Below are 51,063 nucleotides of genomic sequence, written 5' to 3'. Positions count from 1 at the left end.
GATAGTGCGGATCTCCCGTGTGAAAGTAGGTAATCGTCAGGCTCCTCATGCAGCAACAAAAACCCCACCCCCAAACAGGTGGGGTTTTTGCGTTTCTGCAGCATTGGGCGCGAGAAAACACGACGTCAACGCATCCATTAGCGTCAGGCACGTTATAAGCTTCGAAGGCTGTGATTCTGTCGGTAGAATGGCAACGCAAGGTTGTCCATGCCGAACGATTAGGCTGACCTCTGGAGCGCATATGAGAACGAGTCTGTTGATCGCCGCCGTGAGCGTCTCGCTGCTATTCGCAGCCTGCGGCAAGAAGAACGATGCGAGCGAGTCCAGTCTGGGCGACGCCATTTCCGCCGATATGAAAACAGATCGCGGGCTTCTGTGTCTGAATCGCAGTGGACGTGGCCCGTACACATTTCCATCGGCCTATACGAGTCGCGATCTCAACGAATATTCCGGCGCCGCGCTGCGTGAGCAACTCGCGGCGCTCGAAAAAAGCGGACTTATCGCGCGCTCCGCGGCGACGCCCGCCAATGCCAATGCCAAGCAAAATGGCATTGCATATAGCCTGACGGGCGAAGGGCAAAAGTACGCGGTTGAAACCACGCGTCCGGCTGGCGACCCGAACGCCACCAGCGATTCCCGTGTCTGGATGCTGTGCTACGCGCACGTCAAGCTCGACAAGGTCGTCAGTTGGACAGAGCCTGATCCCACCGCGCATCGTTCGGACGTCACCTACACCTATAAGCTCGATAATCCCGCGTCGTGGGTCGACGACCGCGACATCAAGCGCGCTTTCCCCGACCTGACCGCCGCCGATCGCGAAGCGGGCGAGACCAAGCTGCACGTCACGCTCGAACAGCGTACCGATGGCTGGGTGCGCGTGGATTGAGGAACTTCGCGCAAGCCAGGCCGAGCGACGACGCGCCCTCGGGTCCGCCACGCATGTCCGATGTAGCGGCGCTCGCGGGCGTCTCGAAAATGACGGTATCGCGCGTGCTCGCGGGACACAGCGTTGCCCTGGCGACTCGTGAGCGCGTGCAGAAAGCCATCGAAGAACTCGGCTATGTAGCGGATGCCGCCGCCGGTGCGCTTTCATCCGGGCGGTCGGAATTCGTTGCCGTGCTCGTGCCGTCGCTCGCAAGCTCCAACTTCTCCGATACGGTGCGCGGTCTGTCCGCGTCGCTCGAACCGCATGGCTTGCAACTGCTGATCGGCGATACCGACTACGACTTGCAGCGCGAAGAACGCATCGTGCGTTCGATGCTGCGTCATCAACCACGCGCCATCGCCCTAACCGGCTCGCGTCACACGGACGCTGCCCGCGTTTTGTTGCGCCGCTCAGGCGTGCCCGTCGTGGAAATGTGGGATGCGCCCGCCGAGCCAATTGATTCCGCCGTCGGTTTCTCCAACGTCAGCGCCGCGCGCGCGATGGTGCGCCATCTCGCGGAACGCGGCCATCAACGCATCGGATTTCTGGGTGGCGCGAGTGAGCTGGACAGGCGCGGCCTCGACCGGCTCAAGGGCTTTCGTTCGCAGATGAAGGCGTTCGGTCTCGACGATACCCGCGTCATCCGGCTAGGCGACTCGCCGATCACGATGAGCCACGGCGGCCCTGCAATGGCCGCGCTGCTCGAAGCATGGCCGGATACGCAAGCCGTGATGTGCGTGAGCGACATGTCCGCGTTCGGCGCGATAATGGAATGCCACAGGCGCGGGCTTCGCGTGCCGCAGCACATCGCCATTGCGGGCTTCGGCAACTTCGAAGTCGCCATGTGCTGCACGCCGTCGATCACAACCGTTTCCGTCGATGCTTACGGCATCGGTTCGCGCACGGGCGCGACGCTGCTCGAAGCGATCGAAGCGCGCGATCGCGGAGTGATGGAGGGCATGGGCAAGAAGGTACGCGTCGGTTATTCGGTATTGGCGCGCGAGAGTGCCTAGGCGCATTTCGAAGTAACTCGAACGCTGCGATAAACAACCCGCCCGTGTTACCGGTAACATAACGCAATCGAAAACCACGGAGACAACCCCATGCCCCAGCATCCAACTCGCCGTCTACGTAGCCAGGAATGGTTCGACGATCCCTCGCACGCCGACATGACCGCGCTCTATGTCGAGCGCTTCATGAACTACGGTCTTACGCGCGAGGAGCTGCAATCGGGCAGGCCGATCATCGGTATCGCTCAGACGGGTAGCGATCTTGCGCCATGCAATCGCCACCATATCGAGCTTGCCGAGCGCACGAAAGCCGGTATTCGCGATGCGGGCGGCATTCCCATGGAGTTCCCCGTGCATCCGCTCGCGGAGCAAAGCCGCCGTCCGACTGCCGCGCTCGATCGCAACCTGGCCTATCTCGGTCTCGTCGAAGTGTTGCACGGCTTCCCGCTCGATGGCGTCGTTCTCACGACCGGCTGTGACAAGACCACGCCCGCATGTCTGATGGCAGCGGCGACCGTCGATCTGCCGGCCATCGTGCTCTCAGGCGGGCCGATGCTCGACGGCTGGTACGAAGGCAAGCGCGTCGGCTCGGGCACGGTCATCTGGCATGCACGCAATCTGCTTGCGGCAGGCGAGATCGATTACGAAGGCTTCATGCAACTCACGACCGCATCGTCGCCGTCCATCGGCCATTGCAACACCATGGGCACCGCGCTCTCCATGAACAGCCTCGCCGAAGCGCTCGGCATGTCGCTGCCGACTTGCGCGAGCATTCCCGCCGCGTATCGCGAGCGCGGTCAGATGGCGTATGCGACGGGCAAGCGCATCGTCGACATGGTGCGCGAGGACTTGCGGCCATCGCAGATCATGACGCGTGAGGCTTTCGAGAACGCGATCGTCGTGGCGTCGGCGCTGGGTGCATCGACCAATTGCCCGCCGCATCTGATCGCGATTGCGCGTCATATCGGTATCGAATTGAGTCTGGAGGATTGGCAGCGTTATGGCGAAGACGTGCCGCTGATCGTGAACTGCATGCCTGCTGGAGAGTATCTCGGCGAGAGTTTTCATCGCTCGGGCGGGGTGCCGGCCGTGCTCAGGCAACTCGATGCGGCCGGTCTCATCGAGCGCGCGTGTCGGACTGTATCGGGCCGCAGCATCGGCGAAATCGCGGACGACGCGCCCGCCGCCGACCGCGAAGTCATCCGCACGGCCGACGATCCGCTCAAGCACGGCGCGGGCTTCATGGTGCTGTCGGGCAATTTCTTCGACAGCGCGATCATGAAGATGTCCGTGGTCGGCGAGGCCTTCACGAAGACCTATCTCAGCAAGCCGGGCGAAGAGAACGTGTTCGAAGCGCGCGCCATCGTTTTCGATGGACCGGAGGATTACCATCGGCGCATCAACGATCCCGCGTTGAACATCGACGAGCATTGCATTCTCGTGATTCGCGGCTGCGGCACGGTGGGTTATCCGGGCAGCGCGGAAGTGGTCAACATGGCGCCGCCTGCAGAAATGATCAAGCGCGGCGTCGATTCCCTGCCTTGTCTCGGCGACGGCAGGCAAAGCGGCACGTCGGCGAGTCCGTCCATTCTCAACATGTCGCCGGAAGCGGCCGTCGGCGGCGGTCTCGCGCTCTTGCGCACGGGCGACCGGATTCGCGTGGACCTGAATGCGCGTTCGGTGAACGTGCTGATCGAGGAAGGCGAACTCGAAAGCCGCCGCACGCATGCCGCGTTCGCCACGCCGCCCGCGCAAACGCCGTGGCAGGAGTTGTATCGGCAGACGGTGGGGCAGTTGTCGACGGGCGGGTGTCTCGAGCCCGCGACCTTGTATTTGAAGGTGATCGAGACGCGCGGCAATCCGCGTCATTCGCACTGAAGAGGAGACGCTCATGGCCTATGCAATCTATCCGAGCCTCGTAGACCGACATGTCGTCGTGACGGGCGGCGGCAGCGGAATTGGCGCATCCATCGTCGAGGCGTTCGCGAAGCAAGGGGCGCGCGTGTCGTTCATCGATGTCGCCGAAACCGACGCGCGCGAACTCGAACAGGCGCTCGCCAACGAGAAGCACGCGCCGAAGTTTTACCGTTGCGATCTGCGCGATACGGCCGCCATCGAAGCCATATTCGACGACATGATCGCGGCGGCGGGACCGCTCGATGCGCTCGTCAACAACGCCGCCAACGACGACCGCCATCGATGGGACGACGTGAGCGCCGCGTATTGGGACGAGCGCATGGCCGTGAATCTGCGGCATCAGTTCTTTTGCGCGCAGGCGGCGGCCAAGAGCATGCGCGCGAACCGGCGCGGCTCGATCATCAACATGGGTTCGATTTCGTGGCATCTCGCGCTGCCGGAACTCACGCTCTACATGACGGCGAAGGCGGCTATCGAAGGCCTCACGCGCGGATTGGCGCGCGATCTCGGCGCGCACGGCGTTCGCGTGAATACCGTGATTCCGGGCGCCGTGCGAACGCCGCGTCAGATGAAGCTGTGGCAGTCGCCCGACAGCGAGGCCGCGCTTCTTGCGCAGCAGTGTCTGCACGAGCGAATCGATCCGGAACACGTCGCGCGGATGGTGCTCTTTTTGGCATCCGACGATGCGGCGCGCTGCACGGGGCGCGATTATTTTGTCGATGCGGGATGGTTTGGAACCTGAGCGTTACGGCAAGGACGTTCCATGTGTCGTCTGCCCGTAACGTAACGTACACGGCACCTCACACCCGCGCGTCGCGCCCACGCATTGCACGCGGCGTCGCCTTCACCTTCGGCACGCTGCTGGTTTCGATGTAATGCTGCACGCGTTCGGCCGCGTCGTAGTAGCCGCGTTCATCGAGCCAATGCCAGACTGCCGCGAGGAAGAGCCCGAGGCCCGTATGGCCGCAATGGGCGATGAAATCCGCGACGCCTTCGGCCAGCGCGGCATCGCGCCCAGGCTCCTGCAGTGCGCTCGCCACGTGAGAGGCGCTGCGCGACACGAGCATGGCGTGCATCGAGAAAAGTTGCGGATTGAACGTGCGTGCAGCGTGACTGCGTTGTTTACTGCCCATCATCGGGCCCCCGGTTTCGAAAGTGCGGTGTACGGCGCGCTCGGTCCTGAACTGCTAGATGAGAAACGAGCGCGCGCCACCGATGGTCTATTTGGATTGTTCGTGACGCCTGTGCCGACGTTCGGAGCGGTTTATTGCAAGAAGCGGGCCTACTTTGTCGATTTCGTTGTCCCGCCTTGTGGGATAAGGCAGACGAATACATGCGGCTTCATCCAGACAGCACCTGCCGGAGCGAAAAGACAAATTTTTCTACATTCCGTAGAATCAATTGCCCGGCGTGCTTAATTCATAGCGAAGCCTAAGAAGCCGCCAACCGCGCATGGCCTGGCCTCAAGCCCGCTGCGCTCAACCGGTCAACTCATGCGCCGTATCCTTGCGAGTCTGTTCGATGCAGGACATCATGGCCCGCGCGCCGTCGTATGTGCCTTCGCCATGCTGGCCGGCTGCTCCGGCAACACGGTCGCGCAGAGCGAGGAGGCAGCGAGCGCGAGCACCGCGAAGACCGATGCGCAAACCCAGCCGCAGCCGTTGCATCACGCGAAGCACACCGCGTCCGGTTTCGAGAACGACTACGGCCAGTTGCCGCACGAGTCGCTTCTGAAGTGGCGCTGGGAGCGCTTGCGGCAGGGTCTGCCCAAGCCGCCCGCGAACGGCTATCGATTTCCGATGGCGCATCCCGACATCGCCTGGCTCAAGGCCAATCGCACGGAGAACACGCTCACGTGGATCGGCCACGCGAGCGCGCTGCTGCAAATCAACGGCGTGAACATCCTCGCCGATCCGGTGTTCTCCGAACGCGCGTCGCCGTTCTCGTTCGCGGGTCCGAAGCGCAAAACGCCGCCCGGTCTCACACTCGACGAGTTGCCGCACATCGATATCGTGCTGATTTCGCATAATCACTACGACCATCTGGATAAGGCGAGCGTCGAAGCGCTCAACCGGCAGGCGGGCGGCCCGCCGCGCTTTCTGGTGCCGCTCGGCGTGAAGAAGTGGATGAACGACGACGGCATCCAGAACGCGGAAGAACTCGACTGGAGCGACGAAACCCATGTTGCCGGCCTCGATATCTGGTTCGTGCCGAGCCAGCACTGGTCGGCGCGCACGCCCTTCGATCGCGCGGAAACGCTGTGGGGCGGCTGGGTGGTGAAAACGCCGGCGGGCGCGGCGCATCCGTTTTCGTTTTACTTCGCGGGCGACACGGGCTATTCGCCGGACTTTCGCGATATCGGCGCGCGCTTCGGCGGCTTCGACCTTGCGCTCATTCCCATCGGCGCGTACGACCCGCGCTGGTTCATGCACGGCCAGCACGTCGACCCCGAAGAAGCCGTGCGGATCTTCCAGGACGTGCAGGCGAAGAAGGCGATCGGCATCCACTGGGGCACGTTCGAACTCACCGACGAGCCGCTCGACGAGCCGCCGCGCCGGCTCGCCGATGCCGTGCGCCGCGCGGGCCTGCCCGCCGATTCCTTCACCGTGCTCAAACACGGCGAAATGATCCGTCTCGATTCCTCCCCCTCAAGCGCCGCCGCAATCAGCCGTTAACCCAGTCAACTGCACTGGCATATACCGTGCATGGTGCGTGGGACGCCGCGCGCAGTCAGAACGCGCGCGCCGCAAACGATTCAATGCTCGTGACGCCTTCCGACGCGGTTTCATACGGTCCGCGCCGATCGATTACACATGAGGGTTCATCGCGTGAAGCATCTGTCCATCCGGCATCGCATACTGGCGAGTTTCGGCGTCATTCTCTTCCTGATGCTGGTCATGGCCGCGCTGTCCTATACGCTGCTCGGCGGTATCGACCGCGAGGCGAAAAGCCTCGAAGAAGATTCGATGGTCGGTCTTTCGCTGTCCAACGATCTGCGCGCGGCCTGGCTCGAAAGCTACGCCGTGACGCAACGCCTGGTCTTCGCCGATAGCGACGAGGCACTCATTCGCCGCGATAGCGACCGTCTGACACAAACGCGCGCGACGCTCGACAAGCTCATCGAGGACTACGCGCCGACGGTCCACGAAGAAGACGAGCGCCGCATCTTCGACGAATTCAGGCATCAGCGCGCGCTCTACGCGCCACTGCAGGACGAAGCGCTGCGCGGTCTCATCGATTCGAAACAAGCCGGCGCCACGGTGTTCAACACGCGCCTGACGCCAGTCTGGGAAGCGGGGCAAAACGCGGCGCGCGCGCTCGTCGACTACAACGAGGCGAGCAACGCGAGTTCGGTCAAGAGCATCCGTCATTCGGTGGGCAAGTCGGAGACGACGCTCGTCGTCATCATGCTGGTGGCGTTGGCCACGGCCGCCGTGCTCGGCTTTCTGCTAATGCGCGCGCTGACCGTGCCGATGCTGCGTCTCGTCGATGTCGTCGACAAGATGCGTACGGGCGATTTCACGCAGCGGCTCGACCTCGCGCGCGCCGATGAGTTCGGCACGCTCGAAGCGGGTTTCAACCGCATGACCGACGAACTCACGGGGCTCGTCGGGCAGGCGCAGAAGTCTGCGCTGCAAGTGACGACATCGGTCTCCGAAATCGCCGCCACCGCACGCGAGCAGCAAGCGACCGCGAGCGAGACTGCCGCAACCACGACGGAAATCGGCGCGACGTCACGCGAGATCTTCGCGACGGCGCGCGATCTCGTACGCACGATGAATGAAGTGTCGGGCGTCGCGGAGCAGTCGGCGACGCTCGCGGGCACGGGTCACGCCGGACTCACGCGCATGGAGGAAACCATGCGGCACGTGATGGAAGCGGCCGGTTCGGTGAACGGCAAGCTCGCGATCCTCAACGAGAAGGCGGGCAACATCAATCAGGTCGTCGCGACCATCACGAAGGTGGCGGATCAGACGAACCTGCTTTCGCTGAACGCGGCCATAGAAGCGGAAAAAGCCGGCGAATACGGGCGCGGCTTCGCGGTGGTGGCCACCGAGATTCGGCGTCTTGCGGATCAAACCGCGGTCGCGACCTTCGATATCGAACAAATGGTCAAGGAGATTCAGTCTTCCGTCGCGGCGGGCGTGATGGGCATGGACAAGTTCTCGGAGGAAGTGCGGCGGGGCATGCTCGACGTGCAGCAAGTGGGCGGGCAACTGTCGCAGATCATCCATCAAGTGCAGACGCTTGCGCCGCGCGTGTCGATGGTCAACGAAGGCATGCAGACGCAGGCAGCCGGCGCGGACCAGATTTCTCAGGCGCTCTCGCAATTGTCGGAAGCCGCGCAGCAGACGGCGGAGTCGTTGCGTCAATCGACTCAGGCCATCGACGACCTGACGCATGTCGCCAACGGTCTGCGCACCGGCGTATCGCGCTTCAAGGTGGCCGCGTAAAGCGGCGCGCGCCATGCTCTTCGTCCAGTTCACGCTCGGCTCCGATCGCTATCTGCTCGACAGCGCGCAGATCGAGCGCATGTTGCCGCTCGCGCCGTTGAAGGCGCTGCCCGGCGCGCCGGAGTGGGTTGCGGGCCTGTTCGATTACGAAGACGCGCCCGTGCCCGTGATCGATGTCGCGGCGCTGGCGCTCGGGCGCGCGTCGCGCGAACGCTTGTCGACGCGGCTCGCGCTCGTCGCATACAAGCGCGACGGCGCGCACGATTCGACGACGCATCGACTGGGTCTCGTGCTCGAACAGGCAACCCGAACCGTCAAGCTCGATACCGCCGCGTTCGCCGATGCGGGCATCGACACGCCGCACGCACGCTATCTCGGTCCCGTCGCGCGCGATGAAGCAGGCCTGCTGCAATGGGTGCGCATGGAACATTTGTTGCCGCTCGACGTGCAGGCGTTGCTCTTTGCCGAGAGCACATCATGAACGAAGACAACACGCGCCGCTTTACCGAGCTGCTGCATCGGACGATCGGGCTCGACGCCGAGTCTATCGGCACGAACGCGGTAATGCGCGCGGTGCGCGAGCGCTTCGATGCATCGCGCGCGGTGACGCTCGACGACTACTACCACGCCGTATCGAACGATCCCGCGCTGATGCAGGAACTGATCGAAGCGGTCGTCGTGCCGGAAACGTGGTTCTTTCGCGATCCCGAGGTCTATACGGCGCTCGCGCGGCTTGCGCGCATTCGTTTGTCGGAGCGCCCTTCGAACAAAGTGCGCGTGCTGAGCCTGCCCTGCTCGATGGGCGAGGAAGCCTACTCGGTGGCGATGGCCTTGAGCGATGCAGGCATCGCGGCGGACCGCTTCGTCATCGAGGCTATCGACGTAAGCGAACGCGCGTTGTCGCATGCGCGCCGCGCGCACTATGGACGCAATGCGTTTCGTGGCCGCGCGCTGGGTTTTCGTGACCGGCATTTTCGCGCGACCGAAGACGGCTGGCAGCTCGACGAGCGCATGGCGCGCTGTGTGCGCTTCACGCAAGCCAATCTGTTTCAACTCGATGCGCGCATGTTCGAACGCTTCGACTTCATTCTGTGCCGCAACGTGCTGATCTACTTCGATCGCGAGACGCAGAGCGCCGCGTTGCGCGTGCTCGACAGCTTGCTGGCCGACGGCGGCATGCTCTTCATCGGACCTGCTGAAACGGGTCTCCTGATGCGCGAAGGCATGAGTCCCGCGAACATTCCGCTGGCTTTCGCGTTCAGAAGGCCCGAGCGCGAGATCGTGAATGCCGCTCCTCCGATAAAGCCCGCGGCATCCGGCGAATTCGTCATGCCTGCATGGGCGCGAGGCGCTACGCGTGTGGACTCGTCGAAGGTATCCGTGTCGAAGCCGATGGCGTTTGCAGCGCCTGCAATGGCGTTGCATCGAACCTCGACACCGGTGAGCGTCAATCCGGCGTTGGCGCCGGCCTCGACGCCAACGCCAACGTCAACGCCAACGCTCGCGCAAGCCCACGCTCTCGCCGATGCCGGTTCGCTGATCGAAGCCGAATCCATCGCGCGCGGGTGGTTGCACAAGCACCCGGCAAGCGCGGATGCGTACTATCTGCTCGGCGTGATCGCCGATGCCCGCAACGCGCACGACGAATCGCGCGCGCATTATCGCCGCGCGCTTTATCTCGATCCGACGCATCGCGAAGCGCTTACGCATCTTGCCGCGCTGCTTCAACTCGATGGCGACACGGACCGCGCGCGCATCATGCTGGCTCGCGCCGAACGCAGCGCCGAGAGCGCGCGATGAACGCCCGCACGCCGCTCATTCCCGATGTCATCGACGACTGCTGGAACCGCATCGGCGTGCGCGGCGACGGCTCGTGTCCGAAGCTCGAACGTTACGTGCATTGCCGCAATTGCCCGGTCCATGAGTCGGCGGCGGCGCGCGTGCTCGATCGTGTCGATGCGGTTTCGGTCGTCGAGCGCTTCAAGGGCGACGCAAAACGAACGCGCGACGCAGCCGATGCCGTTTCGTATCTCGTGTTTCGCATTGGCGGCGAATGGCTCGGCTTGCCGACCGCGTGTTGTGCGCAGGTCGCGCAACTTCGGCCGGTGCATACGTTGCCGCATCGGCGTAACCGCGCGGTGCTCGGCGTCGTGAACGTGCGTGGACGTTTGCTGGTATGCGTGTCGCTGGCGCGTCTCTTCGGCATCGAGGAAAGCGTGGCGAAAGCGGTTTCGAAATCGCAAGTTGTCGATGCACGCGAACTCGGCCGTCTGCTCGTCGTTCAGCGGCGTCGGGATGACGCGCACGCGGATGGCGAAGGGCCGCTCGCTTTTCCCGTCGATGCCGTCGATGGCGTGCATCGCTTTTCGGCCGCGCGTTTGCAGCCGGTGCCCGCGACGCTCGCGCAACGTCATGCGTCGCATACGCAGGCGCTTGCGCCGTTCAAGGATACGACCGTCGGCTTGCTCGATGCCGAACGTCTCATCGACAGTCTCGACGGGAGTCTCGGATGACGAGTGCCGATCCCGGACGCCGCTCGCTGCTCGACCTGTTTCAGGAGGAAGCGCGCGCGCAGGCGCAGATTCTTTCCGATGGCCTTATCGCGCTGGAACGCGCGCCGAACGATCCGGTCACGCTCGAAGCGTGCATGCGCGCGGCGCATTCGCTTAAGGGCGCGGCGCGCATCGTCGGTGTGCCGGTCGGCGTGACGCTCGCGCATGTGATGGAGGACTGCTTCGTCGCGGCGCAGGAAGCGCGCGTGACGCTCGATGCGGTCTATATCGACATGCTCTTGTGCGGCGTGGATATGATCGTGCGGATCGGTCAGGCGGAAGAAATCGACGCGCAGACGACGCTGGAAAGCGAGGTGAATGCGTTTGTCGAGGGGTTGAATGCGCGTTTGGTGGGTGATTCGGATGGATCGCGCGAGTTGGCGTTGGCAACGTCCACGGCGGGTGAGACGGACATGCTTCACCTAGGCGCAACGTATGATGTTTCGTCGCGCGATCGTGCAAACGATGGGCCTCGTTCGCACGCACCGCATCATACGCATTCCGCAATGCGTTCGAACGAAGCTCACGCGCTTCACGCAAGCGATGAATCGAATCTCACATCGCGTTCTGACGAAGCCCACACGCTGCGCGCAAGCGCCGAAACGCATCGTCTACGAGCGTCGCAAGAAGCATCCCGCCCAACCGAAGCCCGCATGCTTCGCGTGCGCGCCGAAACTCTCGACCGCCTGTTGAGTCACTCCGGCGAGACGCTCGTCGAATCGCGCTGGCTCAAGCCTTTCTCGCAATCGATGCTGCGCGTGAAGCGCATTCAGCACGACGCGAGCCGCGCGCTCGAACGCCTGCACGACACCTTCGCCGACAGCGCGCCACTCGACGCGCGCGCACAGGCCGCGCTCGACGTAGCCCGGCGCCTGACGAACGAAGCGCACCGGCAACTGAGCGAGCGGCTCGCCGAACTCGAAAACTACGACCGCCGCTCGACGCATCTCGCGCAACAAATCTACGACGAAGCGCTCGCTTGCCGCATGCGTCCCTTCGTCGATGCAACCGGCGGCTTTGCGCGCATGGTCCGCGACGTGGCACGCTCGCTCGGCAAGGAAGTACGCCTCGTGATCGCCGGCGAAACCACGCAAGTGGACCGCGATATCCTCGACTTGCTCGACGCGCCGCTCGGCCATTTGCTGCGCAATGCGGTCGATCACGGCATCGAAGCGCTATCGCTGAGACGCGCGCTCGGCAAGCCGGAAATCGGCACTATCACGCTCGAGGCACGGCATAGCGCGGGCGCGCTTTTCATCAGCGTATCCGACGATGGCGGCGGTATCGACCTCGATGCATTGCGCCGCACCGTCGTGCACAAACGCCCTGCTAGCGAAGACACGGCCGTGCGACTTTCCGAGGCGGAACTGCTCGAATTCCTCTTTCTGCCGGGCTTCACCATGCGCGACGCCGTCACCGATGTATCCGGCCGCGGCGTCGGGCTCGACGCCGTGCAAGACGTCGTGAGGCAAGTGCGCGGCAGTCTGCGCGTGACGCAGGATGCCCACGCCGGCACGCGCTTCGTGCTGCAGTTGCCGATCACGCTGTCGGTCATTCGCAGCCTGATCGTCGAAGTCGCGGGCGAACCCTATGGCTTGCCGCTTGCGCATGTCGTGCGCACGCTCGTGCTGCCGGTGAACGCTATCGATACGCTCGAAGGTCAGCAGCATTTCGCCTTCGACGGCAAGCGGCTGGGTCTTGTGACGGCGCATCAAATCTTGCAGACGCCGAGCTTCGAAGCCGCGAACGACGCGCTCGATGTCGTCGTGATCGGGCAGGGCGCGTCGAGTTACGGCATTGTCGTGGACCGCTTTCTCGGCGAACGCATGCTCGTCGTGCAACCGCTCGACAAACGGCTCGGCAAGGTGCGCAACATCGCGGCGGGCGCGTTGATGGAAAACGGCGACCCGCTGCTCATCGCCGATCTCGACGACTGGCTGCGCTCCGTCGAAAAGCTCGTCGCGGGCGGCGAACTCGGCCGTGTCGATAGAAGCACGTCACACACGACGACAGCAAGCGCGAAACGTGTGCTCGTGGTCGACGATTCACTCACCGTGCGTGAGCTCGAACGCAAGCTGCTTGCATCACGCGGCTACGACGTCGCCATCGCGGTGGACGGCATGGACGGCTGGAACGCGGTGCGCGGCGAGCACTTCGATCTCGTCATCACGGATATCGACATGCCGCGTCTCGACGGCATCGAGCTCGTGACGCTCATCAAACGCGACGCGCAACTTGCGCGCACGCCCGTGATGATTGTGTCGTACAAGGACCGGGCGGAAGATCGCCAGCGCGGTCTCGATGCGGGCGCGGATTACTATCTCGCCAAGGGCAGTTTTCACGATCAGGCGCTGCTCGACGCGGTGCGCGATCTCATCGGCGAGGCGAAGCCATGACCACGGAGCGCGCGCGATGAAGATCGGTATCGTCAACGACATGCAGCTCGCGGTCGAAGCGTTGCGGCGCGCGCTTGCCATTCGCCCCGACCTCGAGATTCTGTGGGTTGCAAGCGACGGCCGGCAGGCTGTCGACCTGTGCGCTTCGCAGACGCCGGATGTCGTGCTCATGGATCTCGTCATGCCGAACATGGATGGCGTGGCGGCCACGCGTCACATCATGGCGAAGTCGCCGTGCGCCATTCTCGTCGTCACGGTGGATATCGGCGCGAACACGTGGCGCGTGTATGAGGCGATGGGCGCGGGCGCGCTCGATGCCGTCGATACCCCCGCGCTCGCCGGTGCCGATGCGCGGCGCGGTGCAGCGGCGCTCATCGCGAAGATCGATCAGATCGGCGCACGGATCGCGCCTTCGATGACCATGACGGCCACGCCCAAGAGCCAATCGCGGCTGCTTGCAATCGGCGCATCGGCGGGCGGCCCGGCGGCGCTCGCGACATTGCTCGGCGCATTGCCTGAAGATTTCTCCGCCGCGACCGTTATCGTGCAGCATGTGGACCGCGCCTTCGCCGAAGGCATGGCGGACTGGTTAAGCGGTCAATCCGCGCTGCCGGTGCGTATTGCGCGCGAAGGCGACGTGCCCGCGCCCGGCGTCGTGCTGCTCGCGGCGACCAACGATCATCTGCATTTCACGGATGCCACGCATCTCGGCTACACCGCGCATCCCGAAGCGTTGCCGTACCGGCCATCCGTCGATGTGTTCTTTCAGAGCGTGGTCGAACGCTGGACCGGACGAGCGGTCGGCGTACTCTTGACAGGCATGGGACGCGACGGCGCCATCGGTCTCAAGGCGATGCGCGCCAAGGGTTATCACACGATCGCGCAGGACGAAGCAACGTCCGCCGTCTACGGCATGCCGAAAGCGGCCGCCGCGCTCGATGCCGCCGTCGCGATCCTGCCGCTGCCGCGCATTGCGGGCGCACTCGCGCAAGCTTTCGACAAAGAAAAAGAAGCGCGTATAACGACATTTCCGAGGACACGTTTATGAAGCTCCCTCATCCCGATCCGCTCGCCGAACGCGTGAAGCGCGCAACGGCCGCCGCGGCTCAGAGCATCGAGCAGGCGAGCGCGCGCTCGCTGGCCCATGAACGCGCCGTATCCGAACTGCTCGCGGTGGCGCTCAATGCGCCGCCTGCCGCCGATTTGCCGGTGATGGTGCTGCTCGTGGACGATCAGGCGATCATCGCCGAGGCACTGCGCCGCGCGCTCGCCGACGAACCGAATGTCGATCTGCACTATTGCGCCGATCCCGCGAGCGCGCTTGCCGTCGCGCGCGAAACGCGGCCGACGGTGATTCTGCAGGATCTCGTGATGCCCGGCGTCGATGGACTTACGCTCGTGCGCCAGTACCGCGAACATCCGGCTACGCGCGACATTCCCATCATCGTGCTTTCGACGAAAGAAGAGCCGCGTATCAAGAGCGCGGCGTTCGCGGCGGGCGCGAACGACTATCTCGTGAAGCTGCCCGATACCATCGAACTGGTGGCGCGCGTGCGATATCACTCGCGTTCATATCAGAACCTGCTGCAGCGCGACGAAGCGTATCGCGCGTTGCGACAGTCGCAGCAAAAGCTCCTGGAAACGAATCTGGAATTGCAGCGCCTCACGCATTCGGACGGTCTCACGGGACTCTCGAATCGTCGAAGACTCGACGATTATCTCGATGCCGAATGGCGTCGTGCGGCGCGCGATCGCGCATCGGTCGGCTTTCTCATGATCGATGTCGACAACTTCAAGTCGTATAACGATACCTACGGACACGTCGCCGGCGACGATGTGTTGAAGCTTATCGCGCATGCCATCGAAACCAGTCTGAATCGTCCGGCCGATCTGGCCGCGCGCTTCGGTGGCGAGGAATTCGCGGTGGTGTTGCCATCGACATCGGCGCCGGGTTTGCGGCTGCTCGGCGAGAAGATTCGCATCGCGGTCGAGGCGTTGCAAGTGCCGCATGCGGGATCGGCCACGGACTTCGTGACCGTGAGTGTCGGCGGCGCGACGCAGGACGTGATCGACGAAAACGCTTCGAAACAACTGGTCGAATCGGCCGATCTCGCGCTCTATCGTGCAAAGCGCGATGGACGCAATCGCGTGATCATCGGTTGACTGGTGCAAAAAGCAAAGCCGGAAACAAAAACGCGCGGTCCGAAGATCCGCGCGTTTTCGTTTGGGCTCACGCTTTCGTCATCGCCTGAACACGCCGAGCAAGAGCGTAGCGAGGAAGATCACGATAAAGATGAAGAACAGGATCTTGGCGATTTCCGCCGCGCCCGTTGCGATCCCGCCGAAGCCGAAGAAAGCCGCGATGAGCGCAATGATGAAAAAAATGACAGCGTAACGGAGCATGAAGCCTCCCACGGGGACACGATTGGTTGGTTTTTGATTCGCATGCGGACTGACATCGTCGCCGCCATCGCTCATCGGTTCATGCCGCGCTTTTGTTCAATGTTCGACGCGGCACGAGGACCTGAGCAACCAATGTGCCTAAGACCATGTCTGCGTGTAAATGCAACAACGCCGCGAGCACTGCTCGCGGCGTCGAGTAACGCGCTTCCATATGTGAAATGTCGATGCGCTCTAGCTGCCTGGCGCGCGATTGGAATCGGCTTCGTCTTGGAGATCGTCTTCGTCGTCGACTTCGTTTAGCGCATCCGGCAGGTTGTTCTCCATTTCGTCGCGCTCGATCTGATCGGCCAGGTCGAGAGATTTACGCGTGGCGGGACCGGATGGGCGGTTGGCTCCAGACATGGCATAACTCCTTGAACGGATTTCGAAGCCGCGCCGGGAATTGGCGCGAGTGAACGGTGCCAGTCGAGGCACGTGCACGCCGGCAAGAGCCGCCTTAACGAATCGCTTAAGGGTGAATGCGCGATCGCTCGAAACGGCAATGGGTCGATGTCGACCGATGTCGACCACCGGGAAAAGACGCAGTCCCAAACTTGCAAGGGGGACGGCAAGAATTGCGCGGCCGGCGCGTCGGATCAGTATGCACCGGTCCGGCGGCGCGGCAAAGAGGCAATTAAAAGATCATCGGATGTTTAGCGCCGCGCTCGAAAAGCAAATCTCAGGCGAAGAAATGCGCGACGATGGGATACAGCGAGCACACGAGCAGCACGGCCATGGTGATGTTGAACGCGCGCAACCAGCGCGGTCTTGAAAGGAAGCGCCGCAACGACATGCCGAAAGCCGCCCACGCCACGATGCACGGCATGCCGATCACGACGAACAGGAGCGCCATCAGCCCGGCATTGAGCGAGAGACTCGAATGCAGATGGATGGTCGTCGCGGCGGTGAGGACCATCATCCACGCTTTGGGATTGACCCATTGAAACGCGACGGCTTCGTAAAAGCGCATGGGGCGGCGCTCGCCGTCGCGCATCTGCACGGACGACGACGTTCCGATCTTCCACGCCAGATACAGCAGATAGACCACGCTTGCGGTTTCGAGCACCGTATAGAGCCACGGCAGCCGCTCGAAGGCTTGCGCAAGCCCGAGCCCCACTGCAAGCATCAGGAGCGCGACGCCCGCGCTGATGCCGAGTACATGCGGCACCGTGCGCTTCAGGCCGAAGTTGACGCCCGACGCGAGCAGCATGGTGTTGTTGGGACCGGGCGTGATGCTCGTCACCATCACGAAGAGGGCAGCGGCGGGCAAGGCGTTCAGGAAGTCGATTGGCATGGTGCAGTTCGCAAACAAAAAATCTATTGCACCAAGTGTAGGGAAAGACGGCAGTACAGTACCGGTACAAAACGTCAGAGGCTTTCCGGTACGGTACGAGCGCCTTCAATGAGAGCTATCAGACAGGAAACGGATTGCGCTCCGCAAATCCTTGCTGATGCCAGTACGGATACGGCGGCTTCACCATGCTCGCTTCGTCGAGCTTCTTCACCTGTTCCGCCGTGAGGTTCCAGCCGACCGCACCGAGGTTCTGGCGCAACTGTTCTTCATTGCGCGCGCCGACCAATACGGTCGCCACCGTCGGTCTTTGCAGCAGCCAGTTCAGCGCGATTTGCGGAATGGTCTTGCCGGTTTCCTCGGCGATGGCGTCGAGCGCGTCGATCACGCGATACAGATGTTCTTCCGGCACCGGCGGCCCCATGTCGGCGGTCTTGTGCAAACGGCTCGACGCGGGCAGCGGCTGACCGCGCCTGATCTTGCCCGTGAGACGCCCCCAGCCGAGCGGACTCCACACCACCGCGCCCACGCCTTGATCGATACCGAGCGGCATCAGTTCCCATTCGTAGTCGCGCCCGATCAGCGAGTAGTAGGTCTGATTGGCGACATAGCGCGGATAGCCGTAACGGTCCGCGACATCCAGCGACTTCTGCAGATGCCAGCCCGAGAAATTCGACACGCCGGTATAGCGGATCTTGCCCGCGCGCACGAGATCGTCGAGCGTGGAGAGCGTTTCCTCGACGGGCGTTTTCGCATCGAAACCATGTAGCTGGAAGATGTCGATGTAGTCCGTCTGCAAGCGCTTCAATGCATCGTTCACGGCTTGGATGAGATGGAAGCGCGACGAGCCCACGTTGTTCGGCTCGTCTTTATCGAAGCGAAAGGTCGCCTTGGTCGAGACGATGACTTTGTCGCGCCGGCCCTTGAGCGCTTCGCCGAGGATGGCTTCCGACGAGCCGCCCGAATAGATGTCGGCGGTGTCGAACATGGTCACGCCCGCGTCGAGGCAAATGTCGACGAGCCGCTGCGCTTCGCTGACGTCGGTTTCGCCCCAGGCCTGAAAGAACTCGCCCTTGCCGCCGAACGTGCCCGTGCCGAAACTCAGCACGGGTACCTTGAAGCCCGAAGCGCCTAGATGTCGATATTCCATTGTTGCGTGTCCTCATTCGGTTGTCGGTCTGTCCTGCCGCATGCATCGCGGAAGGGGGATCGTCGAGACTACCGCAATGCGCACGTATGCGCTGAGACTGCCGCCGTGCGCTTTCGCGAGGCTAACGCCGTTTTGCCGCGCGCTCGCCGAGCGAATCGTATATGGGCGGACAGCGCAGCAGCATGGGCACGAGCATGGCGGTGAAGCACGCGGTAAGCATCGGCAGGAGCAGCGTGAAGCTTGCGGTCATTTCGGTGACGAGCACGATACCCGTCATCGGCGAACGCACGACTGCCGCGAAGAACGCGGCCATGCCGACCGCCGCGAAGGTGCCGATATCGCCGGTGGATGCGGACATCCCGGGGAACCAGTCGAAGCAGATGCGGCCGAACACGCAACCCGTCTGCGCGCCGAGCACGAGCATGGGCGCGAAGAGACCGCCCGGCGTGCCGGCCGCATACGATACCGAGCCGAGCACGAAGCGCAGCGCAAGAATGGCCGTGACACCCGCGATGCTGCCCGCGCCCACCAGCGCACGTTGCGTGAGGACATCGCCGCCGCCCGCCAGATCGGGCGCGAACCACGCGAGCAAACCGACCGCCGCGCCGATGACCGCCGCGCGCGCGAAGGCTCTGCGCGTCGGCGATGCAATCAACGGATGACGCGTGAGCCAGTCGGATGCGTCGAGTGTCCAGAGAATCGTGCGTGAATAAGCGGTGCCCAACAGGCCGAGCGCCACGCCGAGCACGAGATGCGCGGCCGTCATGCCGAAGCCTGGAAACGGCTGGGCGGGCAGATGGAAGTCGGGCAGATCGCCGTGCATGAGACGCGCCATGGCAATCGCACTTGCCGATGCGCCGAGCGCGGCCACGGCGGTGCGCGTATCGAAGCGGCGCATCAGTTCTTCGAGCACGAACACCGCGCCCGCAATGGGCGCATTGAACGCGGTGGCGAGCCCCGCGCCCGCGCCGGCCGCGAGCAAGACGCCGCGATCGGTTGCGCTGCGTCCAAGCAAGGTGCCGATGCGATGCGCGATGCTCGCGCCCATCTGCACCGTCGGTCCTTCGCGTCCGAGCGCGAGTCCTGCACCGATGGCGAGCACGCCGCCCACGAACTTGACCGGGATGAGGATGAGCGAAGCGGGCGGCGCCTTGCCATGCAAGACTGCCTCGACATGGGGAATGCCGCTGCCGCTTGCTTCGGGCGAGAAGCGCGCGACGAGCCATGCCGCCAACGCAGCGGCGAAAGCCGCCGCAAGCACCACGACAATGCTTGCCGCGCCATGCCCCGAATGCGCCCATGCAACGAGCGCGTAGCGCAGCGCATCGGCGCGTTCGAGCGAAAAGCGGAATAACGCACCGAGTGCGCCACTCGCCGCCCCGACGATGACCGCGGCTACGGCGAGCGGAATGAGTCCGCGTGGCGAGTCTGCTTCGACTTCGGCTTCGGGCTTGTAGTCGGTCATGGCGCTCGTTCGTTTGAAGGATGCGCGCCAAGCGTAGCACCGAACGCGGCGGCATCGCGGGCACGGCACTTGCAAACTTAGACTCGATGCAAATGCCGCGCTTGAATTTGGCGCGGCGAGCGAAACCATCACGGAGAAACCGGCATGAGTCTCACCCACGAACGCACGACGTCTGACGAAGCTGCATAACGCATGACGCACGTCGATGCCCCTTTCTTCGAGCCGGACCGCAATTGCGCGAACGTGCGCCATGCGGATCGTTTCAGCCTGCTGATAGACGGTGCGGATTATTTTCGCGTGCTGCGCGAAGCGATCACGCGCGCGGAGCGCACCGTGTTCATCCTCGGTTGGGATATCGACAGCCGCATGCAGCTCACGCCGGAAGGTGCGGACGATGGTTTCCCAGCTGCGCTCGGCGACTTCCTGCATGAGATCGCGGCGAACAAGCGCCGTTTGCGCATCTACATCCTCGCGTGGGATTTCGCCATGCTGTATGCGTTCGAACGCGAATGGCTGCCGGTCTACAAGATGGGCTGGCGCACGCATCGGCGTATCGCGTTTCAGATGGACGGCAAGCATCCGATGGGCGGATCGCAACATCAGAAGGTCGTCGTGATCGACGACAAGCTCGCGTTCGTCGGCGGTCTCGATCTCACGCGTTCGCGCTGGGACACGACCGCGCATGCACCCGACGATGCGCTGCGCCGCGATGCGAACGGTGCGCCTTATCAGCCTTTCCACGATGTCCACACCATGTTCGATGGCGATGCCGCGCGCGAAATGGGTATCCTGGCGCGCGAACGCTGGGCGCGCGCGTGCGGCAGACGGCTCGCGATACGCGCACATCGCGCGGCCGCCGACAGCGATCCGTGGCCACCCGCGCGCGCGGTCGATATCGACGATGTGCGGATCGCCATCTCGCTCACCGAGCCTGCTTACGGCGGACGTCAGCCCGTGCAGCAGATTCGCACGCAATATCTCGATGCCATCGCGAGGGCGCGCCGCTCGATCTATATCGAGAACCAGTACTTCACGTCGGGTTCCATAGGCGCGGCGCTCTCGGAGACGCTCGCGCGCGAGGACGGGCCGGACGTGGCTATCGTGGTGCCGCGCAATCAGAGCGGCTGGCTGCAGGAGGTGACGATGGGCGTGTTGCGCGCGCGGCTCAACACGCTCTTGAAAAGCGCGGACCGGCATGGGCGATATCGTCTGCTGAGCCCGGATGTGCCCAATCTCGGCGAGCAGATCGTCAACGTGCACAGCAAACTGATGATCGTCGATGACGAATTGTTGATCGTCGGCTCCGCGAATCTGAACAATCGCTCGATGGTGCTCGACAGCGAATGCAACGTATCCATCGACGCCGGCGCCGATCAGCGCATTCGCCGCGCGATTGCGAAGATGCGCGATACGCTGCTCGCGGAACATCTCGGTTGCGAAGTCGCGGATGTCGTGCGCGAGCGCGATGCACGTGGCGGCCTCAATGCCGCGATCGAAGCGTTGCAACGCAATCGCGATGAACATCGCACGTTGATTGCGCTCGACCCGGAAGTATCGGCGGAACTGGATCAGCTCATTCCGCCCGATGCGCTGATCGACCCTGAAACGCCTATCGCCGCCGATCAGCTCGTCGATCAATTCCTGCCCAAGGAAAGGACGCGTCCGCTGATCGGCCGCTTCGCGCTTCTCGGCGTGCTCGTGCTGATGGTGGTCGGCGTGGCCGCGCTTTGGCACTGGACGCCGCTTGGCGACTACGCCAATCTGAAGTCGTTGACCAACGCCACACGCCACATCGAAGCACTGCCGTTCGCGCCGCTGTTGATCATCGTGTGCTACGTGGCCGCCGCCGTGCTCTCGGTGCCGGTGACGTTACTGATCGCGACGACGGGCATCGTGTTCGGCGGTCTATGGGGCGGCGTCTATGCGTTCGCCGGCACGCTGGCAGCGGCGGCGATCACCTATTCGCTCGGCAACTGGCTTGGGCGCGATGCCGTGCGCAAAGTCGCGGGCGCGCGCGTCAACCGGCTATCCGAACGCGTGGCGAAGCGCGGCATCGTAGCGGTCGTTGTGTTGCGGTTGCTGCCGGTGGCGCCGTTTGCCATCGTCAATCTCGTGGCGGGCGCCTCGCATATCCGCATGCGCGACTTCATGATCGGCACGGCGCTCGGCATGGGACCGGGCATCGTTCTGACAGTGGCGTTCGCGCATCAACTAATGGCGTCGTTCCGGCATCCGACGGTCGGCTCGTTCGCGGTGCTGATCGGCATTGGCGCGGCGTTACTCGGCGTGTCGCTGCTGTTGCAACGCTTCCTCGGAAGTGGCGAAGAAGAAAAAGTCCACGAAGGCGCACCGAGCGATGCCGACAAACCGCGCGCCAGCGACGAGGCGCAACGCGCGAGCCGTCTGCGCGAAAGCGGTGCGATGCCGCGCGAAACCGGCCATGCCGCAAGCAACGGCGCGAACAAGGGCGCGCCCGCACGCCATGACGAGGTCAACCCATGACGATGATGCACGAAGCGGGAATGGATATCGGCAATCAATCGAAGCACGCGGCGCGCGCGAGAGAATTGCGTATCGCGACTTACAACCTGCATGGTGCGGTTGGCATCGACGGACGTTTCGCGCCGGAGCGTATCGGCGAAGTGCTCAACGAGATCGATGCCGATATCTTCGCGCTGCAGGAAGTGCCGCTCGGCGGCAGTGCATCGCCCGATGTACTCGAAGTGCTGCAGCGCATGACGGGTCTGCACGCGGTCGCGGGCCCGACGCTCGATACACCCGCACGCCGTTATGGCAACGCGGTCCTTACGCGCTATCCGGTGCAGGCCGTGCGCACGCTCGATCTTTCGTTCAGAAGCCGCGAACCGCGTGGCGCGCTCGATGCCGACATCGACTGTGGCGGTGAAGTGTGGCGCGTGGTCGCGACGCATCTCGGGCTTGCATCGAGCGAACGTCGCATGCAGGTCGAACAAGTGCTGCAAAAATTCGATACACCTGCCTTGCCCGTGATCCTTCTCGGCGACCTGAACGAATGGTTCGTTCATGGCCGCACCTTGCGCCGGCTCGTTACGCACTTCCATCGCGCGAGTGCGCTGCGCACGTTTCCGACGCGCTATCCGCTCTTCGCGCTCGATCGCATCTGGGTGCATCCCGGTGAACGTCTGATGAGCGTGAACGTGCATCGCACGCGCTTGTCGCGGGTTGCATCGGATCACTATCCGCTCATTGCGCATATCGCGCATCGTTCATGACTGGCTCTTCATGAGCCTTTCAACTCGACGCATAAGCATCGATTCGATGCTCATCACTCGATCGTCGACTCGCATGTCAGCGCGACGCCACGAAAAAGCCCTAGAAAAGCGATATAAAAACGCAAAAGACTCGCACGAACTCGCTTGGCGTATGTAGAATCCGGCCTGATACGAACGCATTACCGCGAACGTATTCCGATATCACTGACCAAAAACACAGGTAGGAGAAACATGCCGACTTCCGCAAAAACCGCTGCCAAGAAAGCCACGGCCAAAAAGGCCACGGTAAAGACCGCCGCACCGGCTAAGAAAGCAGCATCGAAGGTTGCCGCGAAGAAAGTACCCGCCAAGAAGGCCGTCGTTGCCAAGAAGGCAGTCGCCGCCAAGAAGACCACTGGCGCGCTGGCTCCGATCAAGGACACCTTCACCAAGGCATCGCTTGCAACGCATCTGTCCGAGCGTGCAGCCGTGGATGTGAAGGCGGTCAAGGCCGTGCTGGTCGCGCTGGAAGACACCATCCTTGGGTCCATCCATAAGAAGGGCGCAGGCGAGTTCACGCTCTCCGGTCTTCTGAAGATCACGGCGCAAACCGTTGCCGCGAAGAAGAAGCGCTTCGGCAAGGACCCGTTCACGGGCACGGAGCGCTGGTTCCCGGCCAAGCCCGCAAGCGTTCGCATCAAGGCGCGCGCGTTGAAGAAGCTGAAGGATGCCGCAGCGTAAGGTTTAAAGCCTGAACTGATTGCCTGATTTTCGGTGATCGGGAATCGAGAGGCCAGCGTTCCTTTTAATCGAGGACGTTGGCCTCTCGTGCTTTGATTTCAAACGTCGGCTTTCGCAAAGATATCGCTCAACCAGTCCACGAAAACCCGTACGCGCGCTGAAAGCTGCCGCGCATGCGGATAAAGCAGCGATACCGGCATGGGCGGAACGATCAAATCAGGTAACACGCATTGCAGCCTGCCATCGGCGAGTTCGCTTTCTATGCGATAACGCGGCACTTGCACAATACCGAGTCCCGCGAGCGCAGCTTGCGTATATAGCTCGACGCCGGTAACGGAAATCGCGCCCGGCAGTTCTATGCTTTGCACGCCGTCGGCTATTTCGAATTCAAGGGCAACGTTGCGCCCGCTCGCACTCGATACATAATTCACCGCGCGATGCGCCGCAAGCGAATCGATATTTTCCGGCGTGCCCATTCGCGCGAGATAAATGGGGCTCGCCACCGTCACTTGTTCGAGCGTGGCGACGCGTTTTGCGATCATCGACGAGTCCTGCAGAGTGCCCGCGCGCAACACGCAATCCACGCCTTCACGCACGAGATCGACGAAGCGGTCGTCTTCGCCTACATGCAGTTCGATCTGCGGATAGCGTTCGAGAAACGCCGGCAACCCAGGCACGATGAAATGGCGTGCAAGCGTTCCTTGCAGGTTGACGCGCAGCAAGCCCTTTGGCTCCGCATGCCTGAACGAACCTTCCGCTTCCTCCATGTCCGCGATGAGCCGCACGCAACGGCGATAATGCGCGTCGCCATCGGGCGTGAGGCGCACGGTGCGTGTCGTGCGTTCGAGCAGGCGCGCACCGAGCCGTTCTTCCAGGCGCTTCATCAGATTGGTGACGGTTGCGCGCGGCATCTGCAAGTCGTCGGCGGCTTGCGTGAAGCTGTGGCGCTCGGCAATGCGCACGAACACCTGCATTTCCTGAAAGCGGTCCATGTCGGCTGAAGTTCGAGGTCTGAGATTGTTGAGGCAACTGGAACGATGATACTAATCCGCAAGCGATGATCGCGAAAACGAAATGATCCATCATGGCGCTCATCGATTAACGAACATGAGGAGCAAACCATGAATCAATCGCACACGAACAAGGTTGCCATCGTCACGGGCGCATCGCGCGGAATTGGCGCGCAGATTGCGAGACGTCTCGCGAAGGAAGGCTTTGCGGTGGCGGTGAACTATGCATCGAGCGCGAAGGAAGCGGACGCGCTCGTCGCGGAACTGGAAGCCGCGGGAAGCCGCGCGCTCGCGGTAAAGGCGGACGTGGCTAGCGCCGACGACGTGCGACGCATGTTCGATGCGGTCGAAGCGCAACTCGGCTCCGTCGATGCGCTCATCAACAACGCAGGCGTGCTCAAGGCCACGCCGCTCGCCGACACGAGCGACGCGCTCTACGACCAGACTTTCAACATCAATGTGCGCGGCACGTTCAACACGCTGCGCGAGGCGGCGAAGCGTTTGAACGAAGGCGGGCGTATCGTCAATTTTTCGAGCACGACGCTCGCGCTCAACATGCCGGGATACGCCATTTACAACGCCACGAAAGCGGCCGTCGAAGCGTTCACGCATGTCTTCGCGAAGGAGTTGCGCGGACGAAGCATTACCGTGAATGCGGTGGCGCCGGGGCCGGTTGCGACTTCGCTCTTTCTCGATGGCAAGACCGACGAACAGATCGCGAACTTTTCGAAGATGCCGCCGCTTGAGCGGCTCGGCCAGTCGGAAGATATCGCGTCGGTGGTTGCGTTTCTCGTCGGCAAGGATGCGGGATGGGTCAACGCGCAAGTATTGCGGGCGAACGGCGGGTTGGCTTGAGTTGGGCGCTCGATCGCGCCGTGTCGTTAGGGCGCCGTCTTCGCGTCAGAAACTCAATGCGAATTGATCTTCGACGTAACGCGTCTTCATGCGCTTCGTCTTCGTTTGGGTCGGCGCCGGCGTCTTCATCGGCGCCGCCACGATTTGCGCGATCTGCGCGACGAGACGGAACGCAGGTCGCGCATCGCACGCGATCCATTCGAACTGACCGGACGACAGGCGTTTCGCGATCAGCGCGTACACATCCGGGTCGAACGGACGTATCTCCGGCGCACTGGCAAGCAACGATGCAATTTCATCGCGCGCGGCGCATGTGCCGAGATAGCACCATCGATCGATGACATGCCACGCCTCGCGATTCGTCGATGCATCGCGCTCGCTGATCGCGATGGCGCCTTCATGCGGCCAGCGCACGAGGCGCGCATTGCCGAGCGCTTCGAGCGCACGCGCCGCATGGTCCGCGAACGGCTCCGCGCCCGCGCATGAACCGAGACAGCGCTTCACCTGATAGCCGAAGCAACCGCGCGCCGGTCCCGCTTTTTCCAGGCCGAGCGTGGCGTGGCAGAGTCGATGTTCATCGGCGAGATGGCGCAGATACGCATGCGCCTTCGCGCGCGATTCGAACACGCCGAAGAGATGCGCCTCGCGCGACAGATCGCGCTTGCTCGCGCGCAGCAGCACGGGCGCAGGCGCGCCCGGCAGCCATTGCCACGCGCACGCCGCCGACGCGCGCTTGAGCAGCCGGTTATGCAGCGGCTGCAAGTCCTTCACGAGCTTCGCTTCGAGCAACAGCGCGCCGAGTTCGCCCACGGTCTCGCGGTATTCGATTTTGCGGATGGCCTGCGATATCGACAAATCCTTCGCCAACCGATGATCCCCTGCGAAATGCGCGCTCACACGCTGCTTCAGATTCACGCTCTTGCCGACGTAGAGCGTAATGTCGTCCGCGCCGTGGAAGAGATAGACGCCGGGCGTGGCAGGCAACGCGTCGAGCGCGCCCTCGGGCAACGCGGCGGGCAGACTCGCGCGCCTGACGAGCGCTTTCACGGCGGCATCGACGAGTTCTTGCGAATAGAGCGCGTGAATCTTTTGCCAGAACTGCCAGAGGAGGTCGGCATCGGCGAGCGCGCGGTGGCGTCCTTCAGGCGCGAGATTGAAGCGCGCGATGAGCGCATCGAGCCCATGACGTTCGACCGATGGAAAGAGCGAGCGCGACAAGCGCACCGTGCACAGCGTATCCGCGCGAAACGCAATGCCCGCGCGACGGAACTCGTTCTTGAGGAAGCCGTAGTCGAAGCGCGCGTTATGCGCGACGAAAAGCTTGCCCTGGAGACGCTCGGCAAGCGCCTGCGCGAGCGATTCGAAAGTGGGCTGACCGCGCACCATGCTGTCCTCGATGCCCGTCAGACGCGAGATGAACGGGGGCACCGGCATGCCCGGATCGACGAGCACGCTATAGCGTTCGATGCCCGCCTTGCTCACTTCTATGACGCCGATTTCGGTGATGCGATCCACCGTCGGATTGCTGCCGGTGGTTTCCAGGTCGACGAACACGATGGGACGCGCGAGGCCTGCGAGCAGCGTGTCCGCTGCGAATTCATCGAGGTCGTCCGTGAGATCGTGCATGAATAAGGTGCTGGAAGTCCGCGCTGGTGACGCTCTCAAGCAGCGCGGATAAGTGCCGTTAATCAGTTTAATGCCTTTACTGCCGCATTTATGCGATTCAGCGAAAAAACGCAGCGCGAATGCGATGCGCGGGCAGCGTCAGTACAATAGCGTTTTGTTTGGCTTCAGGATTGATCGACATGACTTATTGCGTGGGTATGTGTGTGGACGAGGGCCTCGTGTTCCTTTCCGATACGCGCACGAATGCCGGTGTGGACCACGTAAGCGCCGCCCGCAAAATGACTGTTTTCGAACAGCCGGGAGACCGGGTGATCGTGCTGCTTGCGGCCGGTAACCTCGCGCTCACGCAAGCGGTGACGCACATGCTCGCCGAACCCGCGGACCCGGACGCGCCCACGCTTTATAGCGTCGCCACCATGGCGGAAGCCGCGCGCATCGTCGGCGACGCGGTGCGCGAAGTGCATCGGCGCGACGCGCTTTCGCTCGCGGAATTCAGCGTCGATTTCAACTGCAGCTTCATTCTCGGCGGTCAGATACACGGCCAGCCGCCGCGCCTTTTCATGGTTTATGCAGCGGGTAACTTCATAGAATCGACGCGCGTTTCGCCTTATTTTCAGATTGGCGAGTCGAAATACGGCAAGCCGATCATCGACCGCGTCATTACGCCGTCCACGGATCTCGACGAAGTCGCGAAATGCGCGCTTATCTCCATGGATTCGACGCTGCGTTCGAATCTCTCGGTGGGCTTGCCGCTCGACTTGCTGGTCTACGAGAAAGACGCGTTGCGCGTGACGCGTTTCGCCTCGCTCGACAACGACAGCGCGTATTACCAGATGATCCACCGCACGTGGGGCGAGCGCCTGCGGCAGATTTTCGGCGAGATTCCGAACCCTTCGTGGACCGATCTGGCCAACGTGCCGCTGCGTCCGCGCGAGTCGCGCACGATCGTGCCGCGGCTCGTCATCGGCGATCTGCCAAGTTCTGGTGAAGCGCCGGCGCAGACGCTCGCCGAGGACGTGGATTCAAACGGCAACGCGCCGCAGCAGTAGACCTTCAAGAATCCTTCAGGGCGCGTTTGCAGGGCACTGCAGCGGCTCGGCAAGGCTTGTCTTGCTTGCGTATGCCCGGCGCGGCGAATCGGCCAGCACGGCGTCCATTCCAAGACACGCGGCGGCGCGATAATCCTCCGCCTGGTCGACCCCGATCGCCAGAATCCGCACGTTGCCGTTCGTCTTGAAGCAACTGACCGCCGGCGGCGTCCAGAGTCGCGCATCCACGGCGGAGCGCGCTTCGCCAAGCGTGAACGTCTCGACCAGTTCCATCTTTCTCCTGTATTCGAACGCCGTCCATGTGCCTTCGGGCGGCGGCTTTCGGCACTCGTGCTCCAGCGCGACTTGCGCCAGGCGCTCACGCGTCGCATCGCGCGATTCGAAAAGACGCGCTTCGCGATAAGGCGCAAACGCCGCCTGGTAGGCGGCATCCGTCGAATAGATCAGCACGCGCGGCCACGCGCTTTCCTCGCTCAGCACGCGGGCGACGGCGCTTGCCTGCGTTTCGGCGGGCAGCGCTTTCATGTCGAGTATGACCGTCGTGGACGATGGAATGGCCCGCAATGCCTCGGCGAGCGAGGGAATAGGCAACGGCCGCGCGCGATACGGATACTGCTTCTCGCCGTTCGCATCCGTCTGCGTGAAGTTCCAGCCCGCGTTCAGGCTTCGCAACGCGGCGAATTCGTGGCTGGCGACCGTGCCCGTACCATTTGTGTTTGCGGAGAGATCGGCCGGACGATAGAGCACCGGGACGCCATCGCGCGTGAGTTGCACGGTGAGCCAGATCGCATCCGCGTGATTCGCGAGCGCGGTCTCAATGGCGAGCAGGGTGTTTTCAGGCGCGTCCGCCGCGCCGCCGCGATGCGCGACGATCATTGGCAAAGCGTTGCCGGATGCGGCTGGTACAGGCGCGAAACGGCAGGCGCCGAGCAGGATGAGCCAAGCGAAACACGAGACAGCGGCGAGTTGGCGCGACAGCATGAACGAATCTCCCCCGAATGCTTGGTTATCCGAACGATTGTGCTTTATGCGCGCGTGTCGATGAAGCCCGTCGGCACAATTTGTTGCGGTTCACGCTGGCTCGATGTGTGGGGCAAAGGCTTTGCACAAGAAAAAACAGCCACCGGAAAACCGGTGGCTGTCGAGGTGTGCTGCTCTATCGTGTGGCGCGGTACTCGCGTACCGGGCCATCCGCTTGTTCTTAGAACTTGTGACGCACGCCGATGATGACGATTTCCTGATGGCTGCTGCCGCTGTCGTAGCCGTAGGAACCGATCGAGGCTTGCGCCGAGTTGATGCCGCCCGTCGTGCCGTCGCGCTGATCGCCGCTTGCGTGCTGGTAAGCCGCAACCGCGTAGAAGTCCGTGCGCTTCGACAGCGAGTAGTCCGCACCCAGGCTGGCCTGGTGGTACTTGGCCGACGTGTCGCCGCCCGACTTCGTGTAGGTGTAGCCCACGCCGAGCAGCAGCGCCGGGGTTGCCTGGAAGTTCACGAAACCGTTGCCGACGTTGAAGTGTTCCGAGCCGAAGCGCGAACCACCGTCTGCCTTGAACTGTGCATTGCTGTACGAACCGCCGACCGTGAACGCGCCGATCGTGTACTGAACAGCGCCGCGAGCGATGCCGATTGCGTGCGCCGATGCGTATGCGTTGTTGATCGGGCCGTCGAACAGTGCGTCCGACGTCGTGCTGTTCCACGTGCTTGCGCCCGTCGGCGGAATGCGGCCGGCGTTCGGGTTGTTAGCGTAGAAATAGCCGCCGGCGACTGCCAGGGGACCGTTGTTATACGTTGCAGCGCCCGACCAGGTTTGACCTTGGCCCGTTGCGCCTGCCAGACCCGAGAAGCCGTACAGGCCTTCGACCTGGAAGCCCGCGTAGTTCGGCGAAACGTACTTGACGGCGTTGCTCACGCGCAGCGAGTTGTCGTAGTTGTCGACGTCGCCCGGCGTTGCGAAGATTGCGCCCCAGTAGTTGTCGGCCGTGATGCCTTGGACCATGTCAACCAGCGGATCGTATTGGCGACCCAGGGTGACCGTACCCCACTGATTGCCCGACAAACCGACGAATGCTTGACGACCGAACTCGCGGCCACCTTGGCCGAGACGGCCGGTGCCGATGTCAAAGCCGCTTTCCAACTGGAAAATCGCCTTCAGACCGCCGCCCAGATCTTCTTGACCCTTCAGGCCCCAGCGATCGCCGGACAGATTGCCGTTGATCATGCCGTACAGGTGGTCGCCATTTGCGTTGGCGTTGCTCACATAACCGAGACCAGCGTCGATCACGCCATACAGCGTCACGCTCGTTTGTGCCTGTGCCGCGCCAGCTGCGCCGAGCAGCGCCAGCGAGAGGGACGTCAGTGCGAATCGTTTCATCGAATTCTCCACGCGATTGTTAAATATCGTTGTTGCCGGCGCAGAGAATAACGCAACGTTTCGAATCTTAAGAAACGAAAAAAATTTACTGTCTCGTAAAAGACACAGTTTCTAACGTGGTCTCAAAAAGGGGGATTTCCGTTTGTTTTGAACGGGTTGCGGATGACAGGCTATCTTGAAATTAGTTCCGCGCTCAATTCTAGGATATTCCGATAGCGCGCGATTACCATCAATCCGATTAACAAACCGCAGCCGCGAGCGGGTATTTTCCTTTCACCGAGGCAACAAAAAACGCCGCGCCCTAGAGGCGCGGCGTTCGTGGAAGGCGAAAAGGAAATGCGGATCAGCTTTGCAGGTCGTCGTTTTCCCGATGCTCGGAGCCGCGGCGTGTGAGCAACGCGACTGCCATTCCCGCGCTTGCCGCGAAAAACACCGAGCGCCACGGGTGCCGCTTCACTGCGGCATTGGCGGTCGATGCCTTGCGGCCCGCACCCAGCATGGCCATCGCCGTGGCGCGCGTCGCGGTGCTCTCGACGCGCGCGATCTTGCGCGATATCTCCAGCGCCTTCGCCACCGCCGATACCTTCTTGCGCGCCTGTCCCGTCAACAACTGTGTGTGTTGAGCGCGCGCGCCGATGGCACGCCGGGCGCTCGCGGGCACGGGCGCATCGTTCCGAGCGCTGGCGGGCGATACGACTGGCGCTGTGCTCGATGCCTCCGTCGCCGCCGCCGATGCGGATGCCGCCGCAGGCATGCCCGTGCGGGTGGAAGCCGCGAGCATCGAACCGATCTTGGCGCGGCTGCCCGGCGGCACGCGTCCCATGTTTTGCTGGCCCCACGCGCCGCGCGGATCGTGCAGACGCGCGCGCGCCGCCGAGAACTCCGCGCCGAGCAACAACACGGCCGCCGAAAAATACAGCCACATGAGCAGAACCGCGAGCGATCCGGCCGCGCCGAACGCGCTGGCCGTGCCTGCGTGCGTCAAATAGAGCGCGAACAGTTTCTTGCCCGCCGAGAACAACAGCGCCGCGACGAGCCCGCCGACGAGCGCGTCGCGCCACTGCACGGGGGCATCGGGGAGAAATTTGAGCAGCGCGCCGAACGCGACGGTCAGAATGGCGAGACCGGCGACCAATTGAACGATATCGCCGATGATCACGAACGGCGAGTCGCCCCAGAGCCACATGCCGACGGCCTGGATCGCGGTGTCCAGCACCAGCGAGACGATCAGGAGAAACGCCACGCCGAGCACGAGTCCAAACGAGATGAGCCGCACGCGCACCATCGCAAAGACGCTCGAGCGCTGATCGCCCGTGAGCGGCCATACAAGGTTGAGCGCCGTATTGAGCGATGAAAACGTCGCCGACGCCCCGATCGCGAGCAGCGCGAACGAGATGACCGCCGCGATGCCCGTCCCGCCGCTGCGATGCGCATTCTCGACAATACTCTGCACGCCCGCCGCGCCCTGATCGCCGAGCAGCCCGTTGACCTGATGAAAGAGCTGACCGCGCGCGGCTTCGGCGCCAAACACCCAACCGGCCACGGCGATCACCATGACGAGCGTCGGCGCGAGCGAAAACGCGGAATAGAAGGCGATACTCGCGGCCATCGCGGCGCAGCGATCCTCCGAAAATTTCTTGAGCGCGCCGAGCACCCAGGAGGCGTCCTTTTTGACGACGGCTTCGATCTTCTGTGTGGATACGGAACTCATGGCGGACCTCTGGATACGATGAACGGACTGACCAAACTCGAACGAAGGAGAGCAGGAACTATTCCAGTCCAACCGTAAGTCGACGTGACTGGGTGCAACGTTTGGCTCTTGAACGCGCGTCGGCGCAACGCCACAACGAGGCTTCGCATCGAGTCGAAAGTGCCGTGTTCGCCAGCGAAATAGGACAGCGCGCCCTATAATTTCGCCACCCACATTACAAAACGCCGAGGCACTAAAATGCTGCAAATGTCACGGCGACAGTTCCTGAAGGTCTCAGCGAGCACGCTCGCCGGATCGAGCCTGGCGGCGCTAGGCTTCTCTCCGGCACCTGCGCTCGCCGAAGTTCGTCAGTACAAGCTGTCGCGTACCACGGAAACGCGTAATACCTGCCCGTACTGCTCAGTCGGATGCGGCATCCTCATGTACGGCCTCGGCGACAACGCCAAGAATGCGAAGGCCAGCATCATCCATATCGAAGGCGACCCCGACCATCCCGTCAATCGCGGCACGCTGTGCCCGAAGGGTGCATCGCTCATCGACTTCATTCATAGTCCCAGCCGCCTCATGCATCCCGAGTATCGCGCGCCGGGATCGGACGAATGGAAGCGCATCTCGTGGGAAGACGCGCTCGACCGTATCGCCAAACTGATGAAGGAAGATCGCGACGCGAATTTCGTCGAGACCACGGCGGACGGCAAGAAGGTGAATCGCTGGCTGACCACGGGCATGCTCGCGGCGTCGGCGGGCAGCAACGAAGTCGGCTATCTGACGCATAAAACTGCCCGCAGCCTGGGCATGCTCGCATTCGACAATCAGGCGCGTGTCTGACATGGCCCGACGGTGGCAGGTCTTGCCCCGACGTTTGGCCGTGGAGCGATGACGAACCATTGGGTCGACATCAAGAACGCGGACGTGATTCTGGTAATGGGCGGCAACGCAGCCGAGGCGCATCCGTGCGGTTTCAAGTGGGTGACCGAGGCGAAGGCGCATCGCAAGACGCGTCTCATCGTGGTCGATCCGCGCTTTACGCGCACCGCATCGGTGGCGGATTTCTATGCGCCGATTCGCACGGGAAGCGACATCGCGTTCCTGGGCGGCATCATCAATTACCTGCTCACCAACGACAAGATTCAGCACGAGTACGTCCGCAACTACACGGACATGTCCTTTATCGTGCGCGAGGACTTCGCGTTCAAGGACGGCGAGTTCTCGGGCTATAACGCCGAGAAGCGCAACTACGACAAGTCGAGCTGGGACTACGAACGCGGCGACGATGGCTTCGTCAAGGTCGATCCGACCTTGCAGCATCCGCGCTGTGTCTACAACCTGCTCAAGCAGCATTTCTCGACCTATACGCCCGAGATGGTGACGAAGGTCTGCGGCACGCCGACCGACAAGTTCCTCAAGGTCTGCGAGATGCTTGCCACGACCGCCGCGCCGAATCGCGCGGGAACCATTCTGTATGCGCTCGGCTGGACGCATCACTCGGTTGGCGCGCAGATGATCCGCACCGGCGCGATGGTGCAACTTCTGCTTGGCAACATCGGCATGGCGGGCGGAGGCATGAACGCACTGCGCGGGCACTCGAACATTCAAGGCCTGACCGATCTCGGCCTGATGTCGAATCTGCTGCCCGGCTATATGACTTTGCCGATGGAAGGCGAGCAGGACTTCGACGAGTTCATCAAGAAGCGCGCGACGCAGCCTTTGCGGCCGAATCAGTTGAGCTACTGGAAGAACTATCGCGCGTTCCATGTGAGTTTCATGAAGTCTTGGTGGGGAGACAACGCGACCGCCGAGAACAACTTCGGCTTCGACTATCTGCCGAAGCTCGACAAGTCCTACGACATGCTCCAGGTGTTCGAGCTGATGGCGCAGGGCAAGATGAACGGCTATATCGCGCAGGGTTTCAATCCGCTCGCGGCCGCGCCGAACAAGGCGAAGATCGGGCTCGGACTGTCGAAGCTGAAGTGGCTCGTCATCATGGACCCGCTCGCCACCGAGACTTCCGAGTTCTGGAAGAACCACGGCGAGTTCAACGATGTCGACGCCTCGAAGATTCAGACTGAAGTCTTCCGTCTGCCGACCACGTGTTTCGCGGAAGAGCGCGGCTCGCTCGTGAGTTCGAGCCGCGTGCTGCAATGGCACTGGCAGGGCGCGGTCGCTCCGGGCGAAGCGAAGAGCGACCTGGAGATCATGTCGGGGCTGTGGCTGCGCATTCGGCAGGCCTATAAGGAGAAGGGCGGCAAGTATCCCGACCCTATCCTCAACATGACCTGGCCTTACGCGGACCCGGAAAGTCCGACGCCCGAAGAGATCGCGATGGAGTTCAACGGCCGCGCGCTCGCGGATGTCGCCGATCCCACCGACAAGACGAAGGTGCTGGCGAAGAAGGGCGAGCAGTTGTCGAGCTTCGCGCTTTTGCGTGACGATGGCTCGACGGCGAGCGGTTGCTGGATCTTCTGCGGATCGTGGACGCAAGCTGGCAATCAGATGGGCCGGCGCGACAACTCGGACCCGACGGGCATCGGTCAGACGCTCGGCTGGGCGTGGGCGTGGCCGGCGAATCGCCGTGTGCTCTACAACCGCGCGTCATGCGATGTGAGCGGCAAGCCTTTCGACCCGACGCGCAAGCTGATCGCATGGAACGGCAAGGCGTGGACCGGACCGGACATTCCCGACTTCAAGGCCGACGAGCCCCCGGAGAACGGCATGAATCCGTTCATCATGAATCCGGAGGGCGTGGCGCGTTTCTTCGCGCGCGACGGCATGAACGAAGGACCGTTCCCGGTGCATTACGAACCGTTCGAGACGCCGCTCGGCTATAACCCGTTCTTCCCGGACAACAAGGCCGTGGTGAGCAATCCAGCCGCGCGCATCTTCCCGGATGACCGCGCGGCGCTCGGCACCGCCGACAAGTTCCCGGACACGGCAACGACCTATCGCCTGACCGAGCACTTCCACTACTGGACCAAGCACGCGCGGCTCAACGCCATCGTGCAGCCGCAGCAGTTCGTGGAAATCGGCGAGGAACACGCAAAGGAAGTGGGCGTCGTGGCGGGCGAGCGCGTGAAGGTATCGAGCAATCGCGGGCATATCGTCGCGGTGGCGCTCGTCACCAAGCGCATTAAGCCATTGAACGTGGAGGGCAAGAAGGTGCATACCGTCGGCCTGCCGCTGCATTGGGGCTTCAAGGGCCTCACGCAGCCGGGCTATCTCGTCAACACACTGACGCCTTCCGTGGGCGACGGGAACTCGCAGACACCGGAGTTCAAGTCGTTCCTCGTGAAGGTCGAAAAAGCCGAGAAGGCTTAAAGGAGACGAGATGGCTCTGCAATCGCTCGACATCAAGCGCCTCTCGGCCACCACCACGCCGCCGCCGCAAGTCCGCGAGCCGGTGACGGGGACGGTCGCGAAGCTCATCGACGTATCGAAGTGCATCGGCTGCAAGGCATGTCAGACGGCGTGCATGGAGTGGAACGACCTGCGCGACGACGTCGGTCATACGACCGGCGTCTACGACAATCCGCGTGATCTCACCGAACATTCGTGGACGGTGATGCGCTTCACGGAGTACGAGAACCCGAAGGGCGACCTCGAGTGGCTGATCCGCAAGGACGGCTGCATGCATTGCGAGGACCCGGGGTGTCTCAAGGCGTGTCCGTCGCCAGGCGCGATCGTGCAGTACACCAATGGCATCGTGGATTTTCACGAGGAAAACTGCATCGGCTGCGGATACTGCGTCACGGGCTGCCCGTTCAACATTCCGCGTATTTCGAAGGAAGATCATCGCGCGTACAAGTGCACGCTCTGTTCGGACCGCGTCGCGGTCGGGCAGGAGCCGGCGTGCGTGAAGACGTGTCCGACGGGCGCGATCATGTTCGGCACCAAGGCGGACATGATCACGCAAGCGGAGGATCGCATCGAAGACCTGAAGGAGCGCGGTTTCGAAAACGCGGGTCTTTACAACCCGGCGGGCGTGGGCGGCACGCATGTGATGTACGTGCTGCATCATGCGGATCAGCCGCAGCTTTATCACGGGCTCGCGAAAGACCCGCACATCAGTCCGCTGGTGTCGATCTGGAAAGGCGTGACCAAGCCGCTTGCAATGGCGGGTATCGCGCTGGCCGCGATCGCCGGGTTCTTCCACTACACGCGTGTCGGTCCGAACGAGGTGAGCGCGGAAGAAGAAGCCGAAGCACAGCACGAAGCCGAAGAGGCGTTTCAGCAAAGGGAGCGTTCGAATGAAACACGATAGCGAACTGCGCGACGTGAAGGGCAACCGCCTGATCGTCCGTTACACGCCGAACGAGCGCAGCAATCACTGGATCACCGCGATTACGTTCGTCTTGCTGGCGCTTTCCGGTCTCGCGATGTTTCATCCGTCGATGGCCTGGCTCTACGCAATCTTCGGCGGCGGCCAGTGGACGCGCATTCTGCATCCGTTCGTCGGCTGCGTCATGTTCGTCTCGTTCATGATTCTTGCGCTGCGTTTCTGGCATCACAACTATCTGGACAAGGCTGACGTGCAGTGGATGAAGCAGATCGACGACGTGCTGGCCAATCGCGAAGACCGGCTGCCGGAGATCGGCAAGTACAACGCCGGGCAAAAGCTGCTGTTCTTCACGATGGCCGCTTGCCTGCCGCTTTTGCTGTTGAGCGGCATCGTGATTTGGCGGCGCTACTTCTCGTTTTACTTTCCCATCGAGATCATTCGCGTGGCGGCGGTCGTGCATGCGGCGGCGGCGTTCGTGCTGATCGTCGGGATCATCGTGCATATCTACGCGGCGATCTGGATCAAGGGTTCTGTCGGCGCGATGACACGCGGCACGGTCACTTATGGATGGGCCAGGAAGCACCATCCGCGGTGGTTCAAGGAGATCATCGGCAAGTAGGCCGAATGCGCGTCAGTCGAGAATGGCGTGACGGCGCGCTAGCGCGTCGTCCGTCACTTCGATTGGCGCGCGTTCCTCGACTCGCACCGCGCGCTTCGAGGTCTAACGTGCGGAACATGTTGACGAGCGCGACGCCTTGCGTCCTTGTGCCAAGCCCGGCGAGCGGGACTGCGAAACCGGCGTATCGCGCGAAGCCGCTGCTCTGCGTGACAGGCGCGACCAGTGCGGTCTCCAGCGCATTGAATGACGCAGCCGAAAGCGCGAGCCCGCCTGAAGTCGCCTTGTTGCTCATGGCCAATTGCCGGACTCAGGCCGACGTGCGCAATATCCCCGTGTCGAATTTGTTGCCTTTCACCATCGCTCACGTCCTACCGGTTTTAGATTGTTCCAGTCAGCCAATTCATCGGAGATAGGCGCCTTCGGGTCGCACTGCGCCTGCAGTTCTTCGAGCGACAATTCGCGACGAGCCAGCATCGGCATGATTCCGTCCGGGCACACCTCGACATTGAATTTGTCGCCAAGGGTCAGTTTCATGCCTTCCAGCAGCGCTGGCGGGCAACCGGACTGCCGCGCCATTTCCCTGCTTCCGTATTGAAAGTTCCATTTTGAATTTCCGTTTGCGTGAACTCATTTTTGTACCTCCGCGCGGAGCATGAGCATCGCTGAGCGCTCCGTTATAAGCTGTTATTCTTGATCCCGCCCCGACCTTCCTCAAGGAATCCCGTGGTCCAACGCATTCTCGAAGCCGCCAAGATCGAGTCTCTCGATCCTTCGGCCATTCCCCGTCTTCGCATGCCCGAACGCGGCACCGTGTTCGCCGCCCGCGCCGCGCGTCTGTTGCAACTCGCCGAAGCGAGCAATCCGATCGCGGGCTATCTGCGTCTCATGGCCGCGCTCGCCGATGCGCAGCAACGCATCCTTTCGACATCCACCGCTTTGATGCCCGCGCGCGAGTCGATCGAACGCAATCAGCAGCATTCGATGCCTATCGTCCCCGCGCTCACCGACGAGCGCGATCCCGCGTGGCGCGACGTACTGTTCATGCTGCTCGACAGTATCGAAGCCGCGGGCGCGCTCACCCCGCCGCTCGCGCAACTCGTCGCGCGTCTGCGCACGACCGACGCCGCCACGCTCGACACGCAGGCCGACGCGATCATCGCGCTGCGCTTCGCGGAGATCGATCCGGCGGCGGCGCCATTCATCGTCGCCGCGCTGCAAGTGGTGTGGACCGATCTGGCCACGCGCATCGCCGTGTCGGATGTGCCTTATCTCGATGCGCCCGGCGTCTGCCCGCTCTGCGGCTCGATGCCGGTGGCGAGCATCGTGCGCGTCGGCGGCACGCATGATGGTTATCGCTACGTGCAGTGCGGCTTGTGCTCGACCGAATGGCATGTCGTGCGCGCCAAATGCTCGAATTGCGACTCCACCAAGGGCATTGCGTATCACGCCATGGGCACGCCCACGGACGACGAAACCGAGGAACAACGCGCCGCCCGCGCGAAGCAGGCCGCGCTCAAGGCCGAATCGTGCGACGAATGCGGCATCTACAGAAAGATCGGCTATCAAGACAAGGCCTACGACTTCGAGCCTTACGCCGACGATCTGGCAAGCCTCACGCTCGACCTTCTGATGGGCGACGCCGGTTTTCGCCGTGCGTCGCCGCATCCGTGGCTGTGGCCCGAACACGTCGATGAAGCATGAAGGGAAGAGGATAGAAGCGTGAGTAATGTCACCGGCAACAACGACAGCGAATTGCGCGCGCTGATGGCACGAGTGCCATCGGTGGAGCGCGTGCTGGCATCGGCGGCATTCGCGCCGGTCTTGGCCGCGCACGGACGCACGCAGACGCTCGCCGTGCTGCGCGCGTCGCTCGACGCATGGCGCGCCGAAGCGCAGGCGGGCCGCGCATCCGTCGAGGCACTGGCCGATGCGAGCCTCGCGGCAAGCGTCGGCGCGACGCTCGACAAGCGCGCGGAAAGCAGCGTGAAAAGCGTCTTCAATCTCACGGGCACGGTGCTGCACACGAACCTCGGCCGCGCGCTGTTGCCGGATGAAGCGCTGCGCGCCGTCGCCGAAGTCCTGACGCGGCCGGCCAATCTCGAATTCGATCTCGCGACCGGCGCGCGCGGCGACCGCGATGACCTCATCAACGAACTCATCTGTGAACTGACGGGCGCCGAAGCCGCGACGGTCGTCAACAACAACGCGGCCGCCGTGCTGCTGACGCTGTCCGCGCTGGCCGCGCGTCGCGAAGTGATCGTGTCGCGCGGCGAGCTGGTCGAGATTGGCGGCGCGTTTCGCATTCCCGACATCATGAGCCGCGCGGGCGCGAAGCTGCGCGAAGTCGGCACGACCAACCGCACGCATCTGAAGGATTACGACGAAGCGATCAACGCCAGGACCGCGCTCCTGATGAAAGTGCATTGCAGCAACTACGCGGTCACGGGCTTCACCAAGGAAGTCACGCTCGCGGAACTCGCGCCGCTGGCGAGGGCGCGCGGCTTGCCGGTTGTCGTGGATCTCGGCAGCGGCACGCTCGTCGATTTGGCGCAATGGGGCTTGCCGCGCGAGGCCACGGTTCGCGAGACGGTCGAGGCTGGCGCGCAACTCGTCACCTTCAGCGGCGACAAGCTGCTCGGCGGACCGCAGGCGGGCCTGATCGTCGGTACGAAGGAACTGATCGCGAAGATCAAGAATCATCCGCTCAAGCGTGCGCTGCGGGTCGGCAAGCTCACGCTCGCGGCGCTCGAAGCGGTGTTGCGGCTTTATCGCACGCCGGAGACGCTCGCCGAACGTCTCACCACCTTGCGCCTGCTGACGCGTCCCGCGGACGCCATGCGCCTTGCCGCCGAACGCATCCGGCCCGTGCTGCAGGCAATGACCGGTGCGGATTTCGTCGTCGCCACCGAGCCGATGTTCAGTCAGATCGGCAGCGGCGCGTTGCCGGTCGATGTCCTGCCGAGTTACGGCCTCGTCGTGCGGCTCACGAGCGGCAAGAAGGCGGGCGGCCAGTTGAATCGCATCGAGCGCAGACTGCGCGATCTGCCGCGCCCGGTCATCGGGCGCATTGCGGATAACGCGCTGTGGCTCGATCTGCGCTGTCTCGAAGCACAGGACGAAGCCGCGTTCATCGCCCAGTTGGAGATGCGGGCAACGGGCCGCAACGCATGATCGTCGGCACGGCGGGGCATATCGATCACGGCAAGACGACGCTCGTGCGCGCCCTGTCGGGGGTGGATACGGATCGTCTGAAGGAAGAGAAGGCGCGTGGCATTTCCATCGAACTGGGTTATGCATACGTGCCGCTCGGCGATGGCGGCGTGCTCGGCTTCATCGACGTGCCGGGGCACGAAAAGCTCGTGCATACGATGGCGGCGGGGGCATGCGGCATCGACTTCGCGCTCGTGGTGATCGCCGCCGACGATGGCGTCATGCCGCAAACGCGCGAACATCTCGCGATTCTCCAGTTGCTCGGCGTGAAAGACGGCGCAGTGGCGGTGACGAAATCCGATCGTGTCGATGCCGCGCGCCTGAACGAAGTCCATGCCGAAATCGCCGCGCTTATAGCCGGCACCGCTTTGCAACACGCACCGCTCTTTAACACCAACGCCACGCGCGATGACGACTCCGGCGTGGCCGCGCTGAACGCGCATCTGCACAATGTCGCCAAGCACTGGCGCGCGCGCCGCGACGACGGCTTCTTTCGTTTGGCCGTGGACCGCGTGTTCACGCTCGCGGGCCAGGGCACGGTGGCGACCGGCACGGTGTCCGCGGGGCAGACGAAGGTCGGCGACACGCTGGCGCTCGCGCCGCGCGAGGGCGAAGCGCCGGTTCGTGTGCGCAGCATTCACGCGCAGAATCGCGCTTCGGAGACGGGGCGCGCGGGCGAGCGCTGCGCGCTCAATCTCGCGGGCATCGAGAAGGACACGCTGTCGCGCGGCGACTGGATTCTCGATGCGCGTCTCGCGCGAGCGTCCGAGCGAATCGACGTCGAACTCACGCTTCTCGCCGATGCCGCGCCGGCGCTCACGCACTGGAGCCCGCTGCATGTACATCTGGGCACGATGCACCGCGTCGCGCACATCGCCTTGCTCGACGGCGAAACGCTCGCGGCCGGGCAGACGGCGCGCGTGCAACTCGTATTCGATAGGCCGGTTTGCGCGCTGCCGGGCGACCGCTTCATCGTTCGCAATGCGCAGGCGGATAAAACGGTAGGCGGCGGGCGTGTGCTCGACCCGTTTGCGCCCGCACGCAAGCGCCGCACGCCGCAGCGCCACGCGTGGCTCGATGCGCTCACCGCGATGCTCGACACCGGCGCCATCGACGAACTCTTCGCGCAGTCGCCGTATGGCTTGCCGCGCTCGCTCGTCGAGCATCTTGCAGGTCGAACGCTTGGATCGATGACCCAGCCCGACGGTCTGCGCAGCATACCCATCCACGACGATGCGCTCTTGATCAGCGTCGCGCGATGGGACGCGTTGCACGCGTGTCTGACGGATGCACTCGCCGCCTTCCACGAACGCTTTGCGGACGAGCAAGGCCCGGATACCGCGCGCCTGCGCCGCATGGCCGCGCCGCTCGCGCCCGAAGCGCTGTGGCGCGCGCTCATCGACGACGCCGTGACGCTAGGCACGATTGCGCGAAGCGGTCCGTGGCTGCATTTGCCATCGCATACGGTTACGCTCGATGCCGCCGAGGACGCGCTGGCCCGCGTCGTGCTCTCATCGATCGAGGAAGGCCGCTTCGACCCGCCGTGGGTCAGGGATTTGGCCACCACGCATGGCGTGCCCGAAGACGCGGTGCGGCGTCTGTTGCGCAAGCTCTCGCGCCGTGGCGATGTCTTTCAGGTGGTGCGCGACTTGTTTTACGGACGCGCGTCCATTGCAGCACTTGCACGGCTGGCTGCCGAACATGCAAACGCGAACGGTGCGATAGGCGCGGCCGCATTTCGCGATGCCAGCGCGCTCGGCCGCAAACGCGCGATCCAGGTTTTGGAGTTCTTCGACAGGGTTGGGTACACTCGGTTTCACCGCGACCTTCATCTGTTGCGAACCGACAGCCGCTGGCACGAATCCGTCTGACTATCGAACGTCGAGTTACGACGTGGAGACCTTCGCGGCGCAGGCTGTCGCGTGAAATCCGATGGAGCATTCCTACTACAAGCTCTTGCATCTTCTGTCGAGCCATCCCGAATGGACGCTCGTGGTAGTGCTGCTTGCGTCGTTTCTGGAGTCGCTCGCATTCATTGGCACCTTCATTCCGGGCAGCACGGCCATGTTCATCGCGGGCGCGCTCGTCGGAACCGGCGCGCTGAATCTCGGCTGGGTGATGGTCTGCGCGGTCGTTGGCGCCATTGCGGGCGACGCGGTCAGCTTCTGGTTCGGCAAGCGCTATGCAACGAGCATTGCGCAGATGTGGCCGTTTCGGGCGCATCCCGGCGCACTCGTCGCCGGCCGAAGATACTTCGACAAACACGGCGCGAAGAGCGTGGTGCTCGCGCGTTTCGTTGGACCGATGCGCGCGGTGGTGCCGGTCGTCGCTGGCGTCGCGGGCATGACGCCCGCGCGCTTTCTGGCGGTCAACATCATTTCCGCGCTGATCTGGGCGCCGCTGCACATCCTGCCGGGCGTGGTCTTCGGAGCTTCGATCGAACTGGCGGGCGCGGTATCGATCCGGCTCGTGGTGATCCTCGTCATCCTCGCGGCGCTTGCGTGGCTCGTGTTCAATCTCGCGCGCGTGGTGATTTCGCATGCGAAGGAATGGACGTTCGCCTCGCGCGACATGTTGCTTGCGACCTGCCAGCAACGCCGTGGTCTGGCCGCGCGGATGCTCGCACGCGCGCTCGATCCGGGCAATCCGGCGACCGGGCTCATCGTGATGATTTCCGCGCTGCTGCTCGTCTCGGCGGTCGCGTTCTTCTACGTGCTGTCGGGCGTGGCGCGCGGCAGTTCGCTCGTGCAGGTGGACACCTCCATCTTCCGGCTGTTGCAGTCGTTCCGTTCGACCTGGGCCGATTCCATCCTCGATGCCGCCGCCACGCTCGGCAGCACGCCGACGCTCGCCGCGCTCGCCGTAACGGTCGTCGTGTGGATGGTGTTCGAGCGGCGCTGGCGCACGGTCACGTACTGGCTCGTCGCCGTCGTGTTTTCGCAATTGCTGGTGCTCGCGATCCGCTTCACCGCGCGCGATCCGATGCTCGTCACGCTCGCGCCCGCCGACCATTCTTTTCTGAGCAGTCACGTCTCGGCCACGGTCGTGATCTACGGCTTTCTCGCGTTCTTGCTGCTGCGGCGCGTCGGCACCATTTCGGGTGTGTTGATCGCGACAGCGACATCGGCGATCGTCACGGCCGTCGCGCTCGCCGGGTTGTACTTCGGCCGCTTCACCATTTCCGCCGTGCTTGGCAGCGTCGCGCTCGCGGCCATCTGGGTGTTCCTGATCGCGCTCACGGCGGTGTGGCGCAATCCCTGCAAACCGAAGCCGCGTCCGTGGATGCCGTTCGCGGTGCTGGCCGTCATCTGCGCAAGCGTGGCGTTGCAGTTGAGCGATTCATCCGAGGCGCACAGCGCGCCGCCCGTCACGGTCGTCATCACGCCGATTCAATGGACCGATACCTTCTGGCGCACGTTCTCGTGCTACCGGTCGGCCATGGATGGCGACCGTCGCGAGCCGATCACCGTGCAATGGGCGGCCACGCCCGCGCAGATTCGCGCGCAACTGACGAGCCGCGGCTGGACCGAGGTGTCGGGTGTGTCGGTGAAGAGCGTGATGTCGGTGGTGTCGCCCAACGCACCGGCGGTCGCCTTGCCCGCGCTGCCGCGTCTGAACAACGGCGAGCCTTCGAAGCTCGTGTTCACGCGCTCGCATCTCGGCCCGCAGGAGCGCGACGTCCTGCGTTTCTGGCCCACGAACTACGCGCTAGGCATGGGCTCCCGCGCGCAGCCTATGCCGATCTGGCTCGGGTCCGTGGTCCATGAGCGCATCAGGCGACCGACCTGGCCGTTCAACGTGCTGCGCCCGGACTTGCGTGGCGACCCGATGGCGTTCGACCGTGGCGCGAGTTCGCCGTGGGGCGGCATTGAAATTGCGAATAGCGCGGGGTGCGGCGGCATTCCCGTGATGCTCGTCGAATCGCGGGCCGATTGAGCGCGTCCGGCCGCGAGACCATAGACCACAACGAACCGAGGAAGACGCGTGATTCAGATACCGCCATCGGCGATTGCGCAGTGGGGCGGGGCGGCGGTGTTCGCCAACGTGCTGCTGACGCGGCTCGGTGTGCCGCTGCCTTCCGCGCCGTTGCTGCTGTTCGCGGGAACGGCCGTCGCGAACGGGCGGCTCTCGTTCGTCTCTGTGCTGGTGGCGGCGGTGGCGGGCGCGCTCATCGGCGACGGTGTGTGGTTTGCGGCGGGACGCATCCACGGGCGCAAGCTCATTGCCGCGCTTTCGCGTCGCTCCTATGCGATCGACAACGGCATGCGTACGACCGGCGCTCTTTTCGAGCGGCATGGCGCGCCTATCGTCGCGGTATCGAAGTTCATACCGGGACTCGGACTCGTCACGCCGCCCTTGATGGGTACGACGCAAATCGCCGTGCCCGCGTTCTTTCTCTGGGATACGGGTGGGATCGTCGCGTGGGCTGCGTTCTGGCTGCTGGGCGGCGCGCTCTTTCAGCGGCAACTGCAATGGACGCTGATGGAGTTGCATCTGCATGGCGCGACGGTGATCGACCTGCTGGTGGTGCTCGCGCTGATCTTCTTCGCGTACCGTCTGTTACGCCGCAAGCCGCCGCACCAGCCAAGCGACAAGAGCGGTTAATGGCCGGTGCGCCGGCAAGTATGCGAATTACGCATCACCGCTATAATCGCGGCGCGCCTGGTCGAAGTGTTGCCAGCGTGCTGAGTTCTCCGCAGGAAGGCATTCGTATCCGGTGGTACGGCCGGGCTTCAAACCCGGTTGGGGATGTCAGACATTCCCAGGTCGGTTCGACTCCGGCTGCCTTCCGCCAATCAAGGCTCTCACGCGTTCTCTAACACTCCCGATGAAACCCGCAGACCGTTGTGATGCGTGGGTTTTGGGGGTGCCGATACTCTTGCTCAATCTCCCTTGCTACCCCAGAATCCAGTCATCATTCGTGGGTAGCTTTGGGGGTAAGGAATGGCAGCACGCCAGTTGAACCGACTGACCGCTTTGGGAATCGGAAAGCTAATCGAGCCGGGATATTATCCGGACGGCGGCGGCCTGTATCTCCAGATAAGCGCGTCTGGATCGCGCTCGTGGATCTTCCGGTTCTCCATCCTCGGGCGTTCTCGTGAGATGGGACTCGGGCCGCTCTCGTTGGTATCACTCGCGGCCGCGCGCAAGGATGCGGCAGAGTGCCGGGCGAAGGTCAAAGAGAAGGTTGATCCGATCATCGCGCGCGACAAGCGCGTCATCGAGCGATCGGCTGAGGCGAACACGGTGACATTCAAGGAAGCAGCCGAAGCTTTCATTGATGGCCGCAGATCCGCGTGGCGCAACGATAAGCACTCGAAACAGTGGACGGCTACGCTCGACCACTATGCCTATCCAGTGATCGGCCACATCGACGTGCGCGACATCGACACCGAGATGATTGTGCGCATCCTCCAGCCGATCTGGCTGAAGAAGGCCGAGACGGCGCGACGCGTGCGCGGGCGCGTGAAGGCCATCCTCGATGCTGAAACTACGCTCGGCCATCGCTCGGGCGACAACCCGGCGCGCTACGTCGATCATCTCGACCGCGTGTTGCCGCGCACGAAGAAGCGTCAGATGGTCAAGCATCATCCGGCGCTCGCATGGGAAGACATGCCAGCGTTCTTCACACAGTTGAAGACGAGGCCCAAGCGTGCGGCGCGCGCGCTGCGCCTACTGATATTGACGGCGACTCGAACGAACGAAGTACGGTTCGCCCGTCCGGAGGAATTCGACCTGGATGCGAAGGTCTGGACGATCCCAGGCGACCGAATGAAGTGCGAGGTCGAGTTACGCGTGCCGCTCTGCGATGAGGCGGTCGAGTTGGTGCGAAAACAGATAGAGACAGGCGCAAAATGGGGCTGGCTGTTCCCAGGATACAAGGAGGGGAAGCCACTCTCGAACATGGCCATGCTGCTGTTACTGCGCCGGATGGATCGCACCAACATCACGGTCCACGGCTTTCGGTCAACGTTTCGGGATTGGATCGCAGATTGCACCGACTACCCTGATTCGCTCGCAGAGCAGGCGCTCGCACACACGATCGGGTCTATGACGGTGTCCGCGTACCGACGTCGAGACATGCTCGAACGCCGGCGCGGAATGATGGAGGATTGGGCTGATTACTGCGCGGGTCGGCAGAAGGTGGAGCAACTTACTGCTGCATCGGCTGCATAGCCTGAGACGTCTCTCCGGGCTGGTATCGCTTGCCAGCCCGTTCGGCGAGCCAAGCGTCGATGTCGCTTTCGATCCACGCGACGCGACCGGGCACCAACTCAAACGGCTTAGGGAATGTCCCTGCGGCGATCATTCGGTAGATTGTGGATTGTCCGAGTCCCACCTTCGTGGCGACCTGTTTTATTCGCAAGGCATTCATTCTCTTTCTCCTACGATGGCATGCTGCCATGTGTTTTCGGGGCTGAATGAGGCGAGTGCCTCGGTGTCTTGTTTCGGCACGGCCATCTCAATGCGCTCCGTGCCGCTGACCCGTCTCAATCGACGTCCGAACATCGGAAGGCATGTCGCGCGCGGCGAGGGTCGCGATGATCGCGGCGAGAGTGGCAATGGTCATTTCTGGCAGCTCGTCATAGTGATTGAGCGCGACGATAGAAAAGTCATTGGCGATCTGCTGATTCGTGAATGCGGCGCCCGTGAAGACCTGTGCTGCAACCATGTCGATGACCATCGCGTTGAACGCGTCGAAGTGAGGGTGCTGTTACGTCTGAATTTGCTTTTCCACGTGCGCGCGCCGGATTGCCGGCGCCCTCCTAGATTATTTGGTGACGTTCAAGAAAGGCAGGGGAGAACCGGCGCCCATGTACGTGGGCAGCTTGCCGTCCCAGCGATTGATTGCCTGACCGTCCTTCGTGCAGCCACCATTCCGGCCGCCGATGGTTGTCGGCTCCCACTGTCCGAGCGAGTTGGCATGCGGCAACTTCACGACGCGCCGCGTCTGCGTCTTGCGTCCGTCAAGAATGGCGCGCACCATCGGCGCGCTGAATGCGAGCGGGCGTTCTTTCATCGTTCTCACTAGATCACCAGGCGTCATTATTCGTTAAGGGGCGCATCGACCAATTCAACATGCCTGCGGAGCTCATGGAGCGAGCATCGAAGTCTGTCGACAGATATCCGTGGACGCTGTGCGGCGGACGTAGCAGCATCCAAAGCCTCCTTCCAACAGCGAACTGTATTCACCCCCCCTGAGCGATATGAGCCGGGGTTTGGCTTGCCAAAAAGTGAATTTCGGCCCGAGCCTCGCACTCCAGGGCCTCGCGCTTCGCTTTCAGGGCTTCAGCTTTTGCTGCCTTTTTTGCAGCGCGTTGTTCACTTAACATTGCTTTACGCGGCATGATCGCATCCTCGGCTTCCTAATAAGTACAACTACATGGCGAAGAGGCCAACGCGACGTAAAACGAATAAAGCGGCGGCCCTACCAAATCGTGATGTGTGATTACACCTTGATGAAGCGGTGATTATCGTCGAGGGTGTATAGCGTGTTCGGCTCCAAATCCTCCTCGCCGATGTAACCGATCTTCATTCGGTATCGCATCTCATAGAAGTCCCAGTACCAGATGCTGATCTGTCCTTTCTCGCCAGCGCTTGCCTTTCCGCTGAATCCCACCATAGCCGTCCCATGATTGCCGGCTCGTGCAGTTCCGCCATCACCCGCAATGGCTGTCCCGCGAACACCTGCGGTGGATTCGCCACGAAAGCCCGTTGTCGCCGTTCCGCCATATCCCACAGTTGCAACTCCTCGATATCCCGCCATGGCTGTGCCGCAGTTTCCTGCTATAGCGCAGCCCAAAGCGCCAACAAATACAGCACGGTGATCGCCGACCGCGCGATGGGCGCCGATCAAAGGAAGATCACGGGCGCATGGATCATTTGCAAGCAGATAGTCGGCAGCGCCTTTGCTCGTGCCGACGAAAACGACTTTGCCGCGTGGAAACTTGCAGAAGCCATCCAACTCGATAATGTCGTCCGTATCCACCTCGATGACGAGCCAATTTGCTGTCGGTTCGATGTAGCCGCCGATCGCATGATCTCCATGGCCATGAAGCCATCCGTGCAGACCCGAGCCACAACGATGCGTCGGTTGCCAATCGGGCGCTTCAACCATCGCGCCTGCCCACGGCCATTTGAAGCCATTCCCAGATGACATGTCTTCTCGGCAGGCGCGCAGAACCAGTGATTTGCTCTTTGGGCGTTCCTGTGGCGGGATCGGTCTGAATGCAAGTCCGACGCGGGCGTTGGATCGCTTCCAATTTTGCGGTGCAGGGAAGGGGACTTCGATCATATTTCCTCCAATTAGTACTGCTACGTCTTAATCGCGCTAGGGTGATGCAGACAACTGCTAACTGTTCATGGTTGTGGCGCCCCGGCGCGCATTGCTAGATAGGAACTTAGTGCTTGCGATGTCCATCGCGAGCACTTCGCTGCGGCTGCTTTGATGGCTCTTGAGCTATTGCCGAATCCTTAGATTTCGCGTTGCCTGGAGAGGCGCCTTCTCGCTATGGGAAATGTGGGTTGTGTATGCTCCAACACAGCGCAAGCCTGTCACGAAAGATCGGGTGCCACAGGCCTCGTGCACAAACTGCTGACACTGCGGCTGGTTCGGCGGCTCATTGAACGCATATTACCTGCAAACTAAAAATGCGTCAAACGCAAATCTTAGGTTTGTACACGGCGACCACGCCTTGGACATGCGTTGCGTCATTTCCGAGAGAAGCGCAAAGGTGCGCGGACGCAAGGCGACCCTTGATTAAATCCAGAAGCGTCGGATGGGAGAGACAGTGGGGCGGGGCTTCTAGATGAAGCTTTCCATGCGCGCGATCACAACACCGCAAATGGACGCATTGCTGGAAACTTCGAAGATACGGTTGGGCCAAGCAGGATTGAGGGCTTCGAGCATCATGTGTGCGCCATCAATTAAAACGCGTTTGAACGTCGCTTGATTGTCGTCATCTAGGCAAATGACAGCTAACGATCGATGTACGGCTTCGCGGTCCGGATCAACAAAGATTATGTCCCCATGATCGAAGGAGGGGCGGCCGTTCGGGTTATGCATGCTATCCCCCCTCACGCGCAGTGCGTAAGTCCGAGGCCCGTGTTTTACGGGGCATGGAAGCCACTCCTCGGCTTCGCCCGGCTCAAACGGTAGGTTTACTTGGCACCATTTGCCAGCTGCTACCCAAGACACGAGCGGCACTTTGCCGGTGGGTGGCGGCGAACTTGCGCCAACTTCTTCAGAAAATAACGTTGCGACCTGCACGCCGAGTGCTGCCGCGATTTTTTCAAGTGCGTCTTGACTGTAGCCTTGGAGACCGCGTTCAAGGCGCGATAGATTACCTACGTCGCTGCCGACTTGCGTAGCAAGTTCGAGGATTGTCATCCCCGCAATTTTGCGAAGTTTTCGGATATTAGATCCAACGGTCATACTCAATTTTCTCCTTTAGATGCGTGGCGCGCAAAGCGTGTTGCGCAATTCATCGTCTGGCCTTAATATGCGTGTAACGCAAAAACAAGGAAGCCAGAGTATGAAAAGTCCCCTCCGCCAGGCGCGCGAGCGACGCGGGATGACGATCGCTCGTGTGGCGAGCGTGATAGGCATCGACCCCAGCAACCTGAGTCGAGTCGAACGTGGGTGTCAAGTGCCCTCTTTTGATGTCGCTGAGCGCCTTGCAAAATTTTTCGATGGCGAGGTGCCGGAAATGCAGATCCTCTACCCGCATCGTCACAAGGTCCCGCGTAAATAAAGTCCCGCGTGCTCGAAGCCGGGCGGGCTTGTCGGCATATGTGATTCGCGGCTGTCCCTACTACTGAACCAGATCGCGGTCCAACGAAATACAAAGGATTCAAATGACTGCATCGGTAATAGCAATTTAAGCGAACGGCGCTGGCGCAAAAAATTGCAATGAACCCGAAGGACGCGTGGCTATCGACGGGATCGAGATCCCCTGCGTGCATCGCGTAACGACGGTCATCTCGGCCGACGAGGCGCCCATGGTGAGGCTCGACCTGGGCCTGGGTCATGACGTGACCATAAAGAACGGCTCGATCTGCGTGAACAATGTAGTGATGCCGTCGAGCGTAGAGCGAGCCCTCTGGAAGCACCTGCGATTGAAGTACAGCGGTGAGATCGTTGTCTCAACGCTCGGCTCTCGCCATCGTTGATGACCGGGTACCAACAAATCAGGCGGCAATAACGCGACTTCGTCCGCCTTCCAATCGAGCCGGCTCATCGGGCGAACGATAGCTTGCGTATGAAGAGGAGAAGCAAGGATGCACATCGAGCGGCACCAGCAAATGCTTAGAAACGCGACGAGCGAAACGCTTGCAGCGGTCATTACACAGATGAAGCAGGAACATCCCGAGGCCTTTCAAATTGAAACCGGCGCGAACGAAACGCTTTCGCAACGGCGCTTTGCCTATGAGCCAGCCACGCCACTGCCGATGGCGGGCTTCAACGTGACACGTAAAGACGCAGCAGAGGCAATACAGGAAAGTATGCGCAAAGCGTCGGAGCGGACAGTCAAACGGTAGGGTGGATGGAGTCAAGGTGCCGAATACTCCTTGGTGGGTTAGTACAACTATTTACGCTTGACGCAGGCCTCGCTGACCTTTACGGCAACAAATCATGCGTTCGTGACTTCTTTAGGGGCGGCAATCTGATGGATATGACCGATGGCAAAGAACTCAATTGACGCGTACGGCGCGTCGGGGAAGACAAACCTGCTGTTCTTCGACCCCGACAAGCTGGTGCT

At 62.5% G+C, this 51,063-nt stretch carries 47 protein-coding genes, 1 tRNA gene and 1 pseudogene; 30 read left to right on the top strand and 19 right to left on the bottom strand.

Features of this window, described 5'->3' with window-relative positions; all coding sequences use genetic code 11:
• Nucleotides 1–241: 241 nt before the first annotated feature.
• From QCE79_RS29505 to QCE79_RS29490, 4 genes are all read left to right on the top strand, one after another.
• Nucleotides 242–886 carry a hypothetical protein gene (locus QCE79_RS29505; protein WP_250466566.1) on the top strand — a complete coding sequence of 215 codons (645 nt, stop codon included), beginning with the start codon at nt 242–244 and terminating at the stop codon, nt 884–886.
• A 53-nt stretch (nt 887–939) separates the two neighbouring features.
• A complete protein-coding gene (locus QCE79_RS29500; protein ID WP_309849995.1) occupies nt 940–1,938 on the top strand; it encodes a LacI family DNA-binding transcriptional regulator in 999 nt (332 codons plus the stop codon).
• Nucleotides 1,939–2,028: 90 nt separating this feature from the next.
• A complete protein-coding gene (locus QCE79_RS29495) occupies nt 2,029–3,813 on the top strand; it encodes an IlvD/Edd family dehydratase (protein WP_250466567.1) in 1,785 nt (594 codons plus the stop codon).
• Between the two features lie 13 nt (nt 3,814–3,826).
• Nucleotides 3,827–4,594 (top strand): SDR family oxidoreductase, encoded by a 768-nt coding sequence (locus QCE79_RS29490; protein WP_309849989.1) that lies wholly within the window; start codon nt 3,827–3,829, stop codon nt 4,592–4,594.
• Between the two features lie 58 nt (nt 4,595–4,652).
• Here the strand turns inward: QCE79_RS29490 and QCE79_RS29485 are convergent, their stop codons facing one another.
• A complete protein-coding gene (locus tag QCE79_RS29485; protein WP_244828716.1) occupies nt 4,653–4,988 on the bottom strand; it encodes a hypothetical protein in 336 nt (111 codons plus the stop codon).
• 429 nt (nt 4,989–5,417) lie between these two features.
• Here QCE79_RS29485 and QCE79_RS29480 point away from each other — a divergent pair, with 429 nt between their 5' ends.
• The 8 genes from QCE79_RS29480 to QCE79_RS29445 all read left to right on the top strand — a co-directional run bounded on the left by QCE79_RS29480 (nt 5,418) and on the right by QCE79_RS29445 (nt 15,417).
• Entirely contained in the window at nt 5,418–6,527 is a 1,110-nt protein-coding gene (locus tag QCE79_RS29480) for an MBL fold metallo-hydrolase (RefSeq protein WP_404989447.1), read from the top strand.
• A gap of 138 nt (nt 6,528–6,665) precedes the next feature.
• Nucleotides 6,666–8,306: a methyl-accepting chemotaxis protein gene (locus QCE79_RS29475; protein ID WP_309849982.1), complete on the top strand. Its 1,641-nt coding sequence runs from the start codon at nt 6,666–6,668 to the stop codon at nt 8,304–8,306.
• Nucleotides 8,307–8,319: 13 nt separating this feature from the next.
• A complete protein-coding gene (locus QCE79_RS29470) occupies nt 8,320–8,787 on the top strand; it encodes a chemotaxis protein CheW (protein ID WP_244828713.1) in 468 nt (155 codons plus the stop codon).
• Nucleotides 8,784–10,106: a CheR family methyltransferase gene (locus QCE79_RS29465; RefSeq protein ID WP_309849979.1), complete on the top strand. Its 1,323-nt coding sequence runs from the start codon at nt 8,784–8,786 to the stop codon at nt 10,104–10,106. Before QCE79_RS29470 ends, QCE79_RS29465 begins: the two co-directional genes overlap by 4 nt.
• Nucleotides 10,103–10,819, top strand: a complete 717-nt coding sequence (locus QCE79_RS29460) for a chemotaxis protein CheW (protein ID WP_244828711.1) — start codon at nt 10,103–10,105, stop codon at nt 10,817–10,819. The genes QCE79_RS29465 and QCE79_RS29460 overlap by 4 nt, the downstream gene beginning before the upstream one ends.
• Nucleotides 10,816–13,254 carry a hybrid sensor histidine kinase/response regulator gene (locus tag QCE79_RS29455; RefSeq protein ID WP_309849975.1) on the top strand — a complete coding sequence of 813 codons (2,439 nt, stop codon included), beginning with the start codon at nt 10,816–10,818 and terminating at the stop codon, nt 13,252–13,254. Before QCE79_RS29460 ends, QCE79_RS29455 begins: the two co-directional genes overlap by 4 nt.
• 16 nt (nt 13,255–13,270) lie before the next feature.
• Complete coding sequence (locus tag QCE79_RS29450; protein WP_309849972.1) at nt 13,271–14,302, top strand: chemotaxis response regulator protein-glutamate methylesterase; 1,032 nt, start codon at nt 13,271–13,273, stop codon at nt 14,300–14,302.
• Complete coding sequence (locus QCE79_RS29445) at nt 14,299–15,417, top strand: diguanylate cyclase (protein ID WP_284503312.1); 1,119 nt, start codon at nt 14,299–14,301, stop codon at nt 15,415–15,417. The genes QCE79_RS29450 and QCE79_RS29445 overlap by 4 nt, the downstream gene beginning before the upstream one ends.
• Before the next feature lie 78 nt (nt 15,418–15,495).
• Here the strand turns inward: QCE79_RS29445 and QCE79_RS29440 are convergent, their stop codons facing one another.
• The 5 genes from QCE79_RS29440 to clcA all read right to left on the bottom strand — a co-directional run bounded on the left by QCE79_RS29440 (nt 15,496) and on the right by clcA (nt 19,602).
• Nucleotides 15,496–15,657, bottom strand: a complete 162-nt coding sequence (locus QCE79_RS29440; protein WP_035967564.1) for a DUF1328 domain-containing protein — start codon at nt 15,655–15,657, stop codon at nt 15,496–15,498.
• A gap of 231 nt (nt 15,658–15,888) precedes the next feature.
• Nucleotides 15,889–16,059 (bottom strand): hypothetical protein, encoded by a 171-nt coding sequence (locus QCE79_RS29435; protein ID WP_244828708.1) that lies wholly within the window; start codon nt 16,057–16,059, stop codon nt 15,889–15,891.
• Between the two features lie 316 nt (nt 16,060–16,375).
• A complete protein-coding gene (locus QCE79_RS29430) occupies nt 16,376–16,990 on the bottom strand; it encodes a LysE family translocator (RefSeq protein WP_250466581.1) in 615 nt (204 codons plus the stop codon).
• Nucleotides 16,991–17,108: 118 nt separating this feature from the next.
• A complete protein-coding gene (locus QCE79_RS29425) occupies nt 17,109–18,137 on the bottom strand; it encodes an aldo/keto reductase (protein WP_309849967.1) in 1,029 nt (342 codons plus the stop codon).
• Between the two features lie 121 nt (nt 18,138–18,258).
• On the bottom strand, nt 18,259–19,602 hold the full coding sequence (gene clcA, locus QCE79_RS29420; protein WP_309849964.1) for a H(+)/Cl(-) exchange transporter ClcA: 1,344 nt from the start codon (nt 19,600–19,602) through the stop codon (nt 18,259–18,261).
• A gap of 192 nt (nt 19,603–19,794) precedes the next feature.
• Here clcA and QCE79_RS29415 point away from each other — a divergent pair, with 192 nt between their 5' ends.
• The 3 genes from QCE79_RS29415 to QCE79_RS29405 all read left to right on the top strand — a co-directional run bounded on the left by QCE79_RS29415 (nt 19,795) and on the right by QCE79_RS29405 (nt 23,573).
• A complete protein-coding gene (locus QCE79_RS29415) occupies nt 19,795–22,104 on the top strand; it encodes a VTT domain-containing protein (protein ID WP_309849962.1) in 2,310 nt (769 codons plus the stop codon).
• Nucleotides 22,101–22,853 carry an endonuclease/exonuclease/phosphatase family protein gene (locus QCE79_RS29410; RefSeq protein WP_250509863.1) on the top strand — a complete coding sequence of 251 codons (753 nt, stop codon included), beginning with the start codon at nt 22,101–22,103 and terminating at the stop codon, nt 22,851–22,853. Before QCE79_RS29415 ends, QCE79_RS29410 begins: the two co-directional genes overlap by 4 nt.
• Nucleotides 22,854–23,084: 231 nt before the next feature.
• Nucleotides 23,085–23,573 (top strand): HU family DNA-binding protein, encoded by a 489-nt coding sequence (locus tag QCE79_RS29405; protein WP_244828702.1) that lies wholly within the window; start codon nt 23,085–23,087, stop codon nt 23,571–23,573.
• 98 nt (nt 23,574–23,671) lie between these two features.
• Here QCE79_RS29405 and QCE79_RS29400 read toward each other — a convergent pair whose 3' ends face one another.
• A complete protein-coding gene (locus QCE79_RS29400) occupies nt 23,672–24,565 on the bottom strand; it encodes a LysR family transcriptional regulator (protein WP_309849957.1) in 894 nt (297 codons plus the stop codon).
• Nucleotides 24,566–24,694: 129 nt separating this feature from the next.
• On the opposite strand from QCE79_RS29400, the gene QCE79_RS29395 reads away from it, so the two are divergent.
• Nucleotides 24,695–25,438 (top strand): SDR family oxidoreductase, encoded by a 744-nt coding sequence (locus QCE79_RS29395; protein ID WP_309849954.1) that lies wholly within the window; start codon nt 24,695–24,697, stop codon nt 25,436–25,438.
• Between the two features lie 45 nt (nt 25,439–25,483).
• Here the strand turns inward: QCE79_RS29395 and QCE79_RS29390 are convergent, their stop codons facing one another.
• Complete coding sequence (locus tag QCE79_RS29390) at nt 25,484–27,064, bottom strand: exonuclease domain-containing protein (protein WP_309849951.1); 1,581 nt, start codon at nt 27,062–27,064, stop codon at nt 25,484–25,486.
• Between the two features lie 179 nt (nt 27,065–27,243).
• Here QCE79_RS29390 and QCE79_RS29385 point away from each other — a divergent pair, with 179 nt between their 5' ends.
• Nucleotides 27,244–28,113, top strand: coding sequence for a proteasome-type protease (locus tag QCE79_RS29385; RefSeq protein ID WP_244828698.1), 870 nt, complete (start codon nt 27,244–27,246; stop codon nt 28,111–28,113).
• Between the two features lie 15 nt (nt 28,114–28,128).
• Here the strand turns inward: QCE79_RS29385 and QCE79_RS29380 are convergent, their stop codons facing one another.
• The 3 genes from QCE79_RS29380 to QCE79_RS29370 all read right to left on the bottom strand — a co-directional run bounded on the left by QCE79_RS29380 (nt 28,129) and on the right by QCE79_RS29370 (nt 32,195).
• Nucleotides 28,129–29,094, bottom strand: coding sequence for a glycerophosphodiester phosphodiesterase family protein (locus QCE79_RS29380; protein WP_309849948.1), 966 nt, complete (start codon nt 29,092–29,094; stop codon nt 28,129–28,131).
• Between the two features lie 220 nt (nt 29,095–29,314).
• Nucleotides 29,315–30,484, bottom strand: a complete 1,170-nt coding sequence (locus QCE79_RS29375) for a porin (RefSeq protein WP_244828696.1) — start codon at nt 30,482–30,484, stop codon at nt 29,315–29,317.
• 343 nt (nt 30,485–30,827) lie between these two features.
• Nucleotides 30,828–32,195: a YihY/virulence factor BrkB family protein gene (locus tag QCE79_RS29370; RefSeq protein ID WP_309849945.1), complete on the bottom strand. Its 1,368-nt coding sequence runs from the start codon at nt 32,193–32,195 to the stop codon at nt 30,828–30,830.
• A 237-nt stretch (nt 32,196–32,432) separates the two neighbouring features.
• Here QCE79_RS29370 and fdnG point away from each other — a divergent pair, with 237 nt between their 5' ends.
• From fdnG to QCE79_RS29355, 3 genes are read left to right on the top strand one after another with little or no spacing between them, the layout of a single operon-like run.
• Nucleotides 32,433–35,510 (top strand): formate dehydrogenase-N subunit alpha, encoded by a 3,078-nt coding sequence (gene fdnG / locus QCE79_RS29365; RefSeq protein WP_244828694.1) that lies wholly within the window; start codon nt 32,433–32,435, stop codon nt 35,508–35,510.
• Between the two features lie 10 nt (nt 35,511–35,520).
• Nucleotides 35,521–36,453: a formate dehydrogenase subunit beta gene (fdxH, locus tag QCE79_RS29360; protein ID WP_309849942.1), complete on the top strand. Its 933-nt coding sequence runs from the start codon at nt 35,521–35,523 to the stop codon at nt 36,451–36,453.
• Complete coding sequence (locus tag QCE79_RS29355) at nt 36,440–37,090, top strand: formate dehydrogenase subunit gamma (protein WP_244828692.1); 651 nt, start codon at nt 36,440–36,442, stop codon at nt 37,088–37,090. Before fdxH ends, QCE79_RS29355 begins: the two co-directional genes overlap by 14 nt.
• Before the next feature lie 12 nt (nt 37,091–37,102).
• Here the strand turns inward: QCE79_RS29355 and QCE79_RS29350 are convergent.
• A pseudogene (locus QCE79_RS29350) lies at nt 37,103–37,431 on the bottom strand (type II toxin-antitoxin system PemK/MazF family toxin).
• A 10-nt stretch (nt 37,432–37,441) separates the two neighbouring features.
• On the bottom strand, nt 37,442–37,666 hold the full coding sequence (locus QCE79_RS29345) for a PbsX family transcriptional regulator (RefSeq protein WP_309849938.1): 225 nt from the start codon (nt 37,664–37,666) through the stop codon (nt 37,442–37,444).
• 147 nt (nt 37,667–37,813) lie between these two features.
• Here QCE79_RS29345 and fdhE point away from each other — a divergent pair, with 147 nt between their 5' ends.
• The 7 genes from fdhE to QCE79_RS29310 all read left to right on the top strand — a co-directional run bounded on the left by fdhE (nt 37,814) and on the right by QCE79_RS29310 (nt 46,477).
• Nucleotides 37,814–38,791, top strand: coding sequence for a formate dehydrogenase accessory protein FdhE (gene fdhE, locus QCE79_RS29340; protein ID WP_250466599.1), 978 nt, complete (start codon nt 37,814–37,816; stop codon nt 38,789–38,791).
• 63 nt (nt 38,792–38,854) lie between these two features.
• A complete protein-coding gene (gene selA / locus QCE79_RS29335; protein ID WP_404989446.1) occupies nt 38,855–40,261 on the top strand; it encodes an L-seryl-tRNA(Sec) selenium transferase in 1,407 nt (468 codons plus the stop codon).
• Entirely contained in the window at nt 40,258–42,171 is a 1,914-nt protein-coding gene (gene selB / locus QCE79_RS29330; protein ID WP_309849932.1) for a selenocysteine-specific translation elongation factor, read from the top strand. The genes selA and selB overlap by 4 nt, the downstream gene beginning before the upstream one ends.
• A 61-nt stretch (nt 42,172–42,232) precedes the next feature.
• Nucleotides 42,233–44,236 carry a VTT domain-containing protein gene (locus QCE79_RS29325; protein WP_309849929.1) on the top strand — a complete coding sequence of 668 codons (2,004 nt, stop codon included), beginning with the start codon at nt 42,233–42,235 and terminating at the stop codon, nt 44,234–44,236.
• 48 nt (nt 44,237–44,284) lie between these two features.
• A complete protein-coding gene (locus QCE79_RS29320; RefSeq protein ID WP_244828687.1) occupies nt 44,285–44,905 on the top strand; it encodes a DedA family protein in 621 nt (206 codons plus the stop codon).
• 94 nt (nt 44,906–44,999) lie between these two features.
• Nucleotides 45,000–45,095, top strand: a tRNA-Sec gene (locus QCE79_RS29315).
• A 149-nt stretch (nt 45,096–45,244) separates the two neighbouring features.
• The gene (locus tag QCE79_RS29310) at nt 45,245–46,477 is read left to right on the top strand and encodes a phage integrase central domain-containing protein (protein WP_309849926.1); all 1,233 of its coding nucleotides are present in this window, start codon (nt 45,245–45,247) and stop codon (nt 46,475–46,477) included.
• Here the strand turns inward: QCE79_RS29310 and QCE79_RS29305 are convergent.
• The 6 genes from QCE79_RS29305 to QCE79_RS29280 all read right to left on the bottom strand — a co-directional run bounded on the left by QCE79_RS29305 (nt 46,455) and on the right by QCE79_RS29280 (nt 49,736).
• Entirely contained in the window at nt 46,455–46,676 is a 222-nt protein-coding gene (locus QCE79_RS29305) for an AlpA family transcriptional regulator (RefSeq protein ID WP_309849924.1), read from the bottom strand. The two genes, QCE79_RS29310 and QCE79_RS29305, sit on opposite strands and share 23 nt — an antisense overlap.
• An 87-nt stretch (nt 46,677–46,763) precedes the next feature.
• Nucleotides 46,764–46,973, bottom strand: coding sequence for a hypothetical protein (locus QCE79_RS29300; RefSeq protein WP_309849922.1), 210 nt, complete (start codon nt 46,971–46,973; stop codon nt 46,764–46,766).
• A 99-nt stretch (nt 46,974–47,072) separates the two neighbouring features.
• Entirely contained in the window at nt 47,073–47,321 is a 249-nt protein-coding gene (locus tag QCE79_RS29295; RefSeq protein WP_309850678.1) for a hypothetical protein, read from the bottom strand.
• Between the two features lie 169 nt (nt 47,322–47,490).
• On the bottom strand, nt 47,491–47,649 hold the full coding sequence (locus QCE79_RS29290; RefSeq protein ID WP_309849920.1) for a hypothetical protein: 159 nt from the start codon (nt 47,647–47,649) through the stop codon (nt 47,491–47,493).
• A 101-nt stretch (nt 47,650–47,750) separates the two neighbouring features.
• Nucleotides 47,751–48,596, bottom strand: coding sequence for a hypothetical protein (locus tag QCE79_RS29285; protein WP_309849918.1), 846 nt, complete (start codon nt 48,594–48,596; stop codon nt 47,751–47,753).
• 510 nt (nt 48,597–49,106) lie between these two features.
• Nucleotides 49,107–49,736 (bottom strand): XRE family transcriptional regulator, encoded by a 630-nt coding sequence (locus QCE79_RS29280; RefSeq protein WP_309849915.1) that lies wholly within the window; start codon nt 49,734–49,736, stop codon nt 49,107–49,109.
• A gap of 100 nt (nt 49,737–49,836) precedes the next feature.
• Between QCE79_RS29280 and QCE79_RS29275 the strand changes: the two genes are divergently transcribed.
• The 3 genes from QCE79_RS29275 to QCE79_RS29265 all read left to right on the top strand — a co-directional run bounded on the left by QCE79_RS29275 (nt 49,837) and on the right by QCE79_RS29265 (nt 50,842).
• Nucleotides 49,837–50,055 carry a helix-turn-helix transcriptional regulator gene (locus tag QCE79_RS29275; protein WP_309849913.1) on the top strand — a complete coding sequence of 73 codons (219 nt, stop codon included), beginning with the start codon at nt 49,837–49,839 and terminating at the stop codon, nt 50,053–50,055.
• Between the two features lie 175 nt (nt 50,056–50,230).
• The gene (locus tag QCE79_RS29270) at nt 50,231–50,473 is read left to right on the top strand and encodes a hypothetical protein (protein WP_309849910.1); all 243 of its coding nucleotides are present in this window, start codon (nt 50,231–50,233) and stop codon (nt 50,471–50,473) included.
• 108 nt (nt 50,474–50,581) lie between these two features.
• Nucleotides 50,582–50,842 carry a hypothetical protein gene (locus QCE79_RS29265; RefSeq protein WP_309849908.1) on the top strand — a complete coding sequence of 87 codons (261 nt, stop codon included), beginning with the start codon at nt 50,582–50,584 and terminating at the stop codon, nt 50,840–50,842.
• Nucleotides 50,843–51,063: the final 221 nt, after the last annotated feature.

Origin of the sequence: Caballeronia sp. LZ003 (assembly GCF_031451465.1) — a bacterium.
GTDB lineage: Bacteria > Pseudomonadota > Gammaproteobacteria > Burkholderiales > Burkholderiaceae > Caballeronia.
Note: the sequence above shows the minus strand (reverse complement) of the source record. Positions and strands in the feature narration are given on the sequence as shown.

What these genes read in the sequence shown, in the direction of transcription:
- QCE79_RS29505 (WP_250466566.1), top strand. Translation starts at nt 242, where the DNA reads ATGAGAACGAGTCTGTTGATCGCCGCCGTGAGCGTCTCGCTGCTATTC.
- QCE79_RS29500 (WP_309849995.1), top strand. Translation starts at nt 940, where the DNA reads ATGTCCGATGTAGCGGCGCTCGCGGGCGTCTCGAAAATGACGGTATCG.
- QCE79_RS29495 (WP_250466567.1), top strand. Translation starts at nt 2,029, where the DNA reads ATGCCCCAGCATCCAACTCGCCGTCTACGTAGCCAGGAATGGTTCGAC.
- QCE79_RS29490 (WP_309849989.1), top strand. Translation starts at nt 3,827, where the DNA reads ATGGCCTATGCAATCTATCCGAGCCTCGTAGACCGACATGTCGTCGTG.
- QCE79_RS29485 (WP_244828716.1), bottom strand. Translation starts at nt 4,988, where the DNA reads ATGATGGGCAGTAAACAACGCAGTCACGCTGCACGCACGTTCAATCCG.
- QCE79_RS29480 (WP_404989447.1), top strand. Translation starts at nt 5,418, where the DNA reads ATGCTGGCCGGCTGCTCCGGCAACACGGTCGCGCAGAGCGAGGAGGCA.
- QCE79_RS29475 (WP_309849982.1), top strand. Translation starts at nt 6,666, where the DNA reads ATGAGGGTTCATCGCGTGAAGCATCTGTCCATCCGGCATCGCATACTG.
- QCE79_RS29470 (WP_244828713.1), top strand. Translation starts at nt 8,320, where the DNA reads ATGCTCTTCGTCCAGTTCACGCTCGGCTCCGATCGCTATCTGCTCGAC.
- QCE79_RS29465 (WP_309849979.1), top strand. Translation starts at nt 8,784, where the DNA reads ATGAACGAAGACAACACGCGCCGCTTTACCGAGCTGCTGCATCGGACG.
- QCE79_RS29460 (WP_244828711.1), top strand. Translation starts at nt 10,103, where the DNA reads ATGAACGCCCGCACGCCGCTCATTCCCGATGTCATCGACGACTGCTGG.
- QCE79_RS29455 (WP_309849975.1), top strand. Translation starts at nt 10,816, where the DNA reads ATGACGAGTGCCGATCCCGGACGCCGCTCGCTGCTCGACCTGTTTCAG.
- QCE79_RS29450 (WP_309849972.1), top strand. Translation starts at nt 13,271, where the DNA reads ATGAAGATCGGTATCGTCAACGACATGCAGCTCGCGGTCGAAGCGTTG.
- QCE79_RS29445 (WP_284503312.1), top strand. Translation starts at nt 14,299, where the DNA reads ATGAAGCTCCCTCATCCCGATCCGCTCGCCGAACGCGTGAAGCGCGCA.
- QCE79_RS29440 (WP_035967564.1), bottom strand. Translation starts at nt 15,657, where the DNA reads ATGCTCCGTTACGCTGTCATTTTTTTCATCATTGCGCTCATCGCGGCT.
- QCE79_RS29435 (WP_244828708.1), bottom strand. Translation starts at nt 16,059, where the DNA reads ATGTCTGGAGCCAACCGCCCATCCGGTCCCGCCACGCGTAAATCTCTC.
- QCE79_RS29430 (WP_250466581.1), bottom strand. Translation starts at nt 16,990, where the DNA reads ATGCCAATCGACTTCCTGAACGCCTTGCCCGCCGCTGCCCTCTTCGTG.
- QCE79_RS29425 (WP_309849967.1), bottom strand. Translation starts at nt 18,137, where the DNA reads ATGGAATATCGACATCTAGGCGCTTCGGGCTTCAAGGTACCCGTGCTG.
- clcA (WP_309849964.1), bottom strand. Translation starts at nt 19,602, where the DNA reads ATGACCGACTACAAGCCCGAAGCCGAAGTCGAAGCAGACTCGCCACGC.
- QCE79_RS29415 (WP_309849962.1), top strand. Translation starts at nt 19,795, where the DNA reads ATGACGCACGTCGATGCCCCTTTCTTCGAGCCGGACCGCAATTGCGCG.
- QCE79_RS29410 (WP_250509863.1), top strand. Translation starts at nt 22,101, where the DNA reads ATGACGATGATGCACGAAGCGGGAATGGATATCGGCAATCAATCGAAG.
- QCE79_RS29405 (WP_244828702.1), top strand. Translation starts at nt 23,085, where the DNA reads ATGCCGACTTCCGCAAAAACCGCTGCCAAGAAAGCCACGGCCAAAAAG.
- QCE79_RS29400 (WP_309849957.1), bottom strand. Translation starts at nt 24,565, where the DNA reads ATGGACCGCTTTCAGGAAATGCAGGTGTTCGTGCGCATTGCCGAGCGC.
- QCE79_RS29395 (WP_309849954.1), top strand. Translation starts at nt 24,695, where the DNA reads ATGAATCAATCGCACACGAACAAGGTTGCCATCGTCACGGGCGCATCG.
- QCE79_RS29390 (WP_309849951.1), bottom strand. Translation starts at nt 27,064, where the DNA reads ATGCACGATCTCACGGACGACCTCGATGAATTCGCAGCGGACACGCTG.
- QCE79_RS29385 (WP_244828698.1), top strand. Translation starts at nt 27,244, where the DNA reads ATGACTTATTGCGTGGGTATGTGTGTGGACGAGGGCCTCGTGTTCCTT.
- QCE79_RS29380 (WP_309849948.1), bottom strand. Translation starts at nt 29,094, where the DNA reads ATGCTGTCGCGCCAACTCGCCGCTGTCTCGTGTTTCGCTTGGCTCATC.
- QCE79_RS29375 (WP_244828696.1), bottom strand. Translation starts at nt 30,484, where the DNA reads ATGAAACGATTCGCACTGACGTCCCTCTCGCTGGCGCTGCTCGGCGCA.
- QCE79_RS29370 (WP_309849945.1), bottom strand. Translation starts at nt 32,195, where the DNA reads ATGAGTTCCGTATCCACACAGAAGATCGAAGCCGTCGTCAAAAAGGAC.
- fdxH (WP_309849942.1), top strand. Translation starts at nt 35,521, where the DNA reads ATGGCTCTGCAATCGCTCGACATCAAGCGCCTCTCGGCCACCACCACG.
- QCE79_RS29355 (WP_244828692.1), top strand. Translation starts at nt 36,440, where the DNA reads ATGAAACACGATAGCGAACTGCGCGACGTGAAGGGCAACCGCCTGATC.
- QCE79_RS29345 (WP_309849938.1), bottom strand. Translation starts at nt 37,666, where the DNA reads ATGGCGCGGCAGTCCGGTTGCCCGCCAGCGCTGCTGGAAGGCATGAAA.
- selA (WP_404989446.1), top strand. Translation starts at nt 38,855, where the DNA reads ATGGCACGAGTGCCATCGGTGGAGCGCGTGCTGGCATCGGCGGCATTC.
- selB (WP_309849932.1), top strand. Translation starts at nt 40,258, where the DNA reads ATGATCGTCGGCACGGCGGGGCATATCGATCACGGCAAGACGACGCTC.
- QCE79_RS29325 (WP_309849929.1), top strand. Translation starts at nt 42,233, where the DNA reads ATGGAGCATTCCTACTACAAGCTCTTGCATCTTCTGTCGAGCCATCCC.
- QCE79_RS29310 (WP_309849926.1), top strand. Translation starts at nt 45,245, where the DNA reads ATGGCAGCACGCCAGTTGAACCGACTGACCGCTTTGGGAATCGGAAAG.
- QCE79_RS29305 (WP_309849924.1), bottom strand. Translation starts at nt 46,676, where the DNA reads ATGAATGCCTTGCGAATAAAACAGGTCGCCACGAAGGTGGGACTCGGA.
- QCE79_RS29300 (WP_309849922.1), bottom strand. Translation starts at nt 46,973, where the DNA reads ATGGTTGCAGCACAGGTCTTCACGGGCGCCGCATTCACGAATCAGCAG.
- QCE79_RS29295 (WP_309850678.1), bottom strand. Translation starts at nt 47,321, where the DNA reads ATGAAAGAACGCCCGCTCGCATTCAGCGCGCCGATGGTGCGCGCCATT.
- QCE79_RS29290 (WP_309849920.1), bottom strand. Translation starts at nt 47,649, where the DNA reads ATGCCGCGTAAAGCAATGTTAAGTGAACAACGCGCTGCAAAAAAGGCA.
- QCE79_RS29285 (WP_309849918.1), bottom strand. Translation starts at nt 48,596, where the DNA reads ATGATCGAAGTCCCCTTCCCTGCACCGCAAAATTGGAAGCGATCCAAC.
- QCE79_RS29280 (WP_309849915.1), bottom strand. Translation starts at nt 49,736, where the DNA reads ATGACCGTTGGATCTAATATCCGAAAACTTCGCAAAATTGCGGGGATG.
- QCE79_RS29275 (WP_309849913.1), top strand. Translation starts at nt 49,837, where the DNA reads ATGAAAAGTCCCCTCCGCCAGGCGCGCGAGCGACGCGGGATGACGATC.
- QCE79_RS29265 (WP_309849908.1), top strand. Translation starts at nt 50,582, where the DNA reads ATGCACATCGAGCGGCACCAGCAAATGCTTAGAAACGCGACGAGCGAA.